This window comes from Nonomuraea sp. bgisy101 (genome assembly GCF_057708945.1).
This window is the reverse complement of the sequence record NZ_JBYITD010000014.1, coordinates 111,551-166,484: the sequence shown is the minus strand read 5'-3', so window position 1 is coordinate 166,484 and position 54,934 is coordinate 111,551. Positions and strand designations below refer to the sequence as shown.

The window sequence follows — 54,934 nt, the reverse complement described above, 5'->3', positions numbered from 1 at the left end:
CCTGAAGCGACTTCCCGAGTTCGCTGACGCGCTACCAGTGGGTGCCGCTCGCTGGAATGATCTCCGGCATTGCGCCGCGCCTCCCCGCATGGGTACAGCTTGGGGCGCCAAAAGAGCGCGGGTCGTCACCGGTAAGGATCAAGGTGTTCGGTGGGGCCGAGCAGGGCGGGGCCGGCGTAGCGGGCGGGGGACAGGTGGACACCCGTGGCCCGTTCGGCAAGGGCGAGAGCCCGGGAGACGGCATCGTCGGGGAACTCGGGCAGCTCGCCGTCGACGTCCATGCCGAGGGCCTTGACCCCCGACTCAAGCCGGTCGGGGTCGGAACCCCTCCGGTAGAGATAGGAGTACAGGTCGAACGTGGTCACCACTTGGCCGTCGACGCAGTAGGTGAAACCATCATCCGTCGTGGTCGCGAACACCGAAGCCGCGACTGTGCCCACGGACAGCAGGTTGGCCTTGTCGTAAACGATGCCTGCCCAGCCGCATTCGATCAGCACGGTTCCGCCGTCGGCTCCGATGGCTGAGACGCCGAATCCGGACTCGCCCAGAGGACCCGGCGCGATGTCGATCCGTTGCAGGGCGTCTTCAGGGGACAGGTCCCGTATGAAGCTGGCGTAGAGCCACGTGTCATCGGCATCGTCGGTGAACTCCCGGTAGAGCCATGCGTAGGTCGCCGCCGTCGCGCTGCTCATCCATGTGCCTTCCGTACGGTCCATATCGCAGTGATCATGGCAGGGAGGGCCGACAACTTCCCTCGTGGTTCATTGCGCCGTCAGCTTGGGAACTGCACCGATCACGGCGGGGGCGCTGAACTGCGCGGAAGACCGGTCCTGGGTGCCCATGATTGACTCGTCGCCCTGTCTGATTGCACGACGATCAGTCCGCGACCTGGCATGACCCGAGAGTTGGGCCATAGCGCACGATCAGATCGCGGATCTCCTCGGCGGTTGACGGCCGGCCCTGCTTGGCGGGGTAGGTCCACTTCTTCTTGACCAGCCGGCGGTGCCAGGCGAGCAGTGTGCCGGGCGTCACGATGCGATGCAGCCGGAGGCGAGCGGGTAGCAGCCTGGCCAGCGCGGTCAGGAGCGCCCGATCGGCCCAGTCCGGCCTGGGCCGGGCGACCTGGCGACGAGCACCGCGACCTCATGCCGCAACACCAAGATCTCCACTTCTTTGAAAGCGGAGCCCCGAGCGAGCAGCACCGGCCAGCCGAACATCCTGACCACCAGCAGATACAGAAGTCGAAACAGCACGAGAGTCGAGCCTGGAAGTCCAGGTCAGAACCTCGTTGCCAGTTCTGGCACCGGACAGGGTCCGCACAGCGGCCGGCCGTGCGGCATCAAGGTGGTCGCGTGGGCGAATGGGTGTAGCGGCCGGACGGCGCCGACTACGACGCTCCACACATGGCCAGCGCGGTTCGCGCCAGCCCGCGCAGCCAGGCGTGGGCGTGGTCGGTGTCGTAGCGCTGATGCCACGACAGGTATATCGGTGCCGACGGTAGTTCGAGCGGGAGGGGGAGCACGACCAGGCCGAGGTCGGCGACCGCTGACCGCGTGGTGGCTTCGGGAACGCTGATCAGGAGATCGGAGCCGCGCGCGAACTCCAGCGCGGCCGTTTCCGTGGGCGCGGTCGCCACCACGCGGCGGGTGAGGCCGAGCCGCGCGAGGGCGTCGTCGAGGGCATTGCTGAGGTTTCCACGTCGCGAGACGGTGACGTGCTCAGCGGCGGCGTACTGCTCTGCGGTGACGGTCCTGACGCGGGTGAGGGGGTGCCCCTGCCTCACGACGATGACGAGGCGGGTCTCGCCCACGTTCTCGGCACGGATGTCCGGTGCGCTCGGGCGGTTGGCGTTCGCCTCCAGGTCGACCTCGCCGCGCCGCAACTCGGGGGTGTCGATGCTCGATTCCGCGACGAAGCGCAATCGCACGCCCGGCGCCTGTCCGCGCACGGCCGCGAGCAGTGCGGGGCCGCTCAAGGCGACCAGGGAATCGTGCCAGCGGAGTGTGAAAGTGCGCTCCAACGTTGCCAGATCGAGTTCGCGGCTCGGTGCCAGCACCCCCTGGACCTGGTGCAACAGCTCGTGCACCTGTTCCCGGACGGCGATCGCATACGGCGTCGGGGTCATCGTGCGGCCGGTGCGCACCAGGATCTGATCCCCGGTCGTGCGCCGGATTCGGCCCAGGCTCCGGCTCATCGCGGGGGCGGTGACGTGCAGGCGCGCGGCCGCCCCGGCCACACTTCCCTCCTCCAGCAGCGCGTCGAGCGCGGCGAGCAGGTTCAAATCCAATTGCATGTGAGTAATCCTAGTCGTGCTTGACATGCATTTGAAGTTAATTAAGGGGCTCTATACCTTCGAGACGAGAGCGCAAGCCGGAACGCACAGCTTGGCCCGAACAGCCTCATCACCCCTCCTCACACGGGAGTACCACCATGTCCAAAACGCTTCAGACCACTGACATCGCCGCCTCCGACGCCGACCTGCTCGGCCAGACCGCGATCGCCGTGCGCGCGGCCGGTTCGGCGCTGCGCGAGCGCTTCGGCGAGGTGGTCCGCTACCAGACCCGCGAAGAGCTGATGCGCGCGCTCGCCGCCAACGACGACACGGCCCTCGAGATCCTGCGCCCCCGCCTCACGAGCCTGCGCCCTGACGCCGGCTGGGTGGAGGACGAGCTGGACGGCGGGGCGCTGCCGCCCGGCGAATGGTGGGTCGTGGATCCGGCCGAAGGCAACGTCAACCACCTGCACGCCCTGCCGGAGTGGGCGGTGACCGCCACCCTCGTGCGTGAGAACCAGCCGGTGCTCACCGCGGTCCACCTGCCGTTGACCGGCGAGACCTACACCGCGCTCACCGGCGCGGGCGCCTATCTCGACGGCCGGCCGCTGCGCGTCTCCCAGACCGCGGACCTCGGCCTGAGCATCGTGGCCACCAGCCAGGCCCGGCCGGACGAGGACGAGAAGGTCGTGCGGCGCGTCGGCTCCTCGATCACCGCGATGCTCTTCGACGCGCTCGTCGTCCGTACCGCCGTGCCCGCGACCCTGCACCTGCTGAACGTGGCCGCCGGCCGGGTCGACGCCTTCTGGCAGTTCGCCGGCGCCCGCGCGGACCTGCTGCCCGGCGCGCTGCTCGTCACCGAGGCCGGCGGACAGATCTCCGACGCCGAGGGCCGCCCCTGGACCCCGCAGAGCGAGAGCTTCCTGGTGGCCGCGCCCGGCGTCCACGCCGAGGCCGTCGCCACGCTCTCACGCTGACCGCGCACCACAATCTGCACGCACGGAAGGACCAGATCATCATGACCACGATCGCAGTTCTCGGAAACGGCCGCGTCGGCGGCAACCTGGCCACAGCCCTCACCCGGGCAGGGCATGAGGTGACCGTGGCGGACCGCGCGCCGGGCGCCGCCGCCGACGCTGCCCGGACAGCCCAGATCGTCATCAACGCCACCCCGGGCGCCGGCTCGCTGGACCGGCTCGTCGCCCTGCGCGAGGAACTGCACGACAAGATCCTCGTCGACGTCTCCAACGCCACCGTCGACGGACCGGACGGACTGCCCGCCGACCTGATCTACCCCGGCTCAAGCCTCGCCGAGCAACTCCAGGAAGCGCTCCCCGAAACGCGCGTCGTCAAGACACTCAACACCATGCTCTTCCCGGTGATGACCGCGCCAGCCACGCTCACCCAGGCGCCCGACGCCTTCATCTCCGGCGAGAACCCGCAGGCCAAGCAGACCGTCCGTGAACTGCTCATCGACCTCGGCTGGCGCAAGGAGTGGATCACTGATCTCGGCGGGATCCAGACCGCCCGCGCCACGGAGGCCGCGATACTGTTCGTACCACACGTGATTCGGTCCAGCGGATTCGCGCCCTTCGCGATCTCGATCGCCCGCTGATCCGCACACAGGGCACCGCCCCCGGCGGGCCCACATCCAGAACGGATACGACAGCGCAGCCAGGGCCGGCGATTCAGCGCCGGACGGCGACCCGTGGCCACCCTTCCCGGGGCCGTCGGCCTCGCACAGAGGAATCGGCCCATCTCACGGCGGACGCGCTGGCGGAGCTGGTCGCGAATCTGCCCGCCGATACCCGCGGCGGCCGCCGGCACCGGCCTCACACTCGCCGATCCACATGCGCGTGCGTGTGCATGACGCCGGCGCCGGACGGCATCACACTGCCGCTGAAGTAGTGACTTGGCATCGATGGCCAGGCTGCCTGGCCGTAGCCGCGCAGCGGGCTGAAGTCGACGTCCAGGTGCGGGTCGTACGCCTCGGGCTCAAGGCCGAGTTTGCAGGTGGAGTACTCGCCGAAGCGCCGGATGTGCTCGGTCAGGTAGGGCGAGATGTGGGCCAGGTCCTCGGGGCCGACGACGTGGCCCTCCTCCTGGAGCTGGCGCACGATCTCGGCGATGTCCAGGGCGTCGTGGAAGATCACCGCGTACGAGCGCTGGAGTACCATGGCCGCGGTCATGGGCCCGGGGAAGCCCGTCGGCGGCTCGCTGAAGGCGAGCACGTTGCGGACGATCGCCGACGACCTGGTGACGGTCCTGCACGCCCAGGCGCCGGGCCTGGCGGCGGCCTCCTCGCCGGTCGCCTGGCGGCACGCCGAGACGCACGGCAGGGCCTCGATCGGCCTGCTGCGTTACCACGCGCAGGCCGCCGAGCGGCGTACGCCCGCCGCGCGCTGGTCACTGCTGGGCGGCGTGCGCGACACGCTGATGGCCGAGAACCTGCCGGCGATCCGCGGCGTCGGGCGGCACCGCGGCCCGACCCTGGTGTTCGCGCACAACCTGCACCCTCCAGCGGCGTCCCGTCTCGATGGGCATGGCGACATGGACGTCGAGTTCCTCAGCGTCGGCGCGATCATGGCCGCGGACCCGCACCGACACGATCCCCGAGCAGGGGTACTTCCCGCTCGACGGCGACCTGCCGCGGCGCTGAGACGCGGTGCTCCACGTCGCATGGCGGGACCTACCGGGCGGCGGCGGCCGTCGCCGCCTGGAGGAGCTGGGCCAGGCGGTCGAGGTCACCCTCCAGGTCGACGTCGGGGTCGAGCAGCCACTGGGCCTGGAGGCCGTCGGAGGCGGCGATCAGGATGCGCGCCGCGAACGCGGGATCGACCCGCGGCGCGGGCGCGCCGGGCCGCGTCTCGGCCGAGCGCCGGAACTTGCGTGTGAGGAGGTCGCGCAGCTCGCGGTAACGGCGGGTGAAGAACCGGTGGGCCGCGTGGCCGGGGTCGGGGGCGGCCGCGGTCATCTCCAGGAACAGCCGGACCAGGCCCGGCGTCTTGGCGGTGTGGGCGGTCACCGCGGCGAGGTCGTCGACGGGCCCGTCGGGGTCGAAGGTGGCCCGGTCGGCGGCGTCGCGCTCGGCGAGGATCGCCACGAACAGCTCGTCGCGGGCCGGGAAGTAGTGCAGCAGGCCACGCTCGCTCAGCCCGGCACGTTGCGCGATCGCCCGCAGGGAAGGCCCGGCGCTGTCGCTGTCGGCGTAGGCGGCGAGCGCCTCCTTCAGGATCTGCTGTCGCTTGGCGATCCCCTTGGCGTACGGGCCGCGGCGAGTGGTCTGGGCCATGGACCCGACAGTACTAGCCATCAAAAACACAGTATCACTGGGTTTTGGTGCTAGCGTGTCGGCACGCCCCCCGCGCTAGGAGATCGCCGATGGCCGAGACCCGTACCGTTGCCCGTGCCGAGGTGCCGCTCGGCAGACTCGGGCCGTTCCTGCTGCTCGGCCAGTTCGCCTGGGCGCTGCCGGGCGCGGCGAGCGGCACCCTGCTCGCCGCGTTGCTGGCCACCGCCGCGCCGGAGCACAAGGTGGCGGTCTTCACCGCGTACTCGGTGGCGGGGGCGGTGACCAGCGCGATCGGCACCGTGCTCGGCGGGCTGCTGTCCGACCGCACGCGCAGCCGCCTGGGCCGGCGCTCGCCCTGGCTGCTCGGGTCCGCCCTGCTCTCGGCGGCGGCCCTGGCCGCGGCCGGGCTCACCACCGACCTCGTGCTGATCGGGGTCTGCAACGCGGTGTTCCAGCTCGGCGTCGGCGCCTGGACGGCCGCGCTGTCGGCGCTGATCCCCGACCACGTGCCGGCCGGGGCGGTGGGCCGGGCGTCGTCGTTCGCCGGGTTCGGCTTCCTGCTCGGGCAGACCGCTGGCGGGATCGTGGCCGGCGCGCTGGTGACCTCGCCCGTACGCGGGCTGATCGTCGTACCGTGGATCATGGTGGTGGCCGCGGTCGTGGTCGCGCTCGCCGTGCCCGGCCGGGACAATCGGGACGAGCCGCGGCCCCCGGGCGGCCGGATCGTGCGTGACCTGCTGCCGCCCGCGTCCCGCGACTTCTGGCTCGCCTTCGCCGGGCGGTTCCTGTTCATCCTGGCGATCCTGATGATCACTGTGTTCCAGCTCTACCTGCTCACCGACTACCTGCGGCTGCCCATCGAGGAGGCGGGCAGGGTCGTCGGCCTCGCGACGTTGCTCGTGGGCGCGCTGTCGGCCGTCTCGGTGGTCGTCGCGGGCGTGCTGAGCGACCGGCTGGGACGGCTGAAGCCCGTGGTCGGGGGCGCGCCGGTGCTGCTGGCGGCCGGTCTCGTCCCGCTTCTCGCCGCGCCCAGCCTGGCCACCGGCCTGGTCCTCTTCGCGATCGTGGGGGTGACGCTGGGAGCGTACCTGTCGGTCGATCAGGCGCTGATGGTCGCGGTGCTGCCCGATCGCGAGACCGCCGCCCGCGACCTCGGGGTGCTGAGCATCGGCTCGACCCTGCCCGGCGTCGTCGCGCCCGTCGTGGGCGGCGCGCTCGCCGGGGCGGTCGGCTATCTGGCGGTCTTCGTGGCCGCCCTCGTCCTGGCGGTGGCGGCGGCCGCCGTCGTCCTCGGAATCAGGAGTGTTCGATGACCCGTTTCCCGTCCGGCTTCCTGTGGGGTGTCGCGACCGGCGCGCACCAGACCGAGGGCGGCAACGTCGCCAGCGACTGGTGGCACCGCGAGAACCGGCCCGGCACGGACGTCGCCGAGCGCTGCGGCGACGCCGTGGACAGTTACCACCGCTGGCCGGAGGACCTCGACCTCGCCGCCGGGGCCGGGTTCACCGACTACCGGTTCGGCGTCGAGTGGTCTCGGATCGAGCCCGCCGACGGTCACGTGTCGCCGGCGGCCGTCGCGCACTATCGGCGCGTGGTGGAGGGCGCGGTGGCGCGCGGGCTGCGGCCGATGGCGACGCTGCACCACTTCACGCTGCCGTTGTGGTTCGCCGCCGGCGGCGGCTGGCTGCGCCCCGACGCCTCCGACCGGTTCCTGCGGTACGTCGACGCGCTCGCCCCCGTCCTCGACGCCGGCGTCGCGTACGTGGAGACGATCAACGAGCCCAACATCGTCGCCGTCTTCCCGAAGCTGGCCGCCTCCGGCGGGCTGGCCCGCGGCCTGCCCGTACCGGACGAGGCCACCGCCGAGGCCATGATCGCGGTCCACCGGGCCACGGTCGCCCGGCTGCGCGCGAACCATCCCGGCCTGCGGGTCGGCTGGGGCGTCTCGGTCCAGGACTACCAGGCCGAGCCGGGCGCCGAGGCGGCGCTGGAGGCGTACGCCGAGCCGCGCGACCAGATGTTCCTGCGCGCGAGCGCCGGGGACGACTTCGTCGGCGTGCAGACGTACACCGGCGCACGGGTGCTCGCGGACGGCTCGGTGGCCGGGAACAGGGCGACCGAGCGCACGCAGACCGGCTGGGAGTTCGCCCCGGCCGCGCTGGGCGGTGCGGTGCGCCGGGTGGCCCGCGTGCTGCCCGACGTGCCGATCGTCGTCACGGAGAACGGGGTCGCGACCGCCGACGACGCCCGCAGGATCGTGTACACGACGGGCGCGCTGGAGTCGCTGCGCGCCGCGATGGACGATGGCGCCGACGTCCGCGGCTACTTCCACTGGAGCCTGCTGGACAACTGGGAGTGGGGGCACTGGGGGCCGACGTTCGGCCTGGTCTCCGTGGACCGCGCCACCTTCGCCCGGCTGCCGAAGCCGTCGCTGGCGTGGCTGGGCTCGCTCGCGCCGACGCGGACGCCCGGGGAGGGCGCGTGACACCCCGATGCGCACCGACACGATCTTCCGCATCTTCTCGATGACGAAACCTGTCACAGGCCTGACCATGGGCATCCTCGCCGACCGCGGCCTGTGGCGTCCGGACGACGCCGTCGCCGACCACCTGCCCGAGCTCCGGAACCTCCGCGTCGCCACCGGCTTCGACGACCGCGGCGCGCCGATTCTGGCCGACCCCGTCCACCCGCCCCGCGACTGGAGTGCCCCGCCCGCCGCCGCGATGGGCGGGATGGGGCTGGTCTCGACGATCGGCGACTACGCGCGGTTCGCTCAACTGCTGCTCGACCGGGGCGAATGGCACGGCCGCCGCATCGTCAGCGCCGAGTCCGTGACCGCCCAGATGAGCAACCAGCTGCCCGAACCCCTGCTGGAACACGGCTTCCACGTCGGCCACATGGACCTGCGGCCGGGCTTCGGCTACGGCTACAACGGCGCGGTGTTCCACGACCCGGCGCTCGCCGGCTCCCCGGTCGGGCGCGGCACGTACCAGTGGGACGGCGCGGCCGGCACCTGGTTCTGGGCCGATCCGGAACACGACCTTCTCTACATCGGCATGATCCAGCTCCTGTCCTACGCGGCGCCGCCGCTGCAGAAGATCACCCAGGCCCTCCTCGCCGACGCCATCCTCGACCCCGGGACGCCCTCATGACCGCCTCCTTCCCGCTCGGCCCGTTCGAGCCGCACCCCGCCAACCCGGTCCTGCGCCCGCGCGGCGACGGCTGGGAGTCGGCGAACGTCTACAACCCGGCCGCGATCGTCGCCGGCGACCGGGTCGCGCTGCTCTACCGCGCGCACGCCGCCGACCGCGTCTCCCGGATCGGGCTCGCCTGGAGCGAGGACGGCGTCCGGTTCGACCGCGAGAACGACCCGGTACTCGTGCCCGAGCACGACTACGAGCGGGCCGGCTGCGAGGACCCGCGCGTCGCGCTGGTGGGAGGCACGTACTACCTGACGTACACCGGGTTCGACGGGACGCGCGCGCAGCTGTGCCTGGCCACCTCGCCCGACCTGCGTTCCTGGACCAAGCACGGACCGCTCTTCCCCGGCTTCAACACCTGGAAGACCCTGCCGTACGGCCCTGACCAGCCGTGGAGCAAGGCCGGCGTGATCCACGACGAGCCGATCGGCGGCCGGTACTGGATGTGGTTCGGCGAGGGCACCGTCCACGCGGCCACCTCCACCGACCTGCTGCGCTGGACCCCGGTCGCGGACGACGAGCACCCCATGCACGCCCCCACCCCCGGCCAATGGGACGCCACCCTCGTCGAGATCGGCGCTCCCCCGGTGCCCACTCCCGACGGCCTGCTGGTCTTCCTGACCAACGGCGCGACCGCCTCGTCGCCGAAGGACGTCGACTACCGATGCGGCCAGATCGCCGTCTCCCTCGCCGACCCGGCGACCGTCGTGGCCCGCACCCCGGAACCGTGGCTGCGGCCGACGACCTACGAGGACACCCACGGCCTCGTCGCGAACGTCACCTTCGTCGAGGGCCTGGTGCACTTCGAGGGGCGATGGCTCGCCTACTACGGCCAGAGCGACACCACTGTCGCCGTCGCCGTCTGCGACCCTCGTACCGCCCCGGCGAAAGGCCCACGGTGAACCACCTGCCCCCACCGACCCCGTGACTCCGCTTCCGCGAGCCGACCGCGGGCGACCTCGACGACATGGCGGCCCTCCTGGGCAGCCCGGAGGTCATGCGTGCCGCCCCCTCGACCCGGGTCAGCGAGTGCGGGACGACCACTCCTGAGGGCCGTACAGCGCGCGGCGGGCGTTCGTGGTGAAGGCCCAATAGCGCTCTGCGCCTGCCGCAAATTCCATCCATGCAGTTCAGGCGGCGTGTGAGTATTCGGGGAGGACGCCGCCGAGCCGATCTCGTCGGCGTACGTTGAGGTCGAGGATTCTTATGCGGGCCAGCCTGTGGTGGCGGCCCGCGGGTCGGCCCAGCCGATTGTGTGGGAGAGCGGATGGGCGGAGCGGGCGGCGCCGCCGTGGCCGAACAGGCCGGCCAGGTGTGCGGGCGCGTGATCACGGCTCGTACGGCGGAAGCCCCAGACGCGCGCGGATCTCGCGCTGCACCGAGACTTTCTCGGGCCTGGCGTCGACGGTGACGACGTACTCCTTGCGGCGGAACAGGTCCAGGACTGGGTTCGTCTTGTCGTGGTAGTCGCGCAGCCGGCTGGCGAGCGCCTGGGGTGTGTCGTCCTCCCGGGGAACGAGCTCGCCGCCGCACACGTCGCACCGATCGCTCTCCTTGGGGCGATGGGCGATGAGGTTGTAGTCCATGCCGCAGCGGGCACACAGGCGGCGGGCCAGGACGCGCCGCCGTACCTCCTCCTCGGGCAGCTCGAGGTGCACGACGCCGTCGATGTCGTAGCTCTCCAGGAAGAACTCGGCCTGGCGGCGGTTGCGCGGGAAACCGTCGATGATGAACCCGTAGTTCCAGTCGTGCTGTTCCAGCCGGTCACGCACGACCTTCTCCACCAGGTCGTCGCCGACGAGCTCCCCGGCGGCCATCACGCGCCGGGTCTGAGCCCCGAGCTTGGTGTGGCTTTGTACGTGCCATCGGAAGATGTCGCCGACGCTGATGTGTGCCAGATCGAGGTCGCGGGCGAGCAGAGTGCTCTGGGTTCCCTTGCCGCTGCCCTGGACGCCCATGATGACGTACTTGCGCATGTTGCACTCTGACACATGGCCGGGCACTGACCGAAGGGGCGACCCTGCCTGCCGCCACTTGGCGACCGGGCACCACCCGCTGCCGTGCGCCGGGGCGCGGCCGCAGCGGGGCTACAGCCGCGACATCGCCCCGTGCGCAGAGCCCCCCACGCACCGCGTCATCGACCCCACCGGAGAGGTGTGCGACGGGCAGGAGACCGACTGCGCCTGCTACCTGCACGACCCCGAGCACCGCACCGATCCCATTGCGCCGGGGGCGTGCCTACCGCGATCTGGACCGCGTGCCATCGGCGATGACGGCGCGGACGGCATCGATGACGAGGCCGGGCTGGGCGTGCTGCACGTAGTGCTCGCTGGTCGCGGCGATCAGGAACTTGCCGCGACTGGACAGCGCGGCAAGGCGCCTGGCTTGCTCAACGGCGACCGCGGGCTGGTACGCGGGGATGATGACCACCACCGGCAGGTTGCCCCACGCTCCCGGCCGGACCGTCCCTCGGACCTGGGCGGCACTGTCCAAGGCAGCCCAAGCCTCGGCCCGTGCGGCCTCCATGCTCCTGGAACCGTAGACGACAAGTGCCTGGGCGCGAGCCGCGGTGGTGGCATCGGAGGGCACCAGGGCATCGCTGAACAGTCGCAGCAGCCCCACCCGTGCCAGGAGCCCATTGACGGTGAACTGCGCGGCGAGCAGTGGTCGGGACATATGCAGGGCTTGGACGGCGTTCTCATCGGTGACGTCGATCAGCACGAGACCGGCGGTCAGATCCGGCTGGCGATCGGCGAAGACCCGTACAATACTGCCCCCGTAGGAGTGCCCGGCCAGGACATACGGCCCAGCTTCTCCGGCTGCGGTGAGGAGGGCGTGCAATTCCCCGGCCGCCTGCGCCGCCGTACGCGGCGGCGGGCCGTCCTGGCTCCAGGCGTATCCCGCCCGGTCATAGGCACATACACGGTGGCCGCCGGAAAGCTCGCGCTGGATCACCTCCCAACTCGCGCTGGACTCGGCCAGTCCCGCCTCCAGCACGACTGTGGGACTGCCGGTTCCAGAGCAGTTCAGGTGGAGCTGCTGGGCGCCCACGCGCACCAACCTCCCAGGCGCGGGGAAGCGTTCCCCGTCGTGCTGCCCGGCGACTGACTCATAGCCGAATCCCGCACCAGCCATCAACGCGACCAGGGCAGTACACCAGCCGGTGATCCTGCGCAGCACCCGCCACCACCGTCGCCCTCGATCGGGCTTCGCCCGGCCGCCGTGGGTTTCCTCGACCATCACGTCATGAATGTAGGTACGCGATCGCAATGAATCCTCATCCAGGCGATCGAACTCGGTCTGGGATCAGGATCCCAAGAGCCGTTGGCTGACGTACTCCACGAGGAGGAGGACGTGCGCGGCGCGAGCCGTCGGCCGAGGTGATCCGGTTGAGAACGCACACGCCCAGCCGCCACATCTCCAGAGGCGGGGTCGGGCCAGGCGAAAGAGCACGGACGATCATCATGCCGCACTCCGAGCGGCTGGGATCACGCGCGTCAGGCGATCTCCAGCAAGGCCATGACCTGGCTGAATGACATTTTCGGCAGGTGCACAGCCGAGGAGACCGGCTGGCCGCACATCGGCGAGTGCCGAGCGTGTAACGAACGCGGCATCGTCTACGAGGTGCCGCCGCTGGCCGCCGACGTACGGGAGATGACCGCAGCGTTCGCCCGGTGGCTGCGCGAGGCGATCAGACACCACGCTTCCCGCCCAGGGAACCCGGCGTTCGTCGGCCACCGGACGGAGGCCGACGTCGCCCTTATGGCCTGGCACGCACGCACGCACGCACGCACGCAACGAGCTCATCACCATGAGCGGGCACCGCACCGATCGAGAACGGATACTCGACATGGAAATGATCAAACAGTCGGCTGTAACGGATAACGTCGGTGACGTCTTCCCAGTGCGGCCCCGCCAGCCTGCTCAGTCGCGTCTGAACGGCAGCATGGCCGTCAGCCAGTTGGTCAGCTCGGTGGGATTCCTGGTCTGGGTGTAGATGCATCCGGGCCCGGTGAACTCGAAGACCAGCCCCTCGCCCGACTTGAGCGACTGGATCGTCTTGCCCTCGACGGCGCGGCGCAGATCGCTCCGCACCGTCTCCTCATAGGCCACGACGTGCCCGGAGTCAACGATCACCGACTCTCCAGGGGCCAGTTCGACGGCCTGAAGCCCTCCGTAGCAGCCGAGGATCACCTGCCCCGAGCCCTCGGCGCGGATCAGGAAGCCGCCCTCGCCGCCGATCAGGTTGGACATGCCACCCCACTTGGTCTTGATCTCGACCTGGTCGGCCGAGGCGAGCCAGGACCCTCGGGTCAGCATGAGGGCGACGTCGGACCGGACGGGGACGGCCATGGTGTCGCCGGGTAGGTGGTGGGCCACATCGACCCAGCCGCCGCCGGGCGGCGCGATGTAGCGGGTGACGAACAGCGACTCGCCGCCGAAGGCGGAGCGTGCCAGGCCGCGCAGGAGGCCGCCTTCGACTTTGGCTTCGAGCTCGACGCCCTTGCTCGTCATGAGCATGGCGCCGGATTCGACGCGAATGGTCTCACCGCCGGCGAGATGGCAGCGGGCGACGGCGAATGATCCAGGGAATCTGATGTCGATCTGCATGCCGTAAATCTGGTGTGGCCGCCTAATGAGCGCGTTGACGATCTGTATACAAGACATAAATCGGCTTTGGAGTTGACCCGGTTTGGTGGACACCTGATCTCTAGGGAACCCTGGTTCCCGGAAGAAGGAGTCTGCTGTGCCGAACAACTATCCGCCGGAGTTTCGCCGGCAGATGGTGGAGCTGGTGCGCGCGGGACGGTCGCCGGAGGAACTGGCCAAGGAGTTCCAGCCGTCGCAAGGCCGCGGCTTTCTTCGCGCGGGAGACGGATCTGCCGAGATGAAGTTCCGGCTGATCCATGCGGAGAGGACCACCACGAGGTCTCCCTGCCGGCCCGGGTGCTGGGTGTGTCGCGCCAGGGCTACTACGCCTGGGCGGCTCGTCGACGGGCCGGGTATGTCGCCGTGGAAGGGACGCAACAAGCCGCGACGGCAGGACCGCCGCCGGGCCAAGTCGTGGAGTCCGGAGCAGATCTCTCACCGGCTCCAGGCGGACTTCCCCGATGATGAGTCGATGCGGATCTCTCACGAGGCGATCTACCAGGCGCTCTACGTCCAGGGGCGCGGAGCGCTCAAGCGTGAGCTGGTCGCCTGCCTGCGGACCGGGCGAGCCCTGCGGGTCCCACGGCCCCTTGATCATGCCGGATATGTTCCGGATCTTGCACAAGGCTGCATGCCATGCTGGTCAACATGGATAGCGGTGCCGTACACAGGATTCTGGCAGTCAAACCGCAGGGGCCGTGGCTGATCCTTGCCGACGGGTTTTGGGCAGTCGAGTCGGGTCAGGCACGGGTGGATCCTCCCTTCGCCGAATCGAGGCTATGGCTCCTACCTCTGTTGGAAAGGTCGCGGCATGAAGTGGAGACTCAAGCTAGACAGATGCTTGGTCCGGATGATCCAGACATTGCTGTGGCGTTAAGGGCAGTCGTTGAGTGCGGGCTTATAGGGCGGTCTGAATACTGGGTCTCAAAGACGCTGGCATGGATGACTGCCGATGAAGTTCGGATTTTCGCCGAACCGCTCAGGGGCATTGCTCTCGGGCAGGGGTCTCAGGCCACGCAACACGCTGCCAAACGGCTGTTGAAACAGAACGGCTGTTGGCCGACTGACCCCCGCCGACCCTCGTAGCTGCTTCGACACCCTGTCTGACCATCCCGTCTACCGTCGGCTCGCCCGCAGGGGCAGCAGGCCAGGGTCGTGGATACCAGATGGAGCGCCCCATCGACGAACGATCTGGTACCCACGGCCCTGGGTCGATGGCGGGCGGGATGATCAGGACGACCCCAGCCCTCTACGGATCTCACTGACGGGCACGTAGTTGTCGATCATCCCGGAGCCTGAGCCTCCGCGAGAGGCAGAAGGGCAGCCCGGCTCCCGCGTAGCGCGGCTGTGATTCTTTTGGCCTCAACGGGCAGCGCTTGTAGGTGAGTTCTGGCAGCGGTTGAAGATCAACACGGGGTGAAATGTTGGTGAGAAATGACAGCGCCCACTCCGCCGTGATCAAGCGGAAGCGGGCGCTGGATGCTCCGGTCATCTGGGCGCGCTGAATCGGCTGAAAGTACGGTCGGGAGACCGCGAGCCCCGACTTGTGGTCGATGTCCGCACCGGGCCGCATCCGAAGAATGGGGCGCCATGCCCTTAAAAGATCACGCTTCGGGACTGAACGACGGAGATATGGCCGGCGCTCCCGGTGTCCCCTGCACCCGCGCCGAGGTGGGCGGCAGGAGAGGATCCGCGATGACCTCACCCGGCCGATCGCGTATCGCCGCGCTCGACGTCCTGCGCGGGTTCGCGCTGTGCGAGATCCTGTTCGCCAACATCCAGCTCATGGCCACCGGCAGCTCCGCCGTCGTGGCGCAGCCCATGGGCGACTGGGACCCCTGGCTCGGAATGCCGATCTTCTCCCTGCTGTTCGGCATCGGGTTCGCGCTGCTGCTGGACTCCGCCGCGAGCCGCGTCCCCCGCCCACGCCTGGCCCTGCTGCGCCGGCTTGGGGCGCTGCTCGCGATCGGCCTCGTGCACATGCTGCTATGGCCGGGCGAGATCCTGACCAACTACGCCGTCGTCGGCATACTGGTGCTGCTGCCCTCGACCTGGCTGCCCCGGTGGGCCATGGCCGGCCTCGCCGCCGCGTTCATCCCGGCGGCGCTGATCTTCAGCGGGGGCGGGCCCCTGCTGATCGCAGGGCTGTTCCTGCTGGGCTCAGCACTGGTCCGCTACGGAGTGATCAAGCAGATCGAGCGGTCCACCCGAGGGCCGCTCCTGCTGGGCCTGGTCTTCGCGGCGGGACTGGCCTCCGCCCTGTGGGTGCAGGCCAGCATGCGGGCCGTAGGGGCCACGACGTACCTGCCTTCCACGTCCAGTCTTGCTGATCTACTGCTCGTCGGTGTGTACGTGTGCGGCATGCTGGTCCTGCTCAGAACGCCGCTGCGACCGGCGCTGCAGTTCGTCTTCGCGCCACTGGGCCGGATGGCACTGACCAATTATCTGACCGCCACACTCCTCGTTCTGGCGGCCGGTCACATCCTCGGCCTGCCGATCGGCCAGTCCTTGACGGCGGCGTACTGGACCGCGGGAGCCATCCTGGCGGTCCAGTGGCTGTCGTCCACCCTCTGGCTGCGCCGCTACCGCCAGGGCCCCATCGAGTGGCTCTGGCGCTGGGCCACCTGGGCCCACCGCTCATCCCTGCGTATCCCTACGAGCTGAGCCCATTCCCATTACAACCGGAGGCGCACGCCGACGCCTCGTCGACCACTACCCGCGACACCGACTCGTCGGCGGCGACCACCTGCTCAGGCCCCCGGTCGCACCGAGTCAGTGCACCTGACATGACTGACTACCTACAGTCACCCACGATGAGTCCTCAGCGGGTCTGTTCCGTACGGGCACGGGTCGTCCCTTCGCCGGTCGGCCGTGTCCAAGGTCTGGCAAGAGGCGCGGACCTACGCCTTCACTCCCATCAGGTCGTCGCACCTCTGGCGGGCAGGCCGTACGACCTGCGGCACGCGGCCGTCTCCCTCTGGCTCAACGCGGGGGTGCACGCACCGGAAGCCGCAGAACGAGCCGGGCACGGCGTGGACGTCCTGTTGCGCGTCTACGCCAAGTGCATCGACGGACAGCGTGAGATCGCAAACCAACGCATCCTCGATGCGCTCGCCGCATGACAACACTCGACAGATGGACCCCGGGCACTCCCCCGGGGTCCTTCGTCATGCATCCGGAATCCGCCGCGACTGGCCCAGGACGCGCATCCCGAGCTGCGGGAACATGCCGCGATCCATTCCGCGTATGTTCCGCGAGCGATGGCATACGGCTGCTTGTGGCGGCCTTCGGCTGCATGTGTGATGTACACCGTACGAGGCAGAAACCCCAGCTCAGCGGCTGGATTCCTGGTCAATCTGAGTAGGGCGGGTGGGACTTGAACCCACGACCCACGGATTATGAGTCCGATGCTCTGACCGGCTGAGCTACCGCCCCCTGCGAAAGTGCAGTCTCCCACAAAAACTCGCGCTTGCCAGCATAGATCGCATCCCCTGTGCTCCAGGCTCAACCCACCGCAGAACCGAGGCGCCGAGGGTGGGGAATGGATGCCGGGCGCTCGTGGTTACATCCGTCGTGGCCGGTGTGCCCAGTGTCCCCGGGCCTCACCTATCGCCTTCACGGAATACCGTTCGGCTGGAGCCGTGTTGTGCCTTTCGCCGAGAGGCGACCTGCACACCGGTTCGCACACGTGGGGAAGCGCCCGCCCGATCTCAGGATCAGGCGGGCGTTTCCTCGTCTGCGGGCCTCCACAGCTCGAACGGCCCCACTCTGTCGAGGTCCTGCCGCGCCCTGCGGTAGGCCTCGCATCTGGCTTCGAGTTCCCGCTCCTCCTCTGTCATGGCAGGCATCCTGGCCGACGTGTGTGGAGCGGGAGCTCAACTTGGCAGAACCTCGACCGTTCCCCTCTCGCCGTCGACGCGGAGGCGGTCGCCGTCCTTGATCCGCATGGTGGCGTTGCCCGTACCGACGACGGCGGGAATGCCGAGCTCGCGCGCGACGATCGAGGCGTGCGAGAGCGGGGCGCCCATGTCGGTGACGACGGCGGCGGCGCGGGGGAACATCGGTGTCCAGCCGATGTTGGTGAGGGTGGTGACGAGGATCTCGCCCTGCTTGAGCCGTTCGCCCTCTTCGGGCCCCGCGATGACTCTCGCGACGCCTTCGACGATGCCTGGTGCCCCGGGGAAGCCCGTGATCGCGTCGGCGACGTTGACGGTGGTGCCGCGCGCGTCGTAGAGGTCGGCGCGGCGGTCGGGCGAGGCGGCCCAGCGGACGGGGTCGAAGAATCCCACGATCAGCGTCGGGTACGGCGGAAGCGCCGCGTAACGTTCGTAGGTGGCCCGCCGTACTGCGACCCTGGTGGGCTCGGTGCCGCGCAGCACGGAGAGGATCTCCTCGATGGGCAGGAAGAACAGGTCGTCGCCGTGCCCGGTCAGCTCGCCCGCTTTGAGGACGAAGGCGCGTAGCGCCCAGAACGCGCGGATCACCTCGGAGCGGGTGGTCTCGCGGTCGCGGACGACGGCGTTCCAGCGGGCGACCCTGGCCCGCATCGCGCTCTCCTTGCCGGGGTAGCGCCGGGCGAACCTGGCCCATGCCGCGTCGCGGGCGGCGGCCTGCTTGGCGAGCAGCGCACCGGTGTCGGCCTGCGCGTCCGTCATCTCGGCGAGCTGGGCGTCGATCCACGCGGGGTCCTCGGCGGGCCTGGGGCGGGAGACCTCGAACTCGTGCGGTCCGCGGTGGCCGTAGGCGAGCGCGAACTCCTCCCGCGTGATCTCGCCCCTGGCCAGCCGGTCGAGCCCCATGATGGGGCCGAGGCTGGCCAGCTCGCCGGAGCCGTCCGCGTTGACGCCGGTCAGCATGGCCTCGGCGTCGACCTCGCCCATCATCCTGCGCAGCTTGTCGCGGGTCCAGACCAGCGTGGCGCCGCCCTGCCGTCCCGCCGCCTCGAGCGCCCTGCAGGCGGTGACCAAGTACGGCAGCAGCTCGCGCTCCCACAGGTCGGCCAGCTCGACGCCGCTCCCCGTCGCCGCGATCGTGGCGCGCAGTTCCTCGTTGCGCTGCCGCGCGGTGGCCAGGAACGCGGGCATGGTGGCGAGGCTGTCCTTGACCCGCTTCCTGATGCGGAAGGCCATGGGCAGGGCCAGCTTGACGATCTTCCATCGTGAGGTCTTCACCGGGGGGACGTCCAGGCCAGGAGGGACCTTGCCGAAGACCTGCTCCACGGCGCTCAACCTGGATCCCATGCCGAGCGCCTCGGCGACGGAGACGGTGATGCTGAGGTTCATGTAGAAGCGGCCGCCGATGTTGCCGACGAGGTCGAGGCCGGGAAGCGTGGAGGCGGACATCGCCTCGTGGATGAAGATCCGCACGAACGACCAGGTGGCGGGGGTCATCACGTCGGGGATGGCCTCGCCGAGGTTGCCCGCGGTCCACAGGTAGTCGCCCTTGCGGCTGTCGTTCCACTCCTCGACCTCCTGCTGGAGGCCGGTGACGGGGCGGGCCTGCAGGATGAACGGCTCGCCGTCGCGCATCGCCCACTCCACGTCCATGGGCGTGCCGTAGAGGCGTTCGATGGCGGCGCCGAGTCCGGCCAGCCGGATGGCCTGCGGGCGGTCGAGGACCGGGAGGCGGCGCCTTTCCTCGGGCACGGGCTCCTCTCGGGTGCCGGATTCGGTGCGCACGGTCATGACCGTCTTGTCGGCGACGCGTTCCTCGGTGACCACGCCTCCCTTGACCACGAGGGTGTCGGGTGTCACCTGGCCGCCGACGACGGCCTCGCCGAGGCCCCACGCGGCGTTGACGACGATCTCGTCGCGGACGCCGTTGACGGGGTTGGCGGTGAACATGACGCCCGCCGCGTCGGCCGCGACCAGTTCCTGCACGACGACGGCGAGCGCGACCTCGTCATGGGGGACGTCGTTGCGGGTGCGGTAGGCGATGGCCCGCTCGGTCCAGAGCGAGGCCCAGCAGCGCCGGACCGCGTCGAGGACGGTGTCGCCGCGCACGTTGAGGTAGGTGTCCTGCTGGCCGGCGAAGGACATGTCGGGCAGGTCCTCCGCGGTCGCCGAGGAGCGCACGGCGACGGGCACGTCGTCGCCGAGGGCGGTGTAGGCCTGGAGGACGGCTTTCGCGGTCGCGTCCGGCATCTCGTGCTCGGCGAACAGGCCGGCGATCGCGTCCGGCCGGTCGAGCGAGGCGAGGATCCGGTCCTGGAAGGGGGCCACGAACTCGCGGTAGGCCTCGGTGGTGACGTGGAATCCGGCGGGCACCGGCAGCCCCGCCCTGGCCAGGCGGGCGAGGGAGGCGCCCTTGCCGCCCGCGACCTCGAGCGTGGCGGCGGCGTCGTCGAGAGGAAGAATCCTCACGTCGCATACTCCTTAGTGCCGAGCGATGCGCGCAGTCTGTTCTGCGCGACCGCCACGGCGGCGTCGAGATACTCCTGTGTCGCCTTGGCGACGACCGCGGCGTCCGCCGCCCCGCCCGGCTCCCCCACGCGCCGACCGGCGTCCGCCGCCCCGCCCGGCTTCCCCGCGTGCCGCCCGGCATGCGCCGCCCCGTCCGCTTCCAGCGCGCGCCGGCATGTGTCGGCGAGCAGCTCGGCCAGCCGCTCGTCCGGCACCTGCATCGAGTCGGGCAGGTAGCGCCGCACCGTCAGGAACCCGTAGAGCGTGGAGGTGAAGACCGTCAGGTGCTCGGAGATCGTCAGGTCGGCACGCAGCGCGCCGTGCTCGCGCAGCGTGCCGATGTACGTCTCGAACAGCTCACCCATCGGCAGCGTGGCGCTGCTCTCGCGCTTGTGGCGGGTGAGCTTGCCGAGCACCGCGGAGTCTCCGAGGAGGCTGGCCCTCATCAGCGGCCTGCGCAGCAGTCCGGCGGCCAGGCCGTGGAGGAGGTCGTACAGGGTCGAGGGGGCGCCGCGCCGTACATCCTCGAGCAGGTGGACCCGCTCCCGGCGCAGCAGGGCGGCGAACAGCGCGTCGCGCGTGTTCCAGTGCAGGTAGATGGTGCCCTTGGCGACGCCGGCCGCTCTCGCGATGTCGTCGATCGTGGTCTTGTCGTAGCCGAAACGCTGGATCAGCTCGGACGTGGCGTCGAGGATGCGGTGCGCCCGCTCCTGTTGCCGCGCCGGATTCGCCAGTGGACGAGCCATCCCCACCTCCATTGTTTGACCAAATATACTCATTTGGTCATTCAATGGCCAGGCTCTCGTGATCTCGGGGTAGCGTGGACCGCATGGCGAAGGCGTTCTGGATCGACCAGGAGCTCGACAGGGACAGGGACGGCCGCTACGGCGCGCACGTCCGCAAGAACGTCGACGAGTTCGCCGAGACGTGGGGGGACATCGCCCCCGTGACCTTCGCCTGCGCCGCCTGGCGGATGGCGGTCCCGCCCGCCATCTCACCGGGACACGTCAGGTGGGACAGGCGCGTCCTCGACGCGACCTGCGTGCGCAACACCTGGGACGGCACGCTCCTCGCCGAGGTCCGCATCGTCTCGCCGCTGCCCGAGCAGCTCACCACCTCAAGGGAGTGGTGGCGGGACCGCGGCTGGCGCGGCTGGCAGGAGGTCTTCGGCCAGTACGTCGAGCCCACCCAGCAGGACCTCTCGCGCGGCCCGTTCGTGCGGGCCTCCCTGCTGGTGCAGGCGCCGATCCCGCTGGAGGAGCTGCCCGCGGCCCCGCAGGGCCCGCACGACGGGGTCGAGGAGGCGGCACATCGGGCGCTGGCGGTGCTGGTCAAGGAGCTCAACGCGCTGCTCGTCCCCGTCCTCGACCGTTTCTAGACGCCCTTCACCCCGTCGACCAGCTCGCGCACGACGTCGAGGTGGCCGTTGTGCCGCGACGTCTCCTCGATCAGATGCCCGATCACCCACCGCAGCGTGAACGCGTTGCCCTCGCGACCCTTGCGCGCCGACAGGGCGTCGAGGTCCACGGCGGCGAGCTTGTCGTCGATCTCCGCGCAGGCCCTGGTGTATTCGGCGACCACGTCGGCGAGCGTCCACGCGGGGTCGGGCGTGAAGTCCATGTCGGGGTCCTCCTCCGACCACGGCGCCCGTGCCTCCTCGCCGAGGAACACCACCTCGAACCACCAGTGCTCCACCCAGCGCAGGTGACTGACCAGCCCCGCGACCGTCATCAGCGGCGAGCCGGACAGCGGCGCCTTCCTGGCGTCCTCATCGCGCATGCCCTCGCACTTGGCCACCGCCGTCGCGCGCGCGTAGGTGAGAAAGGTCTGCAGGGTGGCTCGCTCGTCCCAGCTCGGCGGAACGTCCGTTCTCGTCATGTCCCAAGCTTCCCACCTGTGAATTCGGGTAGCTCCCGAGCCATGAGAACTGCTGTCGTCCTGCTCGGGCTGCTGCTGGCCGCCGGGTGCGCGGTGGACACCGGCCCTCCAGCCCGTACGGCGGAGCGGTTCGCGGCCGCGGCGGCCGCGCGGCACGGCGAGGTCGCCTGCGCGCTGCTGGCCCGCAGGACCGCGGAGAAGCTACCCCGCGAAGGTCAGACCTGTGCCCAGGCGCTCGTCGAGGCGGGCCTGCACGGCGGCACGATCGAGTCGGTCGCCGTGTGGGGCGACGAGGCACAGGTGCGCATGGACGGTGACACGATCTTCCTGCACCACTTCGACGGCGGCTGGCGGGTCAGGGCGGCCGGATGCGCGCCGCAGGGCGACGACCTGCCGTACGAGTGCGAGGTGGAGGACTGATGCGCGCGGTGTTCGTCACCACCATGCTCATCATCGTCGTGGGGTTGACCTGGTTCTTCGCGATGGGGCTGATGCACCGATGAAGCGCTTCCTCAGGGAGAACTCGCTGTCGCTGTTCTTCCTGCTGATCTTCGCCCTGGCCCTGGTCGGCCAGGCGTTCGCGGGGCGGGCCCAGTTCAACGACCGCCAACTCGTGGACGGCGGGCAGCCGGTGTCGGTGGTGGAGTACGTCGCGACGTCGGACTTCGCGGTCGACGTGGCGGAGAACTGGCAGTCGGAGTACCTGCAGTTCCTGCTGTTCGTCCTGGCGACGGTGTGGCTGGTGCAGCGGGGTTCGCCGGAGTCGAAGAAGATCGGCGAGGAGGGCGGCAGGTCCGACAAGGAGCAGTTCGTCGGGCCGCACGCGCGTGAGGGGTCGCCGAGCTGGGCCGCGGCCGGCGGCTGGCGAAGGGCGGTGTTCAGCAGCTCGCTCAGCTGGGTCATGGGCACGGTGTTCGCGCTGTCGTGGCTGGCCCAGTCGGTGGCCGGGGTCGCGGCGAACAACGCCGAGCGGCTCGCGGAGCTGCGCGACCCGCAGAGCTGGGGCTCCTATGTCGTGGGCGCCGAATTCTGGAGCAGGACGCTGCAGAACTGGCAGTCGGAGTTCCTCGCGGTGGCCTCCATGGTGGTGCTCTCGATCTACCTGCGTCAGCGCGGGTCGCCCGAGTCCAAGCCGGTCGGGGTGCCCCACGACACGACGGGGGTCGAGAGCTGACCCGTGATGACGGCGACGACACTGGTGCCGGGAGCGAAGGCGCCGCGCCCGGCCAGGTCGAGGATCCCGTAGATCATCTTGGCGACGTAGACCTGCTCGAAGGCGGCGTCGAGCAAGGGTGAGGTCTTGGCGTAGCCGCCGAAGTGGTAGTCGAGACTGATGGCCCAGTTGCCGCTCTCCGCGCCGTAGGCCTCACGCTGCAGCCTGGCCACCTCGTCGTTGAGGAAGCCCGCCCCCTTCAGCACGGCGAAGCCGAGCGCCCTTTTGCCGTCGGGCAGCCCCGCCGCGATGCCGGCCAGGGTGCCGCCGGTGCCGACGGGGCAGCAGATCACGTCGTAGTCGAGGTCGATCTCGCCGGGCAGTTCGGCGCAGCCCCGCACCGCCGCCGCGTTGCTGCCCCCCTCGGGCAGGATGGCGACGTCCCCGAACGTCTCGCGCAACCCGTCGAGGACCTGCGGGGTGTGTTTGAGCCGGTAGGCCGCCCTGTCGAGGTAGGTCAGGCGCATACCGCACGCCCTGGCGTACGCCAGGGAGGGGTTGAGCGGCAGGTGCTCCTCGCCGCGCACCACGCCGATCGTCTCGAAGCCGTGCTCCATGCCGGCCCTGGCCAGCGCACGCAGGTGTCCGGAGTAGGCGCCGCCGAAGCTGAGCACGCGCGGGTGTCCCAGGTTGTACCTGAGCTTGCGGGCCTTGTTGTCGTCGTGTTTGAGGAAGAGCCTGACCGTCCCGAGCCGGGGATCCCTCATCTCCTCCATCGCGCTAGTCTACGGTCGAACCGTTGTTGAGGAGTGTTGGATTATGCGCGTTGTTGAAGCTTTCCGTGGTGCATATGCCGCCGAGCCGGCGACCGTGTGGCGCGCGCCTGGGCGCGTCAACCTCATCGGCGAGCACACCGACTACAACGACGGCTTCGTGCTGCCCTTCGCCGTGCCGTGGGGCGTCACCGCCGCCCTCAGCCCGCGCACGGACGGCACGATCAGGCTCATGTCACTGCAGTCCCCCGGCGATCCCGCGGTCATCAGCTCGTGGGACGGCGCCAAGGGCTGGACCCGCTACGTCGTCGGCGTCCTGGCCATGCTCGGCTCCCGCACCCAGGGCGCCGACATCGTCATCGACGGCGACCTGCCCGCGGGCGCGGGCCTCAGCTCCAGCGCGGCGCTCGAGGTCGTCATCGGCTCCGCGCTCAACGCGGTGTACGGCCTGGGCCTGACCCCCATGGAGATCGCCCTCCTCGGACAGAAGGCCGAGAACGACTTCGTCGGCATGCCCTGCGGCATCATGGACCAGGCGGCGTCGGCGCTCTGCGAAGACGGTAAGGCCCTCTTCCTCGACTGCCGTTCGCTCGGCTTCCGCAACATCCCGCTCGACCTGGCCGCGCACGGGATGCGGATCCTCATCATCGACACCGGCGTCCACCACGAGTTGGCCGACGGCCAGTACGCCAAGCGCCGCGCCGACTGCGAGTCCGCCGCCCGCAGGCTCGGCGTCGCCGCGCTGCGCGACGTGACGGACCTGGCGGGGGCGCTGTCCGTCCTGCGGGGCGACGAACGCAAGCGGGTGCAGCACGTCGTCACCGAGAACCACCGCGTCGAGGCGGTCATCGGGCTGCTGAGGGCGGGCGCGGTCGCCGAGATCGGGGCGCTGCTGAACGCCTCGCACCTGTCGCTGCGGGACGAGTACGAGGTGTCCTCGCCCGAGCTGGACGTCGCGGTGGAGGCCGCCGTCCGGGGCGGCGCGCGTGGGGCGCGGATGACCGGTGGCGGGTTCGGCGGGTCGGCCATCGCGCTGGTGGCGGAGGAGCGGGTGCCGGCCGTACGGGAGTCGGTGCAGGCGGCCTACGCGGAGCGCGGCTGGAAGGAGCCCCGCTTCCTGCCCGCCACCCCCGCCAGGGGCGCCCACGAGGTCGCTCTCTGACCCGTTTCCCTGCACCGGGTGACGCTCCGGAGTGCCGCGATCACGCAATTTTCCGGTTTAGGGGACAAATCGTGTTGAGCGAGGTGAAGATGTGGTCTGCTGCGGACCACACGAGGGCGACGTGGTGAGGGCGACGCCAACAGGACCGTGCCTCCGACCCGGAATCGGTCGCGCGATCCGCCAACCCGGAATGCGCTGGTTGCTGCGTGCTTACGTGGATGAGATCTCTGCGCCCCTTCGATGTCCACACCGTCACCGAGAGAACCGTCGACTTCCGTGAGGCGGAGCGCTTCATCCGCCTGTTCCACGCGGAGAACCCAGGCGCGGGCGACGTCGCCGCGCGCCTGCGTCAGATCGCGCGGGACGCGGCGAAGTCCGGCACCTACACCCACACCGCCGACGAACTGGAGTTCGGCGCGCGAGTGGCCTGGCGCAACAGCAACCGCTGCATCGGGCGGCTCTACTGGCGTTCGCTCAAGGTGAGAGACCGCCGGGACGTCTTCAGCGCCGAGGGCGTCGCCGTCGAATGCGTCGCCCACCTGAGGGAGGCGACGGGCCACGGCAGGATCAGGCCGATGATCACCGTGTTCGCCCAGGACCGGCCCGGCTGCCCAGGACCGCGCGTCGTGAACGAGCAGCTCATCCGCTACGCCGGATACCGCCTCGATGACGGCACGGTGCTCGGCGACCCGCGCAACATCGCCTTCACCGAGCAGGCGCTCAGGATGGGCTGGCGCGGCGGCGCGGGCACGAGGTTCGACGTGCTGCCGCTCGTCGTCCAGCCCGCCAAGGGACGGCCGTTGCTGTGTACCGTGCCGGGAGACGCGGTCCTCGAGGTGCCGATCAGGCATCCCGAGTACCGCTGGTTCGAGGAACTGGACCTGCGCTGGCACGCCGTACCGGCCATCTCGAACATGTGCCTGGAGATCGGCGGCATCTGCTACCCCTGCGCGCCGTTCAACGGCTGGTACATGGGGACCGAGATCGGCGCCCGCAACCTCGCCGACCACGACCGCTACGACCAGCTGCCGGTGATCGCCGAGCGGCTGGGCCTGGACACCTCGCACGAGCGCACCCTGTGGCGCGACCACGCGCTGGTGGAGCTCAACGTGGCCGTGCTCCACTCGTTCGAGGCGGCGGGGGTGACGATGACCGACCACCACACCGAGTCCAGGCGCTTCCTCACCCATCTGGAGCGGGAGGAGAAGGCCGGCAGGGCCTGCCCGGCCGACTGGTCGTGGATCGTGCCGCCGATGTCCGGCGCGGCCACGCCCGTCTTCCACCGCTACTACGACCAGCGCCTGCTCACGCCGGCCTTCGTCCCCGCCCACTCGTAGCCGCCCCGCGCCGTTCGCCGGCGATCTCCGTGGTGGCGACCCCGCGCCGGGGCCCTTCCCGTACGGCAGGCACGGGCAGGCGCCTCCGTCCGGCGCGGGGTCCCGCCCGTCCAGGGGACGCTCCCCGGGCGCGCGTGGCCGGGGTGGGCAACGGAGCCCCCTTGGTGTAGAACGTTATTCTGTAACTGGGTCCCGCCTGGAGGGTGCGCGATGTCCGAGCCGGTGCTGTCGTCGATCGACCAGGGCGTGATGACGCTGACGTTCAACCGCCCCGAGCGTCTCAACGCGTGGACCGACGCCATGGGCCGGCGCTATTTCGACCTCCTCGAACAGGCCGAGAAGGACCCAGCGGTCCGGGCGATCGTGGTCACCGGCGCGGGCAAGGGCTTCTGCTCGGGCGCCGACTTCCAGACCCTGGACGCGATCCGGTCCGGCACCTACGACGAGGAGCCCGACCCCAGGCCGAACACCTTCCCCACCACCATCCGCAAGCCGATCATCGCCGCGGTGAACGGGGCGTGCGCGGGGCTCGGCATGGTGCACGCGCTGGTGTGCGACCTGGTGTTCACCGCCGAGGACGCCAAATGGACGACGGCCTTCCCCCGTAGAGGGCTGGTCGCCGAGTACGGGCTGTCGTGGGTGCTGCCGCGCCTCATGGGCCAGCAGCGGGCCATGGACGTCCTGCTGTCGGGCCGGGTGTTCACCGGCGCCGAGGCCTGCGCCATGGGCCTGGTGAACAGGGCCGTCCCCGGTGACGAACTGCTGCCGGCGGCCCAGGAGTACGCGCGCGAACTGGCCGTGCACAGCTCCCCCGCCTCCATGGACGTCATCAAGCGACAGGTGTGGGGCGACTGGAACCACACGCTGGAGGAGTCGGCCAGGACGGCGGTCAGGGAGATGCTCGCCTCGTTCGAACGGCCGGATTTCGCCGAGGGCGTGGCCAGCTTCCTCGAGCGCCGCGACCCCCGCTTCCCTCCCCTCTGACCAGCCACCGCCCGCCGGATGTCGGCGTCGTCCTCGCAGGTGGGTCGGCCGTGGCCTGTCCCGTCCGGGTGGCGAGGCAGGTGCGAGGCGGCCTCCACCGCTCGCTCGGCGTCAAGGGGACGATTGCGATCGTGCGTGAAGGCGGCGTCGATAGGACTCGCCGTCGTTGGGGTCATCGAGTTCCGGCAGAGGCGGGAAGCCGTCCCTGTAGGCGACGCCGAAGGCGACCCTGGTTCCTGGAGGACACTGCCCAAGCTGCGCGATCAGATCCGCGTCCTCTTCGGAATCGAGATCCTCGCGTTGCCTGATCGCGAACGCGCTCTTCGCGGGCGCGAAGCGTCGCCGAAACCACTCCCCCGCGTAGGCGCGAGCCTCAGGTTCAGACTCGCCCTGGTTCGGCGGGACGAACAGCAGCTCACCTGAATCCCGAACCAGTCGCGCAGTCGGGGGAAGCCAGCCATCACCGCTTTCAAGGTCTCTCAGTGCCACGGGAACCTCCGTTCCGAGTCTGCCTTGCGGCGGGCCCTTGTGCGCGCTTGCGTTGCGCGCCTCCGCGATCAGGAGCACGGTCTCGTCTTCCGCGCGACGACGGAACCCTGCTCGATCCCATGTGCGTAGCGCGGGGCCTGCGAGTGATCATGACTTGTCGGTGGCGGCGTTTACGCTCCCCGTTCATGAGCAACGATGAGACTCGCACTGTACGTCTGACAGTCGAAGTCGCCGACTGTGGCATCGCCGGTCTGCAGGACAAGGAACTCGACGGGTATGCCGACACACCAGCCCAGTCCGTTGGGTTCATCGAGGTCGAGAAGGGCTGGGTCGCCCTTCACATCACCCACCAGTGCGGGCCGGCCGACTTCACTGTGACGATCGCCGACCGGGACCCGGGGGCAGATCTCGCTATCTATGAGGACATCGTGGAAATCGGCTACGTGTCCATGTCGGGCGAAGTGGAGATGAGTGGGTTCACCTTCGACGAGGCTGTGATGTGCCCTCTTCCTCCTCTCCAGGCCGGGCCTGGAACCTACCGCATTCGGTATCACGTCAAGGGCATGGATGGGGAAGGCACGAGGGATGACGGCATCGATGACCACTACCTTCAGATTTGGCCCGCCCCCCTTGAGGACCCCGTTGTCGTCAAGGCCACGAGTGATACTTCCGAGTACTTTCTAGATCGAGAGAAGTTCAATCGCGACCGAGGATTGTGAGCGTGCGCCGGCCCATCCACACATCCGGCCTGCCCGTCTGCCGTCGTCCCACCTACCGGGTAGCGGGCCGGCCGCGGGGCTGCCCGGCCGCGCGCCCGATGTCAGAGTCGCGACAGAGCGGAGGCGGCCCCGCGGATGGTCTACCAGGGTCTGATCTTCACGCGCGACGACGGAACCCTGCTCGACCCCATGCGCGTGCTGCGCGGTCTACGGGTGATCACGAAGAAGGCGGGCATCGGGAACCGACGGAAAGTGCGGGAGCTCCGGCACTCCTTCGTGTCGATCTTGAGCGACGGGGACGCCTCCGTGGAGCGCATCGCCGATCTCGTCGGCCACTCGACGCCCACCACCACGCAAGCCGTCTACCAGCGCCGGATCAGGCCGGTCGTCGTCCACGGAGCCGAAGCCATGGACGTCATTCGGATAGTGGCTCTCGGAACGACTCAGGCCCTCCAACCTGTCTCCAGGTAGAGGGCCTGAGCTTTATGTTCATCGACTGATGCCAAGCTCCCGCGATAGGACTCGAACCTATAACCTGCCGGTTAACAGCCGGCTGCTCTGCCGATTGAGCTACACGGGATCGCGCTTCGACGCCTTACTGGCTGGGCTGTTGGGCCCCTCCGCTCGGCACAGGAATAGATTAGCGCACATCCTGAGTGCGTGTCGCATCGTGAGCGGGGTAGGCCCGGAGACAGCGGAGGTGGAAAATGCGATATCGGATGATGTTCGCTGTCGGGATGGCCGTGGGCTACGTACTGGGCAGCCGGGCGGGTCGCGAGCGCTACGAACAGATCAAGCGCGCGGCCCAGCGTGTCGCCGACAGTCCTACGGTGCAGGAGGCCGCGGGCCTGATGGGCGCGCAGGTCTCCAAGGTCGCCGGCGTGGCGCGATCGAAGGTCGGCAACACGCTCGTCGACAAGATTCCCTTCCTGGGCAGGGGCGGCCACGAGGTCGATCACCTCGACACGGGCACCGGCTGGCCGGAGAAGCCGGGGATCCAGGAGCCGGAGTCCGGGTCCGGGAAACCGGGACACCAGAAGAAAGAGGCGCAGGCCAACGACACGGGCGTGTCGTACTAGGGAGGGGGCCCGGAGCGGCCGGGCTCCCTCGCAGGCGTCAGACGCCCATGCTGCGCCTGAGGCCCTCCAACGCCTGCTCGGCCTGGGCGCGCAGCCCGGGGTCGGCCGGGTCGAGACCCTCGTCGAAGTGGAAGGTCCAGGTGAAGGCGTCGGCGCCGGGCGACCTGCGGGCGACGAGGCGCACCCCTCCCCTGCCCGGCAGCTGCACGTGCTTGTTGACCACGATCGTGGAGTTGACCCGTTCGCGGACGGCCTCGGGCAGGCGGTGGGGTTCGGCGACGCGAGCCGACAGGCGGCGGCCGTCCGAGGTGGTCAGGCTGAGTCCGTCGTCGTCCCATCCCGCCTGTTCCACGGTCTCCCACGGCACGCGCTCGCCGCCGGGCAGGAAGAGCGCGAGGTCGGTGGCGACCACGTAGCCTTCGTCGGTTCGCGCGAAGGTCAGCACGCGTTCCCCGCTGGTCGTGGCCAGGCCCTTGCGCACGTCGGACGGCAGGCGGCGGAAGAAACTCATGAGCCCAAGGTATCGGCGAGCAGATCCAGGGTGAGCGCCGCACTCCACGAGAAGTCCCTGCACCCTCTGCCGCTGCCGTCGAAGGGGTCGAAGCACTCGCGGAATCCTGCCTGCCGTACCAGGCGGAGCGTGCCGGTGGTGAGCAGCTGGGCCAGGTGGGGCAGGTCGTGGAGGATGGCGGCGCGCCGCAGCAGCCAGTTGGTGTTGACCCAGGAGGGCCCGCGCCAGTAGCGGGTGCGGTCGAACTGGTGGGCGCGGATCTCGCAGCTCGGGACGGGGTAGCCGGTGGCGCCCATGAAGCGGGCCGATTCCAGGATGTCGACCAGCGCGGTGACGGTGTCGCGGGGCAGTTCGGGGTCCAGGAGCGGGCCGAAGGAGCCGACGGTGGTGACCGGGATGAGGCGGTCCGCGCGCAGGTCGCGGGCGTAGAAGCAGCCGTTCCACAGGCGTTCGGCGAGGGCCGACCTGATGGTGGCGGCCTGCTCGCGGTGCGGGGCTGCGTCGAAGCCGGCGATCGGGGCCAGTTCGGCCAGGGCGTGGCAGGAGGCCAGCCAGACGCCGTTGAACATCGGGTCCTCGACCGCGAACGGGTGCTCGTCGCGCAGGTACTCGGGACGGTAGCCGGCGTCGCGGTAGCGAAGGGCGAGCCAGACGTAGCGGTCATGGTCGCTGTCGGGGTGGCGTTCGTCCATGCCGGGGGTGCGGTAGCCGTACCGGATCTCGGGCAGGGCGGCCAGCGGCTCGTCCCATGTAGGGCTGTCGTCCATCCCGGACTCCCACGGGTGGACGATCGAGGCGAGCCCTCCCCCGCCCAGGTCGCGGGTGGTGGCGAGGTAGGCGTGCTGGGCGGCGAGCGCCGGGAAGGCCTTCCTGACGTAGGCGGTGTCGGCGGTGTGTCGCCAGAGCCACCACACGGCGAGCGCGTGCAGCGGAGGCGTGGTCAGGCCGGAGGTGAGGATGCCGGGGGGAGCGTCGGGGTGGTCGGACGAACGCCAGACGGAAGGCCCGGGGAAGTAGGCCTCGGAGGTGTGGAAGACGATGTGCGGGACCATCCCCGTCGCCCACTGGCCCTGCAGCAGGCCGTCCAACTCGGCCATGGAGCGCTCGGGCCGGTGCCTGGCCAGTCCGATGGCGACGAAGGCCGAGTCCCAGCTCCACTGGTGCGGGTAGAGGCCAGGAGCGGGCACGGTGGCCGACCCCATCCAGTTCGCCTCGAGCACGTGCAGGGCTTCGCGCCCCAGCGCCGCGTCGTCAACCGCGGGCCGCGCCTCCATCTGCCCACTATGCTCCGGTCTGTCCTAACTGAACAGGCCCTGTCCCCAGAACCCGCCCTGGGCCACCCCCGGCGGGCACACCCACAGGCCTGAGCCGACGTGCTGGATGTACTCGTTCAGCGGATCGGTCTTGGCCAGGGCCCGCTGGATCGGGATGAACCCTGTCTCGGGGTCGCGCTGGTAGGCGAGGAAGAACAGCCCCGCGTCGAGCCGTCCGAGGCCGTCGCTGCCGTCGGTGAAGGAGTAGCCGCGCCGCAGGATCCTGACGCCGCCGAGCGAGCCGGGATTGGCCAGCCTCACGTGCGAGTCGGCGGGCAGGCGCGCGAGGTCGACCGGGTCGTGCTCGCGCGTACGGCCGTAGGCCGCGCCCTCGCCCTTCGTGCGGCCGAAGATGTCCTCCTGCTCCTTGAGCGAGGTGCGGTCCCAGGTCTCGATGTGCATCCTGATCCGCCGCGCCACCAGGTAGGTACCGCCCGCCAGCGCCTTCGGCCCTTCCGAGCCGATCCATACGTGCTGGTCGAGCAGCTTGGCGTCGGCGCCGGGGATGTTGTTCGTGCCGTCCTTGAAGCCCATCAGGTTGCGCGGCGTCTGCTCCTCCGGCGTGGTGGAGGAGGTCTTGCCGAAGCCGAGCTGCGACCAGCGCACGCCGGCCGTGCCGAACCCGAGCCGCACCAGGTTCCGTACGGCGTGCACGGCCACCTGCGGGTCGTCGGCGCACGCCTGGACGCACAGGTCGCCGTCGCTGCGGGCGGGGTCGAGCTTGTCGCCGGGAAAGTGCGGCAGGGCCTTCAGCGCGGCGGGCCTTTCCAGGCCGAGCCTGTCGAAGAACGACGCGCCGAAGCCGATCGTGAGCGTGAGCCTGGAGGCGGGCAGGCCCAGCGCCTCGCCCGTGTCGTCGGGCGGGGCGAGCGGCGCGCCGAGCGCTCCGCCGCCGACCTGCATGCCCGCCGTCATCCGCTCGGCGGCCGCGGTCCAGAGCCTGAGCAGGGCGACGACCCTGTCGCGCGTCGGATTGGTGAGGTCGAAGGCGGCGAAGTGCAGGCGGTCCTGGACGGGCGTGGCGATGCCCGCCTGGTGGGCGCCGTGGAAGGGGATGGGGGCGTGTCCGGCGGCGGACGCGGGGGCGGGGTCGGCCTGCCGTACGACGCCGTAGACGGCTCCTCCGGCCACGCCCGCGCCGGCGACGAGCCCCGCGCCGGTCAGCAGCTTGCGTCGGGTGACCACGGCTCAGCCCGCCACGGCGGCGGCCAGGCCCGACAGGGGCTCGGCGAGGGCGTTGACCGCGTCGGCGAGCTCCTTGACCTGCTGCTTGGACAGCTCGGTGTAGGAGACGTATCCGTCGCCCTTCTCGTATGCGGCCAGGAGCTTCTGGAGGTCGGCGAACTCGGTGTCGAGGGTGGTGACCAGCGCGGGGTTGCGCTCCATGAGGATCGGTGTGAGCAGCTCGTAGACCTTCTTGGCGCCGGCGACGTTGGCGTCGAAGTCCCACAGGTCGGTGTGCGAGAAGGCCTCCTCCTCGCCGGTGACCTTGCCCGTGGCGACCTCGTCGAGCAGCTCCTTGGCCCCGCCGGCCATGGAGGCGGCGGTGATCTCGGCCTTGGGCAGCCGCTTCTTCAGGTCGTCGAGGTCGGCCAGGAGCTGGTCGGCGTACTTCGCCTCCTTGGGGAGCGTGTCGGGCTGCTTCCACAGCGCCTTCTCCAGGCGGTGCCAGCCCGTCCACTTCTGGCCGGCTTCGAGGTCGGCCTCGCGCAGGTCCACCTTGGGGTCGATGTCGCCGAACGCCTCGGCCACCGGTTCCATGCTCTCCCAGCCGACACGGCTGGGAGCGTACAGGGCCTTCGCCTTCGTGACGTCGCCCTTCTTGATCGCGGCGGCGAACTCCTGGGTCTTGGCGATCGAGTCGTCGAGCTGGGCGGCGATGTAGGCGCGGTACTCGTCGACCGCCCTGGTGACGCGCGGGTCGGCGGCGACCTGGAGCTCGCCGGTGACCTTGAAGGGCGTCCTGATGCCGTCGCCCTTGTGCCCGGGCTTGCAGGCGAGCTCGTAGGTGCCGCCGCCGATCTCCACGACGAGATCGGCGGAGGTGCCCGGCTGGATGTTGTTGCGCTCGCTCACCACCGTCTTGTCGGCGCGGTAGACGTAGACGGCGGTGAACCGGCCGCCGTCGTTCTTGATCACGAACTTGACGACCCCCGCCTTGAGGTCGGTCTTGTTCGCGACGCAGGTGGTGTCGGTGGCGGTGACGGCCACCGTCTCCTGGACGGCGCCCGTGGGCGCGGGCCGCGGTGCCGATGGCTCGCTTCCGCTCCCGCTGGCGCTGCCTCCGTCGGCGCCGTCGTCCGCGGCGTTGCCGCAGGCGGCGAGTGCGAAGGCGAGGACTCCACACAAGGCTAGGGAACGCATGGGCGACTCCTTGGCGTGTTAGGTCGTCCTAACTAAGCTTTCCCTAAGCTAAACCTCGGAGGCGGGGTGCGTCACCTACCGCGTCTTGAGCCACCGCGAGACGAACATCGCGGCCACGGCGACGCCGCCGATGATCAGCGCCCACTTCAGGAGGGTGAGGGCGAAGCCCAGGATCGGGCCGAGGAGCATGAGACCGACAATGACGAGGGCGATGATGAGAAGGATGCGTGCCATGTGGTCAACGCTAGGCTCCCGCGGCCCTCGCGGTCAGGTTCCTGAGGCGAATCAGGGACAAGTCAGGGGGACCCTCTCAGGGTCAGGAACCCCTCTGGACATGTCATGCGTTGACCCGGTAAATGAGGTGCGGGGGTCCACACTTCGACGGGGGAACGTTGATGCAACCGGCCGGGCCGCCGATGAGCGGGGAGGGCGCCGACCACGCCCTGCGTACGCGTGGCGAGGAGCGTGACCGCATCTCGGGCGATCTGCTCGATCTGGAGTCCCACACCTCGTTCCAGCTGCTCAAGGGCGCCGCGTTACGCGGCAGGACGCTGACCGCGTGGGCCTCGGCCCAGGAGGCCATGACGCGCGTCTGGACCCTGTACGACGCCTACCGCGGGGTGCTGCGCCAGGCCGAGGAGGTCAGGGCCCGACGCGCCCGCCCCGGGCCCGCCGAGCTGGAGGAGCTGACGTTCCTTCTCATGGGCCCCTCCGTACGGCCGGCGGCCGAGGCCGAGCCGGTCGAGCGGCGGTCGTTACGCCCCTCGCCCGCTGACGGCCTCAGCCTCGACGAGACCGTGACCCGGATGGACGAGGCGTTCCGCTCGGTGGGCGAGACCCTGACGGAGATCGACGCGGCGTGGACGGCGTTCCTGCCCGCGATGGAGTCGGCGGCGGCCCGCCTCGACGAGATCACCCGCCTCACCGCCGACCTCGGCGAGCCGCCCCCCGCTCCTGGACACGCGGCCGAACTGGCCCGCCTCCGCTCCACCGCCACCGCCGACCCCCTCGACTTCCCCGTCGCCGACCTCGACAGGCTCGGCGCGACGCTCGACTCCCGGCTGACCGACCTCTCCCGCGCCGACGCCCTCAGACGTTCGTACGGCCCCAGGCACGCCGCCCTGACCGACTTGATCGCCCTCGTCAGGACGGCGGAGGCGGAGGCGCGCAGAACCCACCTGCTGGTCTCGGTCAAGATCCTCCTTCCTTCCTCGGCCGGGCCGCGCCCCGCGAGCGACCGTCTCGCCGCCGACGCCGCCGCCCTTCCTCCGGCGGGCCTCGCCGCCGCCGACGCCGCCGCCACTCCTCCGGTGGGCCTCGCCGGCGGCGGATGGGTGGAGCGGGCCAGACGGCTGTCGAGCGTGGAGGCCGCGGCCCGGGAGGCGCTGAACCGCGCGAGGACCACGACCTCCGCCCTGCTCGGGCTGATGGCCCGCAGGGACGAGTTACGCGGACGGCTGCTGGCCACGCAGTCCAAGGCCGTCCGCGTCGGCCTCGCCGAGGACCCCGAGAGCGCCCGCCGTTTCACGCGGGCCCACGAGCTGCTGTGGACCGCCCCGTGCGACCTCAACCAGGCGGCGGACGCGGTGGAGCACTATCAGGACGCGATCCACGGAGGGCGCCGATGACCAGGTGCGCGCAGCCAGGCTGCACGGGCACGATCGATGACGGCTACTGCGACTTCTGTGGCCATGCCGAGAGCCCACCGGTCCCGCTGCCGGCGGGCGGCGGCTCCGCGGCCTCCGCCCCGAGTGCGTCCACCGCCTGGTCCGGTGGCGGGCCGTCGGGCGGCGGGCCGTCCGGCTCCATGCCCTCCGGCGCGGCGTCGTCCGGCTCGGTGTCGTCGGGCGCGACGTCGTCCGGCTCCGTGTCGTCGGGCAGCAGGTCGACCTCCGCCAGGCGGTCGAAGGGCGTGCTCGGGCACGGCCTGGTCGACGTGCCGCCGACGCCGTACCGGGATCCGGCCGACGCCGTCATGGACGACCCCGAGGTGCCGGAGGACAAACGGTTCTGCTCGGCGTGCGGCAGGCCGGTGGGGCGCAGCAGGGAGGGCGTGCCGGGCCGCACCGAGGGATTCTGCCCTCACGACGGCACCCCCTACAGCTTCACCCCCAAACTCGCTCCCGGCGCGCTGGTCGCGGGGCAGTACCGGGTGCTCGGCTGCCTGGCGCACGGCGGGCTCGGCTGGATCTACCTGGCCGCGGACGAGAACCTCGACGGTCGATGGGTGGTGCTGAAGGGCCTGCTCAACGCCGCCGACACCGAGGCCCTCGCGGCGGCGGAGGCCGAGCGGAAGTTCCTGACGACCGTGGACCACCCCAACATCGTCAAGATCTTCAACTTCCAGCGGCACGAGGGCGCCGGCTACATCGTCATGGAGTACGTCGGCGGCCCGTCCCTGCAGGACCTGCTCAAACAGCGGCTGCGCGAGGGGAAGGCACTGCCGCTGCGCCAGACGATCCCCTACGCGCTGGAGATGCTCAAGGCCTTCGACTACCTGCACGAGAACGGTCTCGTCTACTGCGACCTGAAACCGGCCAACGTCATCCAGGTGAGGCAGCAGCTCAAGCTCATCGACCTGGGCGCCGTCCAGCGCATCGGCGCGCGCACCGGCAGTTCGTACGTCACGGCCGGCTACCACGCTCCCGAGATCGCCGCGTCCGGACCCTCGGTCACCTCCGACCTCTACACGGTGGCGCGGACGCTGGCCGTGCTGAGCCATCCTTTCAGCCCCGCGCGGGGCGGCGTGGAGGAGCCGCTGCCGGGGCCGGAGGCGTGGGGGAACGAGTCCTTCCACCGCTTCCTCGTCCGCTCGACACATCCCAAGCCCGGCCTGCGCTTCCCCGACGCCGCCGACATGGCCGAGCAGCTCACGGGGGTGCTGAGGGAAATCCGCGCGGCGGAGGACGGCGTGCCGTACCCGAGCCAGTCGGCGGTCTTCGGGCCCGAGCGGGTCGCGGAGGGCGTCACCGGCGTGTTCGAGCCGCTCGATCCGAAGGCGGCCGCGGCGGCGCTGCCGGTGCCGCTGGTCGATCCCGCCGACCCTGCGGCAGGACTGCTGCCCGGGCTGATCGCGCGCGACCCGCGAGAGCTGCTCAGCAGGGTGTCCGCGCTGCCCGCCACCACCGAGACGCTGCTGACCAAGGCGAGGGTGGTGGCCGAGCACGATCTCAGCGACGGTTTCCTCGACGAGGCGGCGCGGACGCTCCACGGCGACTGGCGGGTGACCTGGTACCAGGCGGTGCGGACGCTGGTGTCGGGAAAGCCGGACCTGGCGCTGTTCGACCGTTGCTTCGGTCTGCTGCCCGGCGAGCCGGCCGTCAAGCTGGCGCTGGGCTTCGCGCACGAGCAGGCGGGCGACCACGTGACCGCCGCCCGCTGGTACGCCACGGTGTGGCGCACCGACCGCGGCTACGTGAGCGCCGCGTTCGGCCTGGCCAGGTCCAAGCTGGCGGCAGGCAGGATCAACGACGCCGCGGCCGCCCTCGACCAGGTGCCCGCCTCGTCGAGCCAGCACGTGACCGCGCAGACCTCGCTGGTGGCGCTCGCCGCGCGGCGTCCGGCCGCCGAACTCGCGCCCGCCGAACTGATCGCCGCCGGCGAACGGCTCGACCAGCTCAAGCACCTGGAAGGGCGACGCAGGGGCGAGCTGGCGGCCGAGCTCCTGGAGGCCGCGCTCACCTGGCTGGCGGCTGCCGCGCCCCCGCCCACCCATGCCACGACGCTGCTCGGCGCGCCGCTCACCCAGCGGGGCGTGCGTGTCAGGCTGGAAGGCGTCTACCGGGACCTGGCCAGAGCCGCGGCCACCAGGCAGGAAAGACACGACCTCGTCGACCGCGCCAACGCGGTCCGGCCGAGGACGTGGCTGTGAACTGCCCGGCGTGCGGGGCCTCCGTGCTCCCCAACCACGCCTTCTGCGAGCAGTGCGGCTCCCCGCTGGGCCCGCCCGCCTCCTGTACGGCCTGCGGCGGCGAGATCGCCGACGGCTACTGCGCCGAGTGCGGCCTGCGCGCCCCTGCCGCCACCGACCATGTCGAGCTCGTCCTCGACTCGGGCGCCGCTGGCGCCAGTGACAGGGGCCTGCGCCACAGCCGCAACCAGGACGCGATGGCGCTGGGCGAGGCCGAAGGGCGGGTCATCGCCGTGGTCTGCGACGGCGTGTCCCAGTCGCCGCGCCCGGAGACCGCCTCGACGCTGGCCGCGCAGACCGGGGTCGCGATCCTGGCCGAGGAGCTCAAGGCGGGCTCCGGCCAGGAGACGGCCACCAGGGCGGCGTACGCGCGGGCCGCCCGCGCCGTCGCCGAACTCGGCACCTCCGCCGACGACGCCCCCGCCTGCACCTACGTGTCGGCGGTGGCGGGGCCCGAGCTGGTCACGGTCGGCTGGGTCGGGGACAGCCGCGCCTACTGGCTGCCGGACGACGGGACCGCGGTCCTGCTGACCGACGACGACGTCGCCACGGCGGGAGTGCTGACGGCGTGGCTGGGCGCGGACGCCAGGAACGCGGGCTGCCGCGCGATCGGCTTCGTGCCCGACGCGCCGGGCCTGCTCATGGTGTGCACGGACGGGCTGTGGGGCTATCTCGACGACCCCGTCTCCTTCCGCGCCGCCGTACCCATCGACGGGGCGCGGGCGCTCGTGCACCACGCGCTCGCCTCCGGTGGTCGCGACAACATCACCGTCGTTCTGATACCGGTCAGGAGAGCGTCTTGAGCGATTTCACGCTGCACATCGACCAGAACAAGGACCTGCCGCTCGGTGGCAGGGAGGTGCACGCCATTCTCACCGTCGCCGCCACGGCGGCGCCCTCCGTGCCGGCCGAGGCGGCCGAAGTGATCATCATCGACACGTCGGGATCGATGTCCGGCAGCAAGATCAGGGAGGCCAGGCAGGCGGCGAAGGCCGCCGTCGACGCGCTGCGCGAAGGGGTGGAGTTCGCGGTGATCGCGGGAGACACCTCGGCCCGCATGATCTACCCGCGGGGGAGGAAGCTCGCCACGGCGAACCACAGCACGCGCGGCAACGCCAAGACCGCCATCGGCAACCTGGACGCCAACGGCGGCACCTCGATGGGGCAGTGGCTGCGGCTGGCCGCCGACCTGCTGGAGAGCAGGCCAGGCGCCATCAAGCACGCGCTGCTCATGACCGACGGGCAGAACAACGAGGGCGACGAGGCCTTCGCCAGGGCGCTGAAGCACTGCGAAGGCAGGTTCGTCTGCGACAGCCTCGGCGTGGGCGCCGACTGGGTGCCTGCGGAGCTTCGTAAGGTCTCCGAGGCGCTGCTCGGCACGTTCGACTACGTGCGCGACCAGAAGGACCTGGCCGCCTTCTTCACCAGGATCACCGAGGCGTCGATGGGCAAGACGCTGGCCGAGCTCGCGCTGCGCGTGTGGATTCCCAAGGACGCCACGCTGAAGTTCGTCAAACAGGTCTCGCCGACCCTGCTCGACCTGACGGGCAAGCGGGTCGCGGTCAACCCGCTGACCGGCGACTACCCGACGGGGTCGTGGGGCGAGGAGGAGCGGGAGTACCACCTGTGCGTGGAGGTGCCGCCGTCCGGGCTCGACCAGGAGATCAGGGCGGCGTGGATCAAGCTGGTACGGCCGGACACCGGCGACGTGCTGGCCAGCGGCAACGTCCTGGCGCACTGGACGGACGACCTCGCCGCCTCGACCCGGATCAACAAGAAGGTGGCGCACTACACGGGCCAGGCGGAGCTGCACGAGCTGATCCAGGAGGGGCTGAGCGCCCGCGCGGCGGGTGACACGGCGACCGCGACGGCCAGGCTGGCCAAGGCCAAGCAGCTCGCCGACTCCTCCGGGCGGGAGGACACGGCCAGGCTGCTGGACAAGGTGGTGGAGGTCGACCCGGGCACCGGCACGGCCAGGCTGCGCACCCGCGTGGACAAGGCGGACGAGATCGAGCTGGACACGGGGTCCACGCGGACCAGCCAGCTGCGGCAGGAGGGCTGAGATGCCGGTGACGTGTCCCAACGGGCACGCGTCCGAGGACCCGGAGTACTGCGACGTGTGCGGCGCCCAGCTGGCGCCGTCGAGCGCTCACGCGCCCTCCGGCCCGCCCGCGCCCGCCGGCCCCTCTCCCGGGCTCCCCGGTCCGCCTCCGGGCCACCAGGGCGCGGCTGAGGCCTCCGGCGCCCCAGGGGTCACCGGTTCCGGTGCCGCCACCGGCTCTCCCGGCTCGTCCGGCTCGTCCGGTTCCTCTGGGGAGGTGTGCCCGATCTGCCAGACCCCGAGGAGCGGCCGGTTCTGCGAGGTCGACGGGCACGACTTCGAGTCCCCGCTGCCCGACCCCGTCGCCCCCGTGCTGTGGGAGGCCGTGGTCGGAGCCGACCGCGCCTACTTCGACGAGGTCATCGCCCTGAACGGCCCCGACGCCCGCGCCATGGTCTTCCCTCCCTACTGCCCCGAGCGCGCCTATCCGCTGATCGGCAAGCAGGTGCGCATCGGCCGCTCCAGCCGTACGCGCGGCACCTTCCCCGAGATCGACCTGGGCGCGCCCCCCGCCGACCCGGGGATCTCGCACCTGCACGCCGTCCTCATGGCCGGGGCCGACGGCGCGTGGACGCTCGTCGATCCGGGCTCGGCGAACGGCACCCGCGTCAACGGCGAGTCCCTCCAGGTCAACGTGCCCGTGCCGGTCACCCAGGGCGACACGATCCACCTCGGCGCCTGGACGGTCATCACGCTGCGCGAGAACGCGTCATGATGTTCCTGGCCCGCCGTACGGTGCCGGGGCGGATCAAGGTGATCTCCGCGGTCACCGTCGCCTCTCTCACGCTGCTGTTCTCCACCCTCGCCTACGGCACCGCCGCGGCCAGGGAGGGGCTGAGGGTGATCGGGCTCGACGCGGGGCCGCAGGTGGTGGCGACCGCGGGGCTCTACATGGGGCTCAGCGACATGGACGCCCAGGTGGCCGACGCCCTGCTGCTCGGCGACCGGCGCCAGGACGCGCTGGCCCGCTACGACCAGCGGCGCAAGGAGGTCGGGGCGGCGCTCCTGCAGGCGCACAGCCTGGCGGGCGCCGACCCCGCCGAACGCCGCACGATCGCCTCGGTGCTCGACGGTCTCGGCCGCTACGAGCGCCTCGCCTCCGAGGCCCTCCTCCTGAGCTCGCTGTCCGCCGCCCCGGCGGGGTCGGACGGCTCCACGTCCTCGGCCCCGGGATCCTCGGGCGCGGACGACAAGGCGCTTGCCGCCTACCGGCAGGCGACCGACCTCATGACGCGAGAGCTGCTCCCCCAGGCCTACAACCTGACCCTGGAGAGCGGCACCATCGTCAGGCACGCCTACGAGGACGGCCACGCCACCGTGGTCGCCGTCCGCCTGGTCGCCCTCCTCAGCGGCGCGCTCGCGCTCGGCTGCCTGGTCTGGCTCCAGGTGTATCTGGCCCGCAGGTTCCGCCGGGTCTTCGGGCCCGCGCTGCTGGCCGCCAGCCTGGCGACGGCCGCGTGCGCCATCACGGGCGCGGTCGTGCTGGAGCAGGAGGCCTCCGCCCTGGTGACCGCCAAGCGTGACGGCTTCGACTCGGTCCTGACCCTCGCCAGAGCGCGGGCGATCAGCAACAGCCTGCACGCCGACCAGAGCCGCTACCTGCTCGACAGCGTGCGCGCCGACACCTACCAGCACACCTTCTTCGACAAGTCGCAGTCGCTCGTCTACGTCGCCGCCGAGAACCTGCCCGCCTACCAGCGCGCCGTCGGCGCGCTGAAGAACACCCGGTTCCTCGGCATGCTGAGGGGGCGCGACGTCGCCGCCTCCTGGCAGCGCTTCCAGCAGGCCGACCAGGCCCTGCGCGCCCAGTCGGGCGCGGCGGCGACCGCCGCCCTGACCGGCCCTGTGCGCGCGGCCTTCGACGACTACGACGCCACGCTGGTACGGCTCGGCCAACGACACGAGACCACCTTCGCCAACGCGATCGCCGACGGCGGCACGGGGCTGCGCGGGCTGTGGGTGCTGCTGCCGATCGGGATCCTCGTCATCGCGGCGGGCGTCTTCGCAGGAGTGTGGCCACGGCTGAAGGAGTACCGGTGAAGAAGGTGCGCATGCTGACCCTCCGCGTGCCGGCCGTCCTGGCGTGCGCGCTCGTCCTGGCCGCTTCGGGCGGGTGCGGCTCGGGCGACGCCTCGTCGATCGTCGGCAAGGAGACGCTCGTCATCGGTGTCCGGCCCGACCTGCCCGCGATCGGCTTCAGAAAGGACGGCCGGTTCGAGGGGTTCGACGTCGACGTGGCCACCTACGTCGCGCGCAAGCTCGGCGCCACCCCCACCTTCGTGCCCGCGCTGGCCGCCGACAGGGAGCGGCTCCTGCTCGAAGGCAAGGCCGATCTGGTGCTGGCCACCTTCTCCATCACGCAGGAGCGGAAGACACGAGTGGCCTTCGCCGGCCCCTACCACCTGTCGTACCAGGACATCCTGGTGCGTGACGGCACCACGGGCATCGCCAACGTGCGCGACCTCGCGGGGCGGAAGATCTGCGAGGTGCAGGGGTCGAACGCGGCCCAGCGGGTGATCGACGAGCGGCAGATCCCCGCGTCCGTGGTGCCCGTGGCGACCTACGACCAGTGCATGACGAAGCTGAAGTCAGGCCAGATCGACGCGATCACGACGAACGATGTGATCCTTGCCGGGCTGGCCGCGCGCGAGGGCGGCGGCGTGCGGCTGGTGAACACCCAGTTCAACGAGCAGCGCACGGGGGTGGGGATGCGCAGGGGCGACGTGGACGGGTGCGAGGCGGTCAACCGCGCCATCACCGACATGTACCAGGACGGGACGGCGGGCAGGCTGCTGCGCAAGTGGTTCGCGAAGTCGGGGCTGACGATCGGCACGGTGTCGGTGCCGCAGTTCGAGGGCTGCTCCTGACCGCCTGCCGAACGGGATGGGGAACGACGGCAGGAGCCCCGGGAGAGGTCTCCCGGGGCTCCTGCGACCGATCGACGGACGGCTAGTCCAGGTAGTCGCGCAGCATCTGGGCGCGGGTCGGGTGACGCAGCTTGGCGAGCGTCTTCGACTCGATCTGGCGGATGCGCTCCCGCGTGACGCCGAACTCCCTGCCGACCTCCTCCAGCGTCCTCGGATGCCCGTCGGCCAGTCCGAAGCGCAGCTGGATGATGCGCTGCTCCCGCTCGGACAGCGTGGCGAGGATGTCGTCGAGCTGGTCCTGCAGCATGATGAACGCGGCCGCCTCCATGGGAACCACGGCGTCCGCGTCCTCGATGAAGTCACCGAGGTCGGAGTCCTCCTCGCCGATCGGCGACTGCAGCGACACCGGCTCCTGCGCGATCCGCTGGATCTCCACCACCCGGTCGACGGGCAGGTCCATCTCGAGCGCGATCTCCTCGGGCGCGGGCTCACGCCCCAGGTCCTGGTGGAGCTGGCGCTGCACCCGAACCAGTTTGTTGATCGTTTCCACCATGTGCACGGGAATTCGAATCGTGCGCGCCTGGTCGGCAATGGCCCGGGTGATCGCCTGGCGAATCCACCACGTCGCATAGGTGGAGAACTTGTAGCCCTTGGTGTAGTCGAATTTCTCGACCGCGCGGATGAGACCGAGATTGCCCTCCTGGATCAGGTCGAGGAAGAGCATGCCGCGCCCGACATACCGTTTCGCTATGGAGACCACGAGCCTGAGGTTGGCCTCGATCAGGCGCTGTTTGGCCCGCGTGCCCTGCCAGACCAGCTCCCTGAACTCCGGGAAGGCCAGCCTGGCGATCCCGTTGGTCAGCTTGTCCTCGGCGAACAGCCCGGCCTCGATGGACTTGGCGAGTTCCACCTCCTCCTCTGCGGTGAGCAGCGGGACCCGGCCGATCTCGCGCAGGTAGATGCGGACCAGATCGCTGGTCGGCGCCCGCTTGCCTACGTCCTCCTCATCAGGGCGTGGGGTCTCCTCGTCGCCCTGCGGCTCGAGGACCTCCACCCCGTTCTCGGCGAGCATCCGCACGACGCGCTCCAGCGCGTCGGACGGCAGCTCGGAGCGGTCGAGCGCGGCGGCTACGTCATCGACGGTTACGCTTCCGCGCTCTCTTCCTTTCGCGACGAGGTCCGCCACCTGGTCTACCGATGGCGGCCCACTTGGCAGCACCGATGCACCCACGGGACACAGTCTGCAGTATTGCTTCCATAAAATGGCAGACCCATTTTTGTCACTCGAGGTAAGATCTGCATCATTACCGAATCGAGATCTTATTAATGTTTGGCAAGAGTTTGATCAGGAAAGAAAAGCCAATTACGCGATCGAGTTCGCAATGTCGGCGACCGGACGCGACTCGAGGCTGCCCGTGAACGGCTTCCCGAATGGCGTGAGCGCGGACGCGCGCGAGCCGTCCCGCGAGCCGGGCGTCAGCTCCCGACGGCGCGTTCCCTGAGCGCCTTGCGCTGCCGTTCGAGCCCCAGCAGCTCGCCGAACAGCCGCCGGTGCTCCTCGGGCTCCTCCACCGGGTTCAGCCGCTGCAGCCTCGACTTCACCTGCGCGATCGCCCGGTCGACCGCGATGCCCTCGACGGCCGCCAGCAACTCCGTGCCGTAGCGCTGCTCGACCTCGGCGTCGGCCTTGATGGCCTCGACGGCGAACTTGGTGACCAGGCCGCGCGCCGCCTCGTCGGGCGCGTGCTCCAGCAGCCGGTCCACCCACTCCCTGCCGCCGGGCCCGCCCGCCACGGCGCCGCCGGCCGCCACGATGACGGCGTGGATCGCGACGTGCTCGGGCGTGGTGAACGCCTCGGCCTCCAGCGCGTCGAAGCGCGGCCCCACCAGGGCGGGCCGTTGCACGGCCAGCTTGAGCAGCTCGCCTTCCACGCGCACGTGCGGCTCGACGAGCGCCACCTTGGGCGCGCGCTGCTGCCTGGCCACCTGCGCGCCGCCGACCTCGGCGATGCGCTGGATGACGAACCGCTCGTCCATGAAGCCGAGCCACCTGTCGAGGTCGATCGCGTAGCGCTTGCGCAGCCCCGTGTCCTTGATGCCGGCGACGATCGGCGCCGCCGCGTCCAGCGCGGCGATCTTGCCCTCGTTGGTGCGCAGGTCGTAACGGGAGATCGTGCTGCGGATGGCGAACTGGAACAGCGGCTCCCTGCTGGCCACCAGGTCACGCACGGCGGCGTCGCCCTGCTTGACCCGCAGGTCGCACGGGTCGAGCCCGTCGGCCTGCACCGCGACGTAGGTCTGCGTGACGAACTTCTGCTCGTCGGCGAACGCCCTCAACGCGGCCTTCTGGCCCGCCGCGTCGCCGTCGAAGGTGAAGATCACCTCGCCGGTGGCCGAGGACTGGTCGAGCAGGAACCGGCGCAGGATCTTGATGTGCTCCTCGCCGAAGGAGGTGCCGCAGGTGGCCACCGCGGTCGGCACGCCCGCCAGATAGCAGGCCATCACGTCGGTGTAGCCCTCGACGATCACCGCCTGGGAGCGCTTGGAGATCTCCCGCTTGGCCAGGTCGATGCCGTAGAGGACCTGCGACTTCTTGTACAGCGGCGACTCGGGCGTGTTGAGGTACTTGGGGCCGTCGTCGCTGTCGAGGAGCTTGCGCGCGCCGAACCCGATCACGTCGCCCGTCGCGTCGCGGATCGGCCAGATGAGCCGCCCGCGGAAGCGGTCGATGGGGCCGCGCCTGCCTTCCTTGGCCAGGCCGCCCTTGACGATCTCCTGCGCGGTGAAGCCCCTGCCGAGCAGGTGGCGGGTCAGCGCCTCCCACTCGTTCGGGGAGTAGCCGACGCCGAACAGCTCCGCGTCGGCCCGCTCGAAGCCGCGCTCGGACAGGAACCTGCGCCCCGGCGCAGCCTCCGGGGAGAACAGCCGCTCGAGGTAGAACTCCGCGGCCGCCTTGTGCGCCTCGATCAGCCTGGCCCGCTCGCCCTGGTCGCGCTTGGGGACGTAGCCGCCCTGCTCGTACTGCAACTGCACGCCTGCCCGCTGCGCCAGCCGCTCGACCGACTCGTGGAAGGACAGGTGCTCGATCTTCTCGACGAACGTGATGACGTCGCCGCCCTCGCCGCAGCCGAAGCAGTTACCCGTCAGAAGGTTGTCTTCCAGGACGAACGCATGCCCGTGGTCGACCGTCGCGCAGAAGACCTCTTCCACCCGGTCCGTAGTCTCGACTGACTCGACCGTCCAGCCACGGCGCGCGAGGCTCTTCGACGCTCCGGCGAACCGCGTGCGGTGGTGGTCGAGGAGGAAGAAACTCTCGGTCAGGTCCTCGTTGACGAAGTGGACGCGGAAGATCGAGCTCGGCTCCCTGCCCGAGAAGCCCTCGCGCACCTGTTCGGTCACTCCGTAGGTGCCGATGCCGAGGCGGGTGCAGACGGCACGCACGAACTCCAGGGCGTCGCGGCTCGCGCAGTTGAGCATGACCGTGCCGTCTTCGGCGACATGACCATCGGCCGCCACATATCCGGCGAGCCAGCCGTACATGTACGAGACGGATTCGTCGAGCGGCGGCAATTCCTTGAAGAATCTGGGCAGGTCATGTACCAGGAGCTGCTTCCGCTCCCCCGAACCGCCCTCGGTCACGAAGCTGTGCGGGAACCACTTGAGGAGCTGGGCGTCCTTGAGGCTGTCGAGCGTGGCCCTGCTGCCCGTGCCCGCCCGCGTGCCGTCGCCGAAGGTGATCCCGTGGGCGATGCCGAACGGCGACGGTCTGGTCCGCTTGACCCGGCTGCCGGGGAAGACGGTGACGAGGCGCTGCTGGGGCTTGAGGTCCTGGGTGACGACCTCGGCGCGCTTGTCGCGCTTCTTGCCCGACTTTACGAACCAGCGGTGCTCGGGAGTGGCGTAAATCTCCTTCTTCAGCCCGTTTCTGCTGACCACCAGGCGCATGAGGGGTTGCACGCCGAAGGACTTGAAGGGGGCGTCCACCCAGGTGCCGTCGGCCGCGAGGATCCGGTGGACCCCACCGGCGAGCTCGCCGATCGGGCGCACACCCTCCCAGGTGAGGACGCGGGTCTCCGCCGCAAGACAGAAGTACATCCCGCGTTCGGGGGTGACGTTGAAGGACGGGCTCTTCTCGTCGTGAAACGGGCACAGGCCCTTGAGGTTTCCGCCGCCCGCGTTGCGGAGCTGGATGTGCTCACCGATCACGTCGGCGATCGGGGAACGCTCGCGTACGAGCGCGATGTCGACGTCACGGATCCTGCCTGCCACGCGGCGAGTCTAGTCGCGCCGTCCGACACTTTCGCCGGGCCGGGGCAGGTATCGGCGGGCGATCCCCGCCGCTCGGGCGCGGTGGCCGTCGTGGGGCTCGGCGCGGGGCCCGCCGTACCGGATCGAGGGGTCGGGACCGCACACGGACGGACGGATAAGTGGAAACCGGTCGTGACCGCTCTCCGGGTCCGTTAGAAAGGTAAAGGTTGTCGTTGGATACTGTGACACGGGTGGAGATCATGCGATCGGGGCGTCTCAGTGCAGTCGTGGTCGGCGTCCTGCTGACCGGAGGGTGCGCGCACGCCACAGGCGTCGCGGGCGTCAGCATGAAGGCCCCGGCCGAGGCCGTGGCGCTCACCCCCGCCCCCTCGGGCAGCCCCAGCACCGACGAGCAGTCGAGCGTGCAGCGCCCGGCGGCCGCCGATCCCGTCAAGGTGCCGCCGCCCCAGGTGTCCCAGTACAAGTACGCCTTTCCCGTCAAGGGCTGCAAGGCGACCTACCAGCGCAAGCTGCTCATCCTCCCCAAGACGACGATCTGGGCCGCCAAGGGCTGCACCTTCATCGCGCCCATCGACGGCGTCGTCGACGAGATCAGCACCGGCGACCGCTGGTCGGCCTCCACCGACCGCGGCGCCGACCGCGAGGGCAGGTTCGTCTCGATCATCGGCGAGGACGGCGTCCGCTACCTCGGCGGCCACCTCGACTCCGTCGCCGCGAACCTCAAGCCGGGCTCGAAGGTGAAGGCGGGGCAGAAGCTCGGCCAGGTCGGCAACTCGGGCAACGCCCGCGCCACCGCGCCGAACCTCTACTTCGCGATCTCGTGGAAGACCGGCCCCGCCTTCTGGTGGGTACGGCGGGGCATGGTCGAGCCGTGGGACTACCTGGACGCGTGGCTGAAGGGCAACCGGACGCTCTCCCCCAAGGAGGAGACGTTCAGGCTGCGCGGCAAGGTCGGCGAGACGCCCGCCTGCACGACGCTCTGCGCCGGCCGGTCGGCGACCCCGCCGGAGAAGGAAGAGGAGGAGACGAAGAAGCCGCCCAGGAAGAAGCCGGCCACGCCGTCGCCGTCCCCGAGCCCGTCGCTCATCGACACCTCAACGCTGTAGCGGCCCGCCGGAGCGGATGAGGTTCTGGATGTCGCCGACGACGTCCCAGATGTTGACGTTCATGCCCGCGATGACCGAGCCCTCCCGCAGCCAGTAGGCGATGAACTCCAGGCCCTTGCCCTTGACGAAGACCTCGTCGTAGCCGTGGGTGTCGCCGGAGAACTCCATCCCGAGCTCGAACTGGTCGGTGTAGAAGTACGGCACGCGGTCGTAGACGACCTCCTGGCCGAGCATCGACCTGGCCGCCGCGGGGCCGCCGTTGAGCGCGTTGGCCCAGTGCTCGACGCGCAGCCACCTGTCGTAGATCGGGTTGTAGGTCTCGGCGACGTCGCCCGCCGCGTGGACGTCGGGGTGCGAGGTGCGCAGGGCGGCGTCGGTGACGATGCCCTCGCGCACCTCCAGGCCCGCCTCCCTGGCCAGCTCCACGTCGGGCGCGGCGCCGATGCCCGCGACGACCAGGTCGGCGGCCAGCACCTCGCCCGAGTTCAGCCGCACGCCGTCGCCGGTCACCTCCTCGGCCGCGATCCCGAGCCGCAGGTCGACGCCGTGACCGCGGTGGAGGTCGGCGAAGATCCCGCCGACCTCGGGGCCCATCACCTTGAACAGCGGGGTGGGCTCGGGTTCCACGACGGTGACCTCGCAGCCTGCCGTACGGGCCGCCGCCGCGGTCTCCAGCCCGATCCAGCCCGCGCCGACGATCACCACCCTGCCGCCCTCGGCGAAGCGCTCCTTGAGCGCCTCGCTGTCGCCCACGGTCCTCAGGTACCGCACGGGCCCCTGTCCCGGTAGGCGGCGCGGGCTGGCGCCGGTGGCGATGAGCAGCTTGTCGTACGGCTGCCGGGAGTCGTCGGCGAGGGTGACCTCGTGGCCGTCGAGGTCGATGTTCGTGACGGTGCTGCCGAGCCGCAGGTCGACCCGGTTGCCGGTGTACCACTCAGGCGGGTGGACGAAGATCTTCTCCCGCTCGCTCTTGCCTTGGAGATAGCCCTTGGACAGCGGCGGCCGCTCGTAGGGGCGCTCGTCCTCCGCCCCGATGAGCACGATCTCGCCGTCGAAGCCCTCATCCCGCAGCGTCTGCGCCGCCTTGGCTCCTGCGAGCCCGGCGCCGACGATCACAAATGTTGCCATGTTCTGGAGTATCGTCCTTCGGCGCCGTCATCGCAGGCCCGACGCTCGGAGGCGGCCCGTCGAAACCCGCGCCCTCGACCACGGGGACGCGTGACGCCGCCGGTGCAGGCGCCAGGAGCGGTGCGGCCCGAGGCCGGTCAGCCGGAGAGGCGGCGGTGCCAGGCCACGGCCGAGGTGTCGGTCAGAGAGGCGATCTGGTCGATCACCACGCGCACCCGGGCCGCGTCGTCCTTCGCCTCCACGAAAGCGGGCCTGAACGCCGGTTCGAGCGTGTGCGGCGCCCCGAGCGTGATCAGCGAGGCCAGCTCGGAGATCAGCTCCCGCTGCCTGGCCTGGTTGGCGTGGTGGTCCTCGGTCGTCATGACGTAGTGCGCGGTCACCCCCTTGAGCAGCGCGCACTCCAGCCTCGTCGCCCGCGGCACCACCAGGTCGGCGCGGTGCCGGTAACCGAACGCCTCCTTGGTCGCCGCCTGCGCCGACCGGCAGAACCGGCCGATCAGCCCGCTGGTCAGCGCCTTCAGCCCGGCCAGGTCGGCGAGCGTGGCCTCGAAGCGGCGCGGCCACAGGGGGAAGCCGAGCAACCGGTCGAACGCCTCCTCGAGCTCGGCGTCCGTGGCGTCCGGGACGTACCAGACGCGCGTCAGCCCGGTGACGGCCGCGCGCTCGGCCCTGGACCTGAGCGCCTCGGGGGTCACGTGGCCCGAGTGCAGCGCGTCCTCCAGGTCGTGCACGGAGTAGGCGACGTCGTCGGCCCAGTCCATGATCTGCGCCTCGAAGCTCACCCGCCTTGCGGGCGCGCCGTCCCTGATCCACTCGAAGACCGGCAGGTCGTCGTCGTACACCCCGAACTTTCCCGCGCCGCCGCGCGGCCACGGGTACTTCACCGCGGCGTCGAGAGAGGCCCGGGTCAGGTTGAGCCCCGCGCTGCCGCCGTCCTCCGTCAGCACCTTGGCCTCGAGCCTGGTGAGCAGGCGCAGGCTCTGGGCGTTGCCCTCGAACCCGCCGCAGCCGGCGGCGAGCTCGTCGAGCGCGCTCTCGCCGTTGTGCCCGAACGGAGGGTGGCCGAGGTCGTGGGCCAGGCACGCCGTTTCCACCAGGTCGGGGTCGACGCCGAGCGTGGCGCCCATCTCCCTGCCGACCTGGGCGCATTCCAGCGAATGGGTGAGCCTGGTGCGCGGGATGTGCTGGCCGACGCCGAGCGTCTCGCCGGGGCCCACCACCTGCGTCTTGGCCGCGAGCCTGCGCAGGGCCGAGCTGTGCAGGACCCTGGCCCTGTCGCGCTCGAACGCGCCCCGATCGGGGTTGCCGGAGGGCTCCGGAACCCATCGCTCCTGGTCATGGTCGGTGTATTGGCCCATAAGTGCTGTGAGTTTACCCATCAGGACAGCGCTGGATCACGACGACCCCGCGTCTCGCCAGGTGGCAGGACAGGCTCCGGCGCGTGATCGCGCCTTCGCGCGGGCAGGCGCATGGCCGGCGGTCAACATTCCAGTCAGGTCCGGCCAAAAGACGGTATATGGCCCTATAAGGTCATCCGCGTGACCACCGCGTTCCGTGCCGTGCTGGCCTTCACCCTGCTGGCCGGCTTCTACGTGCTCGTCGGCCTGATCCTGGCCGGTGCCGTCTTCTTCGACGTCTACCTCTTCCTCGACTTCCACACCGCGGGACTCAAGTTCGCGATCGTGCTGACCCTGGCCGCCGGCGCGCTGGTGCGGGCGCTGTGGATGGTCAGCCGCAGGAAACGGGGCGAGGAGCCCGGACTGGCCGTCGCGCGGGAGCAGGAACCCGAGCTGTGGCGGACCGTCGAGGAACTGGCGCAGCGCGTCAAGACCGCGCCGCCGGACGAGATCAGACTGGTCGGCGAGGTCAACGCCGCCGTCTCCGAGGACACCCGTCTCCTCGGCCTCGTGGCGTCCAGGCGGCGCATGTACATCGGGTTGCCGCTGCTGCAGACGCTCACGGTCGACGAGATGCGGGCCGTACTCGGGCACGAGCTCGGTCACTACAGCGGCGCGCACACCCGCCTCGGCGCGCCCGTCTACCGGGGCAGGGTGGCGCTGATCGCGGCCGTGCAGGGGCTCGGCAACCACCCGTTCGTGCAGCGGCTCTTCTCCTACTACGCCAAGCTCTACCTGCGGGTCTCCCAGGCGGTCTCCCGCCGCCAGGAGCTGGAGGCCGACTCGTTCGCCGTCGCGATCGCGGGCAGGGCGGCGATGGCGGGCGCGCTCAGGAAGATCCACGGCACCGCGCAGGCGTGGGAGCTGTTCATGGAGCGCTACATGGCGATGGCGGGCCTGGCGGGCAACAGGCCGTCCTCGGTGTTCGGCGGCTTCCGCGCGCTCATGGGCGATCCGGTACGGCAGGCCGAGCTGGCCGCGCTCGCCGAGCAGCCGGAGGAGACCTCACCGTACGACTCGCACCCGAGCCTGGCCGAGCGCCTTGCCGCGATCGACGCGCTGCCCGAGCCCGCCCACGTCCCCGATCCGCGCCCGGCCACGGCGCTCCTGCAGGACGCGTCGGTGGCCGCGCAGGCCGTCGAGCACTCGTTCTGGACCCAGGAGGCGCTCACCACCCTGCGTCCCGTCTCGTGGGAGGACCTGGTGGCCTACGGCATGTACGCGATGCGCAACGAGGAGGCGCTGCGCGACCTGGCCGTGGCGGGACAGCGGGTGATGGGGGCGGGCATGCCGTACCTCGACGCGGCCTTCGAGGCGCTGGCGCGCGGGCAGCACGCGGCGCTGGAGGCCGAGCTGCGCGGGCTCGGCTGGAACACCTCCGAGAAGCTGCTGGCGGGCGTGGTGGGTCAGGCGCTCGAGGCGACGCTCATCCAGCACGGGCAGGCGCGGTGGACGCTCTCGTGGTCGGGCCCCGCCAAGCTGCTGTTCGGGGACGGCGAGGAGGTGCTGGTGACGGAGTACGCCGCCCAGGTGGTCGCCGACCCTTCGGGCGTTCCCGGCATGCGCTCGTGGCTGGCCGGGCTGGGCGTGCAGCCCGACTTCGTCCCGGCCTGACCGGTGACCTGCGCGGATCTCACGTCCGTCCATGACCGTGCCGCCGGTCCCGTCGCTGGCCCGGCGGCACGGTGACTCGACGCTGACTCAGCGGGTGTCGGAGGAGTCGCCGGTCAGCGCCGCGCGGCCTGCTTCCAGACGCGCCACGGGGATGCGGAACGGCGAGCAGGACACGTAGTCGAGCCCCGCCTCGTGGCAGAAGTGGACGGAGTCGGGGTCGCCGCCGTGCTCGCCGCAGATGCCGAGCTTGAGGTCGGGCTTGGTCTTCCTTCCCTCCTCAGCCGCGATCTTGACGAGGCGGCCGACGCCGTCCCTGTCGAGGGTCTCGAACGGCGAGACGCCGAAGATGCCCATCTCCAGGTAGCGGGAGAAGAACGCCGCCTCGACGTCGTCGCGGGAGAAGCCCCACGTCATCTGGGTCAGGTCGTTGGTGCCGAAGGAGAAGAACTGCGCGGCCTCGGCGACCTGGCCCGCGGTGAGCGCGGCCCTCGGCGTCTCGATCATGGTGCCGATGAGCGCGTCGACGCCCGCCTCCTTGAGGATCGCGACGGCTTCCTCGCGGACCGCCTCCAGCTCCTGCACGGCGGCGACCAGCGGGATCATGATCTCCGGCTTGGCCCCGGGTACCGCGCGGGCCGCGTCGGCGATGGCTCTGACCTGCATGGCGAACAGGCCGGGGATGACGAGGCCGAGCCGTACCCCTCGCAGGCCGAGCATCGGGTTCTGCTCGTGCAGCCGCTTGACGGCGGCCAGCAGCGTGCGGTCCTTGTCGGAGGCGTCGCCCGTCGCGACCTTGATCGACAGGTTCACGAGGTCGGGCAGGAACTCGTGCAGCGGAGGGTCGATGAGGCGGATCGTCACCGGCCGCCCGTCCATGGCCTCGAAGATGCCGGTGAAGTCGGCCTTCTGCAGGGGTTCGAGCGCGTCCAGCGCGGCCTGGCGCTCGTCGGCGTCGCCCGCCAGGACGAGGTCCTCGACGAGCTGCCTGCGGTCGCCGAGGAACATGTGCTCCGTACGGCACAGCCCGATCCCCTCGGCCCCGAAGCGCACGGCCCGGGCGGAGTCCTCGGGGGTGTCGGCGTTGGCCCGCACGCCGAGCCTGCGCACCTCGTCGGCGTGCCGCATGAGCCGGTCGACCGCCCGGACCAGCTCGTCGTCCGGCGCGTTGCCCTCGAAGTACTCGACGACGGCCGAGTCGACCACCGGCACCTCACCGAGGAAGACCTCGCCCGTGCTGCCGTCGATGGAGATGACGTCGCCCTCGCCGACGGTGACCCCGCCGGGCGCGGTGAAGCGGCGCTCGCCGGTGAAGACCTCCAGCTCCTCGGCCCCGCACACGCAGGTCTTGCCCATGCCGCGGGCGACGACGGCGGCGTGCGAGGTCTTGCCTCCGCGCGAGGTCAGCACGCCCCTGGCGGCGATCATGCCCGACAGGTCGTCGGGGTTGGTCTCGCGCCTGACCAGGATCACGTCCTCGCCGGCGGCGGCCAGCTCCACGGCCCGCTCGGAGGAGAAGACGGCCTTGCCGACGGCGGCGCCAGGAGAGGCGTTCATGCCCTTGGTGATGAGCTTGCGGTCGCCGTCGGCGGCGAACCTGGGGAACATCAGCTGGGCGAGCTGGTCGCCGCTGACCCTGCCCACGGCCTCGTCGAGGGTGATGAGGCCCTGGTCGACGAGCTGCGTGGCGATGCGGAACGCCGCGGCGGCGGTCCGCTTGCCCACGCGCGTCTGCAGCATCCACAGCTTGCCGCGCTCGATCGTGAACTCGATGTCGCACAGGTCGCGGTAGTGGTTCTCGAGCTTCTCCATGATCTGCATCAGCTCGTCGAAGGAGTTGCCGTCGATGCGCTCGAGCTCCTGCAGCGGGATGGTGTTGCGGATGCCCGCGACGACGTCCTCGCCCTGGGCGTTCTGGAGGTAGTCGCCGTAGATGCCCTGCTGGCCGGAGCCGGGGTCGCGGGTGAAGGCGACGCCGGTGCCCGAGTCCTCGCCGAGGTTGCCGAAGACCATGGCCACGATGTTCACCGCGGTGCCGAGGTCGGCGGGGATGCGCTCCTGACGGCGGTAGAGGATGGCGCGGGGAGCGTTCCACGAGTCGAAGACCGCCATGACGGCCAGTCGCATCTGCTCGCGCGGGTCGGAGGGGAAGTCCTTGCCCGTCTGCTCGCGCACGATGCCCTTGTACGTCTCGACCAGGCCCTGCAGTTCCTCGGCCGACAGGTCGGTGTCCTGGCGGGAGCCCTTGAGCGACTCGAGGGCGTGCTCGAACAGCTCGCCGTCGATGCCCTGGACGGTCTTGCCGAACATCTGGATGAGCCTGCGGTAGGAGTCCCACGCGAAGCGGTCGTTGCCGCCTGCCTGCTTGGCCAGACCGTGGACGGATTCGTCGTTGAGGCCGATGTTCAGGACCGTCTCCATCATGCCCGGCATGGAGAACTTGGCGCCTGAGCGCACGCTGACCAGCAACGGGTCGTCGGCCTGTCCGAGCTTCCTTCCCATGGCGGACTCCAGCGCCCCCAGGTGCTCGGCGACCTCCGCCTCGAGCCCGTCAGGGACCGCGCCCTCCGCCAGATAGTGGCGGCACGCCTGAGAGGTGATCGTGAATCCAGGGGGGACGGGCAGGCCGAGATTCGTCATCTCAGCCAGATTGGCGCCCTTTCCCCCGAGAAGATCCTTGAGATCCTTGTTGCCCTCGGTGAAGTCGTAAACGTACTTGGCCACCACAACTCCTTTGCGAACGCCTCCGTTCCGGACTCTACCGATACAGAACAGCTTGAAACTGCACTAGTCGGTTAAGTCGATGTTTCCCCTGCTCAGGGTACATGTACCGGTCTAATCCAATGGAAATTAATTGGTTTATACCAATTGGTGTAAACCAATTTCCGTAACGCAGTAGGCGGACATGACAACGGCGCCGGAGGTGATCTCCGGCGCCGTTCGTTCCCGCCCTAGACCAGTCCGGCCG

General features: G+C 70.3%; 52 protein-coding genes, 2 tRNA genes and 2 pseudogenes (1 of these 56 only partly in view). 28 read left to right on the top strand and 28 right to left on the bottom strand.

The window, feature by feature from the left end; genetic code table 11:
• Positions 1-125 precede the first annotated feature (125 nt).
• The 4 genes from AC3EO4_RS26470 to AC3EO4_RS26455 all read right to left on the bottom strand — a co-directional run bounded on the left by AC3EO4_RS26470 (position 126) and on the right by AC3EO4_RS26455 (position 2,320).
• A complete protein-coding gene (locus AC3EO4_RS26470; RefSeq protein ID WP_379580198.1) occupies positions 126-692 on the bottom strand; it encodes a DUF6461 domain-containing protein in 567 nt (188 codons plus the stop codon).
• 184 nt (positions 693-876) lie between these two features.
• Positions 877-1,032, bottom strand: coding sequence for a hypothetical protein (locus tag AC3EO4_RS26465; RefSeq protein WP_379580200.1), 156 nt, complete (start codon positions 1,030-1,032; stop codon positions 877-879).
• A gap of 47 nt (positions 1,033-1,079) precedes the next feature.
• Entirely contained in the window at positions 1,080-1,253 is a 174-nt protein-coding gene (locus AC3EO4_RS26460) for a hypothetical protein (RefSeq protein ID WP_379580201.1), read from the bottom strand.
• A 134-nt stretch (positions 1,254-1,387) separates the two neighbouring features.
• A complete protein-coding gene (locus tag AC3EO4_RS26455; RefSeq protein WP_379580203.1) occupies positions 1,388-2,320 on the bottom strand; it encodes a LysR family transcriptional regulator in 933 nt (310 codons plus the stop codon).
• A gap of 110 nt (positions 2,321-2,430) precedes the next feature.
• Between AC3EO4_RS26455 and AC3EO4_RS26450 the strand changes: the two genes are divergently transcribed.
• Positions 2,431-3,249 carry a 3'(2'),5'-bisphosphate nucleotidase CysQ gene (locus AC3EO4_RS26450; protein ID WP_431898364.1) on the top strand — a complete coding sequence of 273 codons (819 nt, stop codon included), beginning with the start codon at positions 2,431-2,433 and terminating at the stop codon, positions 3,247-3,249.
• Positions 3,250-3,290: 41 nt separating this feature from the next.
• The gene (locus AC3EO4_RS26445; protein WP_431898363.1) at positions 3,291-3,887 is read left to right on the top strand and encodes an NADPH-dependent F420 reductase; all 597 of its coding nucleotides are present in this window, start codon (positions 3,291-3,293) and stop codon (positions 3,885-3,887) included.
• A 217-nt stretch (positions 3,888-4,104) separates the two neighbouring features.
• On the opposite strand, the gene AC3EO4_RS26440 is transcribed toward AC3EO4_RS26445, so the two are convergent.
• Positions 4,105-4,503, bottom strand: coding sequence for a Tn3 family transposase (locus AC3EO4_RS26440; protein ID WP_431898362.1), 399 nt, complete (start codon positions 4,501-4,503; stop codon positions 4,105-4,107).
• On the opposite strand from AC3EO4_RS26440, the pseudogene AC3EO4_RS26435 reads away from it, so the two are divergent.
• Positions 4,400-4,798: pseudogene (locus AC3EO4_RS26435) on the top strand (erythromycin esterase family protein); the annotation flags it as partial. The gene AC3EO4_RS26440 and the pseudogene AC3EO4_RS26435 sit on opposite strands and share 104 nt — an antisense overlap.
• Positions 4,799-4,961: 163 nt before the next feature.
• Here AC3EO4_RS26435 and AC3EO4_RS26430 read toward each other — a convergent pair.
• Positions 4,962-5,564: a TetR/AcrR family transcriptional regulator gene (locus AC3EO4_RS26430; RefSeq protein ID WP_379580210.1), complete on the bottom strand. Its 603-nt coding sequence runs from the start codon at positions 5,562-5,564 to the stop codon at positions 4,962-4,964.
• A gap of 89 nt (positions 5,565-5,653) precedes the next feature.
• Between AC3EO4_RS26430 and AC3EO4_RS26425 the strand changes: the two genes are divergently transcribed.
• From AC3EO4_RS26425 to AC3EO4_RS26410, 4 genes are read left to right on the top strand one after another with little or no spacing between them, the layout of a single operon-like run.
• Positions 5,654-6,877 (top strand): MFS transporter, encoded by a 1,224-nt coding sequence (locus tag AC3EO4_RS26425; protein WP_431898361.1) that lies wholly within the window; start codon positions 5,654-5,656, stop codon positions 6,875-6,877.
• A complete protein-coding gene (locus tag AC3EO4_RS26420; protein WP_431898360.1) occupies positions 6,874-8,049 on the top strand; it encodes a glycoside hydrolase family 1 protein in 1,176 nt (391 codons plus the stop codon). Before AC3EO4_RS26425 ends, AC3EO4_RS26420 begins: the two co-directional genes overlap by 4 nt.
• Positions 8,050-8,089: 40 nt before the next feature.
• Positions 8,090-8,716 (top strand): serine hydrolase, encoded by a 627-nt coding sequence (locus AC3EO4_RS26415; RefSeq protein ID WP_431898359.1) that lies wholly within the window; start codon positions 8,090-8,092, stop codon positions 8,714-8,716.
• Positions 8,713-9,666 (top strand): glycoside hydrolase family 130 protein, encoded by a 954-nt coding sequence (locus tag AC3EO4_RS26410; RefSeq protein WP_431898358.1) that lies wholly within the window; start codon positions 8,713-8,715, stop codon positions 9,664-9,666. Before AC3EO4_RS26415 ends, AC3EO4_RS26410 begins: the two co-directional genes overlap by 4 nt.
• 426 nt (positions 9,667-10,092) lie before the next feature.
• Here AC3EO4_RS26410 and AC3EO4_RS26405 read toward each other — a convergent pair whose 3' ends face one another.
• The 3 genes from AC3EO4_RS26405 to AC3EO4_RS26395 form a co-directional block, all read right to left on the bottom strand.
• Positions 10,093-10,740, bottom strand: coding sequence for an adenylate kinase family protein (locus AC3EO4_RS26405; protein ID WP_431898357.1), 648 nt, complete (start codon positions 10,738-10,740; stop codon positions 10,093-10,095).
• A gap of 262 nt (positions 10,741-11,002) precedes the next feature.
• A complete protein-coding gene (locus tag AC3EO4_RS26400; RefSeq protein ID WP_431898356.1) occupies positions 11,003-11,944 on the bottom strand; it encodes an alpha/beta fold hydrolase in 942 nt (313 codons plus the stop codon).
• Positions 11,945-12,688: 744 nt separating this feature from the next.
• Positions 12,689-13,375: a TIGR00266 family protein gene (locus AC3EO4_RS26395; protein WP_431898355.1), complete on the bottom strand. Its 687-nt coding sequence runs from the start codon at positions 13,373-13,375 to the stop codon at positions 12,689-12,691.
• 370 nt (positions 13,376-13,745) lie between these two features.
• Between AC3EO4_RS26395 and AC3EO4_RS26390 the strand changes: the two are divergent.
• The 3 genes and pseudogenes from AC3EO4_RS26390 to AC3EO4_RS26380 form a co-directional block, all read left to right on the top strand.
• A pseudogene (locus AC3EO4_RS26390) lies at positions 13,746-14,000 on the top strand (IS30 family transposase); the annotation flags it as partial.
• A gap of 1,109 nt (positions 14,001-15,109) precedes the next feature.
• A complete protein-coding gene (locus AC3EO4_RS26385; protein WP_431898354.1) occupies positions 15,110-16,078 on the top strand; it encodes a DUF418 domain-containing protein in 969 nt (322 codons plus the stop codon).
• Positions 16,079-16,227: 149 nt separating this feature from the next.
• Positions 16,228-16,536 (top strand): site-specific integrase, encoded by a 309-nt coding sequence (locus AC3EO4_RS26380; protein WP_379580232.1) that lies wholly within the window; start codon positions 16,228-16,230, stop codon positions 16,534-16,536.
• A gap of 239 nt (positions 16,537-16,775) precedes the next feature.
• Here AC3EO4_RS26380 and AC3EO4_RS26375 read toward each other — a convergent pair.
• The 4 genes from AC3EO4_RS26375 to AC3EO4_RS26360 all read right to left on the bottom strand — a co-directional run bounded on the left by AC3EO4_RS26375 (position 16,776) and on the right by AC3EO4_RS26360 (position 20,561).
• Positions 16,776-16,849, bottom strand: a tRNA-Ile gene (locus AC3EO4_RS26375).
• 281 nt (positions 16,850-17,130) lie between these two features.
• Entirely contained in the window at positions 17,131-17,253 is a 123-nt protein-coding gene (locus tag AC3EO4_RS26370; RefSeq protein WP_379580869.1) for a hypothetical protein, read from the bottom strand.
• 36 nt (positions 17,254-17,289) lie between these two features.
• Complete coding sequence (locus AC3EO4_RS26365) at positions 17,290-19,776, bottom strand: PEP/pyruvate-binding domain-containing protein (protein WP_431898353.1); 2,487 nt, start codon at positions 19,774-19,776, stop codon at positions 17,290-17,292.
• Complete coding sequence (locus AC3EO4_RS26360; protein ID WP_431898352.1) at positions 19,773-20,561, bottom strand: TetR/AcrR family transcriptional regulator; 789 nt, start codon at positions 20,559-20,561, stop codon at positions 19,773-19,775. The genes AC3EO4_RS26365 and AC3EO4_RS26360 overlap by 4 nt, the downstream gene beginning before the upstream one ends.
• An 83-nt stretch (positions 20,562-20,644) precedes the next feature.
• Between AC3EO4_RS26360 and AC3EO4_RS26355 the strand changes: the two genes are divergently transcribed.
• Positions 20,645-21,193: a hypothetical protein gene (locus AC3EO4_RS26355; RefSeq protein ID WP_379580872.1), complete on the top strand. Its 549-nt coding sequence runs from the start codon at positions 20,645-20,647 to the stop codon at positions 21,191-21,193.
• On the opposite strand, the gene AC3EO4_RS26350 is transcribed toward AC3EO4_RS26355, so the two are convergent.
• Positions 21,190-21,693, bottom strand: coding sequence for a DinB family protein (locus AC3EO4_RS26350; protein WP_431898351.1), 504 nt, complete (start codon positions 21,691-21,693; stop codon positions 21,190-21,192). The genes AC3EO4_RS26355 and AC3EO4_RS26350 overlap by 4 nt on opposite strands.
• A 42-nt stretch (positions 21,694-21,735) precedes the next feature.
• Between AC3EO4_RS26350 and AC3EO4_RS26345 the strand changes: the two genes are divergently transcribed.
• Both AC3EO4_RS26345 and AC3EO4_RS26340 read left to right on the top strand, forming a co-directional pair.
• Complete coding sequence (locus AC3EO4_RS26345; RefSeq protein ID WP_431898350.1) at positions 21,736-22,113, top strand: hypothetical protein; 378 nt, start codon at positions 21,736-21,738, stop codon at positions 22,111-22,113.
• 79 nt (positions 22,114-22,192) lie between these two features.
• Positions 22,193-22,867, top strand: a complete 675-nt coding sequence (locus AC3EO4_RS26340) for a DUF6766 family protein (protein WP_379580874.1) — start codon at positions 22,193-22,195, stop codon at positions 22,865-22,867.
• Here AC3EO4_RS26340 and AC3EO4_RS26335 read toward each other — a convergent pair.
• Positions 22,801-23,622 carry a 1-aminocyclopropane-1-carboxylate deaminase/D-cysteine desulfhydrase gene (locus tag AC3EO4_RS26335; protein WP_431898349.1) on the bottom strand — a complete coding sequence of 274 codons (822 nt, stop codon included), beginning with the start codon at positions 23,620-23,622 and terminating at the stop codon, positions 22,801-22,803. The genes AC3EO4_RS26340 and AC3EO4_RS26335 overlap by 67 nt on opposite strands.
• Positions 23,623-23,665: 43 nt before the next feature.
• Between AC3EO4_RS26335 and galK the strand changes: the two genes are divergently transcribed.
• From galK to AC3EO4_RS26320, 3 genes are all read left to right on the top strand, one after another.
• Positions 23,666-24,781, top strand: a complete 1,116-nt coding sequence (galK, locus tag AC3EO4_RS26330; protein WP_431898348.1) for a galactokinase — start codon at positions 23,666-23,668, stop codon at positions 24,779-24,781.
• A 218-nt stretch (positions 24,782-24,999) separates the two neighbouring features.
• Positions 25,000-26,118 (top strand): nitric oxide synthase oxygenase, encoded by a 1,119-nt coding sequence (locus AC3EO4_RS26325; RefSeq protein WP_431898347.1) that lies wholly within the window; start codon positions 25,000-25,002, stop codon positions 26,116-26,118.
• 210 nt (positions 26,119-26,328) lie between these two features.
• Positions 26,329-27,102 (top strand): enoyl-CoA hydratase-related protein, encoded by a 774-nt coding sequence (locus tag AC3EO4_RS26320; protein ID WP_431898346.1) that lies wholly within the window; start codon positions 26,329-26,331, stop codon positions 27,100-27,102.
• A 111-nt stretch (positions 27,103-27,213) separates the two neighbouring features.
• On the opposite strand, the gene AC3EO4_RS26315 is transcribed toward AC3EO4_RS26320, so the two are convergent.
• Positions 27,214-27,669 carry a hypothetical protein gene (locus AC3EO4_RS26315; protein ID WP_431898345.1) on the bottom strand — a complete coding sequence of 152 codons (456 nt, stop codon included), beginning with the start codon at positions 27,667-27,669 and terminating at the stop codon, positions 27,214-27,216.
• A 107-nt stretch (positions 27,670-27,776) separates the two neighbouring features.
• Here AC3EO4_RS26315 and AC3EO4_RS26310 point away from each other — a divergent pair, with 107 nt between their 5' ends.
• Both AC3EO4_RS26310 and AC3EO4_RS26305 read left to right on the top strand, forming a co-directional pair.
• Positions 27,777-28,310, top strand: coding sequence for a hypothetical protein (locus tag AC3EO4_RS26310; protein WP_431898344.1), 534 nt, complete (start codon positions 27,777-27,779; stop codon positions 28,308-28,310).
• A 135-nt stretch (positions 28,311-28,445) separates the two neighbouring features.
• Complete coding sequence (locus AC3EO4_RS26305; RefSeq protein WP_431898343.1) at positions 28,446-28,781, top strand: site-specific integrase; 336 nt, start codon at positions 28,446-28,448, stop codon at positions 28,779-28,781.
• A 36-nt stretch (positions 28,782-28,817) separates the two neighbouring features.
• Here the strand turns inward: AC3EO4_RS26305 and AC3EO4_RS26300 are convergent.
• A tRNA-Asn gene (locus AC3EO4_RS26300) sits at positions 28,818-28,890 on the bottom strand.
• A gap of 139 nt (positions 28,891-29,029) precedes the next feature.
• On the opposite strand from AC3EO4_RS26300, the gene AC3EO4_RS26295 reads away from it, so the two are divergent.
• Positions 29,030-29,389 (top strand): YtxH domain-containing protein, encoded by a 360-nt coding sequence (locus AC3EO4_RS26295; protein WP_379580882.1) that lies wholly within the window; start codon positions 29,030-29,032, stop codon positions 29,387-29,389.
• Between the two features lie 37 nt (positions 29,390-29,426).
• Here AC3EO4_RS26295 and AC3EO4_RS26290 read toward each other — a convergent pair whose 3' ends face one another.
• From AC3EO4_RS26290 to AC3EO4_RS26270, 5 genes are all read right to left on the bottom strand, one after another.
• A complete protein-coding gene (locus AC3EO4_RS26290) occupies positions 29,427-29,900 on the bottom strand; it encodes a hypothetical protein (RefSeq protein ID WP_431898341.1) in 474 nt (157 codons plus the stop codon).
• Positions 29,897-31,174, bottom strand: coding sequence for an amylo-alpha-1,6-glucosidase (locus AC3EO4_RS26285; RefSeq protein ID WP_379580884.1), 1,278 nt, complete (start codon positions 31,172-31,174; stop codon positions 29,897-29,899). The genes AC3EO4_RS26290 and AC3EO4_RS26285 overlap by 4 nt, the downstream gene beginning before the upstream one ends.
• 24 nt (positions 31,175-31,198) lie before the next feature.
• Positions 31,199-32,398: an iron uptake transporter deferrochelatase/peroxidase subunit gene (efeB, locus tag AC3EO4_RS26280; protein ID WP_431898340.1), complete on the bottom strand. Its 1,200-nt coding sequence runs from the start codon at positions 32,396-32,398 to the stop codon at positions 31,199-31,201.
• A gap of 3 nt (positions 32,399-32,401) precedes the next feature.
• Positions 32,402-33,577, bottom strand: coding sequence for an iron uptake system protein EfeO (gene efeO, locus AC3EO4_RS26275; protein ID WP_431898339.1), 1,176 nt, complete (start codon positions 33,575-33,577; stop codon positions 32,402-32,404).
• Positions 33,578-33,652: 75 nt separating this feature from the next.
• Positions 33,653-33,811, bottom strand: coding sequence for a hypothetical protein (locus tag AC3EO4_RS26270; protein WP_358138514.1), 159 nt, complete (start codon positions 33,809-33,811; stop codon positions 33,653-33,655).
• 161 nt (positions 33,812-33,972) lie between these two features.
• On the opposite strand from AC3EO4_RS26270, the gene AC3EO4_RS26265 reads away from it, so the two are divergent.
• Genes AC3EO4_RS26265 through AC3EO4_RS26235 form a run of 7 tightly spaced genes read left to right on the top strand, consistent with a single transcriptional unit; the run spans position 33,973 to position 42,455 of the window.
• Entirely contained in the window at positions 33,973-35,205 is a 1,233-nt protein-coding gene (locus AC3EO4_RS26265; protein WP_431898338.1) for a hypothetical protein, read from the top strand.
• Positions 35,202-37,448 carry a tetratricopeptide repeat protein gene (locus AC3EO4_RS26260; RefSeq protein ID WP_379580889.1) on the top strand — a complete coding sequence of 749 codons (2,247 nt, stop codon included), beginning with the start codon at positions 35,202-35,204 and terminating at the stop codon, positions 37,446-37,448. Before AC3EO4_RS26265 ends, AC3EO4_RS26260 begins: the two co-directional genes overlap by 4 nt.
• Complete coding sequence (locus AC3EO4_RS26255) at positions 37,445-38,290, top strand: PP2C family protein-serine/threonine phosphatase (RefSeq protein WP_379580890.1); 846 nt, start codon at positions 37,445-37,447, stop codon at positions 38,288-38,290. The genes AC3EO4_RS26260 and AC3EO4_RS26255 overlap by 4 nt, the downstream gene beginning before the upstream one ends.
• Entirely contained in the window at positions 38,287-39,549 is a 1,263-nt protein-coding gene (locus AC3EO4_RS26250; protein ID WP_431898337.1) for a vWA domain-containing protein, read from the top strand. The genes AC3EO4_RS26255 and AC3EO4_RS26250 overlap by 4 nt, the downstream gene beginning before the upstream one ends.
• Position 39,550: 1 nt before the next feature.
• Positions 39,551-40,303: an FHA domain-containing protein gene (locus tag AC3EO4_RS26245; RefSeq protein WP_431898336.1), complete on the top strand. Its 753-nt coding sequence runs from the start codon at positions 39,551-39,553 to the stop codon at positions 40,301-40,303.
• Positions 40,300-41,628: a hypothetical protein gene (locus AC3EO4_RS26240; RefSeq protein ID WP_431898335.1), complete on the top strand. Its 1,329-nt coding sequence runs from the start codon at positions 40,300-40,302 to the stop codon at positions 41,626-41,628. Before AC3EO4_RS26245 ends, AC3EO4_RS26240 begins: the two co-directional genes overlap by 4 nt.
• Entirely contained in the window at positions 41,625-42,455 is an 831-nt protein-coding gene (locus AC3EO4_RS26235; protein WP_379580894.1) for a glutamate ABC transporter substrate-binding protein, read from the top strand. Before AC3EO4_RS26240 ends, AC3EO4_RS26235 begins: the two co-directional genes overlap by 4 nt.
• An 82-nt stretch (positions 42,456-42,537) precedes the next feature.
• On the opposite strand, the gene rpoD is transcribed toward AC3EO4_RS26235, so the two are convergent.
• Both rpoD and dnaG read right to left on the bottom strand, forming a co-directional pair.
• Positions 42,538-43,641, bottom strand: a complete 1,104-nt coding sequence (gene rpoD, locus AC3EO4_RS26230; protein ID WP_379580895.1) for an RNA polymerase sigma factor RpoD — start codon at positions 43,639-43,641, stop codon at positions 42,538-42,540.
• Between the two features lie 290 nt (positions 43,642-43,931).
• Entirely contained in the window at positions 43,932-46,724 is a 2,793-nt protein-coding gene (gene dnaG, locus AC3EO4_RS26225) for a DNA primase (protein ID WP_431898334.1), read from the bottom strand.
• 239 nt (positions 46,725-46,963) lie between these two features.
• On the opposite strand from dnaG, the gene AC3EO4_RS26220 reads away from it, so the two are divergent.
• Positions 46,964-47,830: a M23 family metallopeptidase gene (locus AC3EO4_RS26220; protein WP_379580924.1), complete on the top strand. Its 867-nt coding sequence runs from the start codon at positions 46,964-46,966 to the stop codon at positions 47,828-47,830.
• Here the strand turns inward: AC3EO4_RS26220 and AC3EO4_RS26215 are convergent.
• Positions 47,819-48,958: an NAD(P)/FAD-dependent oxidoreductase gene (locus tag AC3EO4_RS26215; protein ID WP_379580897.1), complete on the bottom strand. Its 1,140-nt coding sequence runs from the start codon at positions 48,956-48,958 to the stop codon at positions 47,819-47,821. The genes AC3EO4_RS26220 and AC3EO4_RS26215 overlap by 12 nt on opposite strands.
• Before the next feature lie 137 nt (positions 48,959-49,095).
• Entirely contained in the window at positions 49,096-50,316 is a 1,221-nt protein-coding gene (locus AC3EO4_RS26210; RefSeq protein ID WP_379580898.1) for a deoxyguanosinetriphosphate triphosphohydrolase, read from the bottom strand.
• A 180-nt stretch (positions 50,317-50,496) separates the two neighbouring features.
• Between AC3EO4_RS26210 and AC3EO4_RS26205 the strand changes: the two genes are divergently transcribed.
• Positions 50,497-51,969, top strand: coding sequence for a M48 family metallopeptidase (locus tag AC3EO4_RS26205; protein ID WP_431898333.1), 1,473 nt, complete (start codon positions 50,497-50,499; stop codon positions 51,967-51,969).
• Between the two features lie 87 nt (positions 51,970-52,056).
• On the opposite strand, the gene ppdK is transcribed toward AC3EO4_RS26205, so the two are convergent.
• Both ppdK and AC3EO4_RS26195 read right to left on the bottom strand, forming a co-directional pair.
• On the bottom strand, positions 52,057-54,690 hold the full coding sequence (gene ppdK / locus AC3EO4_RS26200; protein ID WP_379580900.1) for a pyruvate, phosphate dikinase: 2,634 nt from the start codon (positions 54,688-54,690) through the stop codon (positions 52,057-52,059).
• Between the two features lie 227 nt (positions 54,691-54,917).
• Positions 54,918-54,934, bottom strand: the 3' portion of a protein-coding gene (locus AC3EO4_RS26195) for a serine/threonine-protein kinase (RefSeq protein WP_431898332.1). It continues 1,483 nt past the right edge of the window; the window shows 17 of its 1,500 coding nt (coding positions 1,484-1,500); the start codon falls outside the window, past its right edge — the gene reads right to left on this strand; its stop codon occupies positions 54,918-54,920.

What these genes read in the sequence shown, in the direction of transcription:
- AC3EO4_RS26215 (WP_379580897.1), bottom strand. Translation starts at nt 48,958, where the DNA reads ATGGCAACATTTGTGATCGTCGGCGCCGGGCTCGCAGGAGCCAAGGCG.
- AC3EO4_RS26245 (WP_431898336.1), top strand. Translation starts at nt 39,551, where the DNA reads ATGCCGGTGACGTGTCCCAACGGGCACGCGTCCGAGGACCCGGAGTAC.
- AC3EO4_RS26305 (WP_431898343.1), top strand. Translation starts at nt 28,446, where the DNA reads ATGGTCTACCAGGGTCTGATCTTCACGCGCGACGACGGAACCCTGCTC.
- AC3EO4_RS26405 (WP_431898357.1), bottom strand. Translation starts at nt 10,740, where the DNA reads ATGCGCAAGTACGTCATCATGGGCGTCCAGGGCAGCGGCAAGGGAACC.
- AC3EO4_RS26240 (WP_431898335.1), top strand. Translation starts at nt 40,300, where the DNA reads ATGATGTTCCTGGCCCGCCGTACGGTGCCGGGGCGGATCAAGGTGATC.
- AC3EO4_RS26370 (WP_379580869.1), bottom strand. Translation starts at nt 17,253, where the DNA reads ATGACAGAGGAGGAGCGGGAACTCGAAGCCAGATGCGAGGCCTACCGC.
- AC3EO4_RS26410 (WP_431898358.1), top strand. Translation starts at nt 8,713, where the DNA reads ATGACCGCCTCCTTCCCGCTCGGCCCGTTCGAGCCGCACCCCGCCAAC.
- AC3EO4_RS26265 (WP_431898338.1), top strand. Translation starts at nt 33,973, where the DNA reads ATGCAACCGGCCGGGCCGCCGATGAGCGGGGAGGGCGCCGACCACGCC.
- AC3EO4_RS26360 (WP_431898352.1), bottom strand. Translation starts at nt 20,561, where the DNA reads ATGGCTCGTCCACTGGCGAATCCGGCGCGGCAACAGGAGCGGGCGCAC.
- AC3EO4_RS26320 (WP_431898346.1), top strand. Translation starts at nt 26,329, where the DNA reads ATGTCCGAGCCGGTGCTGTCGTCGATCGACCAGGGCGTGATGACGCTG.
- AC3EO4_RS26470 (WP_379580198.1), bottom strand. Translation starts at nt 692, where the DNA reads ATGAGCAGCGCGACGGCGGCGACCTACGCATGGCTCTACCGGGAGTTC.
- AC3EO4_RS26290 (WP_431898341.1), bottom strand. Translation starts at nt 29,900, where the DNA reads ATGAGTTTCTTCCGCCGCCTGCCGTCCGACGTGCGCAAGGGCCTGGCC.
- AC3EO4_RS26220 (WP_379580924.1), top strand. Translation starts at nt 46,964, where the DNA reads ATGCGATCGGGGCGTCTCAGTGCAGTCGTGGTCGGCGTCCTGCTGACC.
- AC3EO4_RS26345 (WP_431898350.1), top strand. Translation starts at nt 21,736, where the DNA reads ATGAGAACTGCTGTCGTCCTGCTCGGGCTGCTGCTGGCCGCCGGGTGC.
- efeO (WP_431898339.1), bottom strand. Translation starts at nt 33,577, where the DNA reads ATGCGTTCCCTAGCCTTGTGTGGAGTCCTCGCCTTCGCACTCGCCGCC.
- AC3EO4_RS26350 (WP_431898351.1), bottom strand. Translation starts at nt 21,693, where the DNA reads ATGACGAGAACGGACGTTCCGCCGAGCTGGGACGAGCGAGCCACCCTG.
- galK (WP_431898348.1), top strand. Translation starts at nt 23,666, where the DNA reads ATGCGCGTTGTTGAAGCTTTCCGTGGTGCATATGCCGCCGAGCCGGCG.
- AC3EO4_RS26260 (WP_379580889.1), top strand. Translation starts at nt 35,202, where the DNA reads ATGACCAGGTGCGCGCAGCCAGGCTGCACGGGCACGATCGATGACGGC.
- AC3EO4_RS26310 (WP_431898344.1), top strand. Translation starts at nt 27,777, where the DNA reads ATGAGCAACGATGAGACTCGCACTGTACGTCTGACAGTCGAAGTCGCC.
- AC3EO4_RS26285 (WP_379580884.1), bottom strand. Translation starts at nt 31,174, where the DNA reads ATGGAGGCGCGGCCCGCGGTTGACGACGCGGCGCTGGGGCGCGAAGCC.
- AC3EO4_RS26430 (WP_379580210.1), bottom strand. Translation starts at nt 5,564, where the DNA reads ATGGCCCAGACCACTCGCCGCGGCCCGTACGCCAAGGGGATCGCCAAG.
- AC3EO4_RS26420 (WP_431898360.1), top strand. Translation starts at nt 6,874, where the DNA reads ATGACCCGTTTCCCGTCCGGCTTCCTGTGGGGTGTCGCGACCGGCGCG.
- AC3EO4_RS26325 (WP_431898347.1), top strand. Translation starts at nt 25,000, where the DNA reads ATGAGATCTCTGCGCCCCTTCGATGTCCACACCGTCACCGAGAGAACC.
- AC3EO4_RS26385 (WP_431898354.1), top strand. Translation starts at nt 15,110, where the DNA reads ATGACCTCACCCGGCCGATCGCGTATCGCCGCGCTCGACGTCCTGCGC.
- AC3EO4_RS26340 (WP_379580874.1), top strand. Translation starts at nt 22,193, where the DNA reads ATGAAGCGCTTCCTCAGGGAGAACTCGCTGTCGCTGTTCTTCCTGCTG.
- AC3EO4_RS26355 (WP_379580872.1), top strand. Translation starts at nt 20,645, where the DNA reads ATGGCGAAGGCGTTCTGGATCGACCAGGAGCTCGACAGGGACAGGGAC.
- AC3EO4_RS26295 (WP_379580882.1), top strand. Translation starts at nt 29,030, where the DNA reads ATGATGTTCGCTGTCGGGATGGCCGTGGGCTACGTACTGGGCAGCCGG.
- AC3EO4_RS26455 (WP_379580203.1), bottom strand. Translation starts at nt 2,320, where the DNA reads ATGTCAAGCACGACTAGGATTACTCACATGCAATTGGATTTGAACCTG.
- AC3EO4_RS26425 (WP_431898361.1), top strand. Translation starts at nt 5,654, where the DNA reads ATGGCCGAGACCCGTACCGTTGCCCGTGCCGAGGTGCCGCTCGGCAGA.
- AC3EO4_RS26445 (WP_431898363.1), top strand. Translation starts at nt 3,291, where the DNA reads ATGACCACGATCGCAGTTCTCGGAAACGGCCGCGTCGGCGGCAACCTG.
- AC3EO4_RS26395 (WP_431898355.1), bottom strand. Translation starts at nt 13,375, where the DNA reads ATGCAGATCGACATCAGATTCCCTGGATCATTCGCCGTCGCCCGCTGC.
- AC3EO4_RS26415 (WP_431898359.1), top strand. Translation starts at nt 8,090, where the DNA reads ATGACGAAACCTGTCACAGGCCTGACCATGGGCATCCTCGCCGACCGC.
- AC3EO4_RS26210 (WP_379580898.1), bottom strand. Translation starts at nt 50,316, where the DNA reads ATGGGCCAATACACCGACCATGACCAGGAGCGATGGGTTCCGGAGCCC.
- AC3EO4_RS26450 (WP_431898364.1), top strand. Translation starts at nt 2,431, where the DNA reads ATGTCCAAAACGCTTCAGACCACTGACATCGCCGCCTCCGACGCCGAC.
- AC3EO4_RS26270 (WP_358138514.1), bottom strand. Translation starts at nt 33,811, where the DNA reads ATGGCACGCATCCTTCTCATCATCGCCCTCGTCATTGTCGGTCTCATG.
- AC3EO4_RS26380 (WP_379580232.1), top strand. Translation starts at nt 16,228, where the DNA reads ATGAGTCCTCAGCGGGTCTGTTCCGTACGGGCACGGGTCGTCCCTTCG.
- AC3EO4_RS26335 (WP_431898349.1), bottom strand. Translation starts at nt 23,622, where the DNA reads ATGGAGGAGATGAGGGATCCCCGGCTCGGGACGGTCAGGCTCTTCCTC.